The sequence below is a fragment of the Streptomyces sp. NPDC055025 genome, from assembly GCF_053608565.1.
Genome location: NZ_JBSGVS010000027.1, coordinates 57,672 through 110,151, shown reverse-complemented (window position 1 = coordinate 110,151; position 52,480 = coordinate 57,672). Strand labels below are relative to the sequence as shown.

At 69.6% G+C, this 52,480-nt stretch carries 40 protein-coding genes, 1 tRNA gene and 2 pseudogenes; 18 read left to right on the top strand and 25 right to left on the bottom strand.

Annotated elements, in window-relative coordinates:
• Positions 1–240: 240 nt before the first annotated feature.
• Positions 241–771 (bottom strand): DUF6328 family protein, encoded by a 531-nt coding sequence (locus ACWGDX_RS18570; RefSeq protein ID WP_453626806.1) that lies wholly within the window; start codon positions 769–771, stop codon positions 241–243.
• A 400-nt stretch (positions 772–1,171) separates the two neighbouring features.
• Here ACWGDX_RS18570 and ACWGDX_RS18565 point away from each other — a divergent pair, with 400 nt between their 5' ends.
• Positions 1,172–3,892, top strand: coding sequence for a glycosyl hydrolase family 95 catalytic domain-containing protein (locus ACWGDX_RS18565; RefSeq protein WP_453626804.1), 2,721 nt, complete (start codon positions 1,172–1,174; stop codon positions 3,890–3,892).
• A 102-nt stretch (positions 3,893–3,994) separates the two neighbouring features.
• Here the strand turns inward: ACWGDX_RS18565 and ACWGDX_RS18560 are convergent, their stop codons facing one another.
• On the bottom strand, positions 3,995–4,543 hold the full coding sequence (locus tag ACWGDX_RS18560) for a DoxX family protein (RefSeq protein ID WP_453626802.1): 549 nt from the start codon (positions 4,541–4,543) through the stop codon (positions 3,995–3,997).
• 219 nt (positions 4,544–4,762) lie between these two features.
• On the opposite strand from ACWGDX_RS18560, the gene ACWGDX_RS18555 reads away from it, so the two are divergent.
• Together ACWGDX_RS18555 and ACWGDX_RS18550 are read left to right on the top strand one after the other, a co-directional pair.
• Positions 4,763–5,773, top strand: a complete 1,011-nt coding sequence (locus tag ACWGDX_RS18555) for an SPFH domain-containing protein (protein ID WP_453626800.1) — start codon at positions 4,763–4,765, stop codon at positions 5,771–5,773.
• Positions 5,770–6,669, top strand: a complete 900-nt coding sequence (locus ACWGDX_RS18550; RefSeq protein ID WP_453626798.1) for a hypothetical protein — start codon at positions 5,770–5,772, stop codon at positions 6,667–6,669. Before ACWGDX_RS18555 ends, ACWGDX_RS18550 begins: the two co-directional genes overlap by 4 nt.
• Positions 6,670–6,817: 148 nt before the next feature.
• Here ACWGDX_RS18550 and ACWGDX_RS18545 read toward each other — a convergent pair whose 3' ends face one another.
• Positions 6,818–8,056: an SGNH/GDSL hydrolase family protein gene (locus ACWGDX_RS18545; protein ID WP_453626796.1), complete on the bottom strand. Its 1,239-nt coding sequence runs from the start codon at positions 8,054–8,056 to the stop codon at positions 6,818–6,820.
• A 140-nt stretch (positions 8,057–8,196) separates the two neighbouring features.
• Between ACWGDX_RS18545 and ACWGDX_RS18540 the strand changes: the two genes are divergently transcribed.
• Positions 8,197–8,892, top strand: coding sequence for an endonuclease (locus tag ACWGDX_RS18540; RefSeq protein ID WP_453626795.1), 696 nt, complete (start codon positions 8,197–8,199; stop codon positions 8,890–8,892).
• A 53-nt stretch (positions 8,893–8,945) separates the two neighbouring features.
• Here the strand turns inward: ACWGDX_RS18540 and ACWGDX_RS18535 are convergent, their stop codons facing one another.
• Both ACWGDX_RS18535 and ACWGDX_RS18530 read right to left on the bottom strand, forming a co-directional pair.
• On the bottom strand, positions 8,946–9,155 hold the full coding sequence (locus ACWGDX_RS18535) for an antitoxin (protein ID WP_363085377.1): 210 nt from the start codon (positions 9,153–9,155) through the stop codon (positions 8,946–8,948).
• Between the two features lie 102 nt (positions 9,156–9,257).
• Positions 9,258–9,608, bottom strand: coding sequence for a luciferase domain-containing protein (locus ACWGDX_RS18530; protein WP_453626822.1), 351 nt, complete (start codon positions 9,606–9,608; stop codon positions 9,258–9,260).
• Positions 9,609–9,849: 241 nt separating this feature from the next.
• Here ACWGDX_RS18530 and ACWGDX_RS18525 point away from each other — a divergent pair, with 241 nt between their 5' ends.
• Positions 9,850–10,419 carry an inositol oxygenase family protein gene (locus ACWGDX_RS18525; RefSeq protein WP_453626793.1) on the top strand — a complete coding sequence of 190 codons (570 nt, stop codon included), beginning with the start codon at positions 9,850–9,852 and terminating at the stop codon, positions 10,417–10,419.
• Positions 10,420–10,527: 108 nt separating this feature from the next.
• Here ACWGDX_RS18525 and ACWGDX_RS18520 read toward each other — a convergent pair whose 3' ends face one another.
• Positions 10,528–12,102: a M1 family metallopeptidase gene (locus ACWGDX_RS18520; protein WP_453626792.1), complete on the bottom strand. Its 1,575-nt coding sequence runs from the start codon at positions 12,100–12,102 to the stop codon at positions 10,528–10,530.
• A gap of 134 nt (positions 12,103–12,236) precedes the next feature.
• Positions 12,237–14,633 (bottom strand): MMPL family transporter, encoded by a 2,397-nt coding sequence (locus ACWGDX_RS18515; RefSeq protein WP_453626790.1) that lies wholly within the window; start codon positions 14,631–14,633, stop codon positions 12,237–12,239.
• A 235-nt stretch (positions 14,634–14,868) separates the two neighbouring features.
• On the opposite strand from ACWGDX_RS18515, the pseudogene ACWGDX_RS18510 reads away from it, so the two are divergent.
• The 3 genes and pseudogenes from ACWGDX_RS18510 to pgm all read left to right on the top strand — a co-directional run.
• Positions 14,869–15,072 (top strand): annotated as a pseudogene (locus tag ACWGDX_RS18510) (lytic polysaccharide monooxygenase); the annotation flags it as partial.
• Positions 15,073–15,085: 13 nt separating this feature from the next.
• Positions 15,086–15,808 (top strand): chitinase, encoded by a 723-nt coding sequence (locus ACWGDX_RS18505; protein ID WP_453626820.1) that lies wholly within the window; start codon positions 15,086–15,088, stop codon positions 15,806–15,808.
• A gap of 184 nt (positions 15,809–15,992) precedes the next feature.
• Positions 15,993–17,633 (top strand): phosphoglucomutase (alpha-D-glucose-1,6-bisphosphate-dependent), encoded by a 1,641-nt coding sequence (pgm, locus tag ACWGDX_RS18500; RefSeq protein ID WP_453626788.1) that lies wholly within the window; start codon positions 15,993–15,995, stop codon positions 17,631–17,633.
• A 69-nt stretch (positions 17,634–17,702) separates the two neighbouring features.
• On the opposite strand, the gene ACWGDX_RS18495 is transcribed toward pgm, so the two are convergent.
• Positions 17,703–19,304 carry a GMC family oxidoreductase gene (locus ACWGDX_RS18495; RefSeq protein WP_453626786.1) on the bottom strand — a complete coding sequence of 534 codons (1,602 nt, stop codon included), beginning with the start codon at positions 19,302–19,304 and terminating at the stop codon, positions 17,703–17,705.
• Positions 19,305–19,553: 249 nt separating this feature from the next.
• Between ACWGDX_RS18495 and ACWGDX_RS18490 the strand changes: the two genes are divergently transcribed.
• The gene (locus ACWGDX_RS18490; RefSeq protein WP_453626784.1) at positions 19,554–20,081 is read left to right on the top strand and encodes a DUF4142 domain-containing protein; all 528 of its coding nucleotides are present in this window, start codon (positions 19,554–19,556) and stop codon (positions 20,079–20,081) included.
• Positions 20,082–20,238: 157 nt separating this feature from the next.
• On the opposite strand, the gene ACWGDX_RS18485 is transcribed toward ACWGDX_RS18490, so the two are convergent.
• Complete coding sequence (locus ACWGDX_RS18485) at positions 20,239–20,892, bottom strand: SIMPL domain-containing protein (protein ID WP_453626782.1); 654 nt, start codon at positions 20,890–20,892, stop codon at positions 20,239–20,241.
• Between the two features lie 281 nt (positions 20,893–21,173).
• Between ACWGDX_RS18485 and ACWGDX_RS18480 the strand changes: the two genes are divergently transcribed.
• Complete coding sequence (locus ACWGDX_RS18480) at positions 21,174–22,154, top strand: ketopantoate reductase family protein (protein ID WP_453626781.1); 981 nt, start codon at positions 21,174–21,176, stop codon at positions 22,152–22,154.
• Here ACWGDX_RS18480 and ACWGDX_RS18475 read toward each other — a convergent pair.
• Complete coding sequence (locus ACWGDX_RS18475; protein ID WP_453626818.1) at positions 22,151–23,692, bottom strand: FAD-dependent monooxygenase; 1,542 nt, start codon at positions 23,690–23,692, stop codon at positions 22,151–22,153. The two genes, ACWGDX_RS18480 and ACWGDX_RS18475, sit on opposite strands and share 4 nt — an antisense overlap.
• A 153-nt stretch (positions 23,693–23,845) precedes the next feature.
• Between ACWGDX_RS18475 and ACWGDX_RS18470 the strand changes: the two genes are divergently transcribed.
• Positions 23,846–24,481, top strand: a complete 636-nt coding sequence (locus ACWGDX_RS18470) for a TetR/AcrR family transcriptional regulator (RefSeq protein WP_453626779.1) — start codon at positions 23,846–23,848, stop codon at positions 24,479–24,481.
• Between the two features lie 213 nt (positions 24,482–24,694).
• Here ACWGDX_RS18470 and ACWGDX_RS18465 read toward each other — a convergent pair whose 3' ends face one another.
• The 6 genes from ACWGDX_RS18465 to ACWGDX_RS18440 form a co-directional block, all read right to left on the bottom strand.
• Positions 24,695–25,168, bottom strand: coding sequence for an RICIN domain-containing protein (locus ACWGDX_RS18465; RefSeq protein WP_453626816.1), 474 nt, complete (start codon positions 25,166–25,168; stop codon positions 24,695–24,697).
• Between the two features lie 219 nt (positions 25,169–25,387).
• Positions 25,388–26,092 carry a GOLPH3/VPS74 family protein gene (locus tag ACWGDX_RS18460; RefSeq protein ID WP_453626777.1) on the bottom strand — a complete coding sequence of 235 codons (705 nt, stop codon included), beginning with the start codon at positions 26,090–26,092 and terminating at the stop codon, positions 25,388–25,390.
• A gap of 193 nt (positions 26,093–26,285) precedes the next feature.
• Complete coding sequence (locus ACWGDX_RS18455) at positions 26,286–27,752, bottom strand: WGR domain-containing protein (RefSeq protein ID WP_453626775.1); 1,467 nt, start codon at positions 27,750–27,752, stop codon at positions 26,286–26,288.
• 239 nt (positions 27,753–27,991) lie between these two features.
• Entirely contained in the window at positions 27,992–32,476 is a 4,485-nt protein-coding gene (locus tag ACWGDX_RS18450) for a caspase, EACC1-associated type (RefSeq protein WP_453626814.1), read from the bottom strand.
• A 54-nt stretch (positions 32,477–32,530) separates the two neighbouring features.
• Positions 32,531–32,968 (bottom strand): effector-associated constant component EACC1, encoded by a 438-nt coding sequence (locus ACWGDX_RS18445; protein WP_453626773.1) that lies wholly within the window; start codon positions 32,966–32,968, stop codon positions 32,531–32,533.
• A 362-nt stretch (positions 32,969–33,330) separates the two neighbouring features.
• Positions 33,331–33,705, bottom strand: a complete 375-nt coding sequence (locus ACWGDX_RS18440; RefSeq protein ID WP_453626771.1) for a hypothetical protein — start codon at positions 33,703–33,705, stop codon at positions 33,331–33,333.
• A 176-nt stretch (positions 33,706–33,881) separates the two neighbouring features.
• Between ACWGDX_RS18440 and ACWGDX_RS18435 the strand changes: the two are divergent.
• Positions 33,882–33,971, top strand: a pseudogene (locus ACWGDX_RS18435) (tyrosine-type recombinase/integrase); the annotation flags it as partial.
• 65 nt (positions 33,972–34,036) lie between these two features.
• Here the strand turns inward: ACWGDX_RS18435 and ACWGDX_RS18430 are convergent.
• Positions 34,037–34,113: transfer RNA gene (locus ACWGDX_RS18430), tRNA-Pro, on the bottom strand.
• A gap of 105 nt (positions 34,114–34,218) precedes the next feature.
• On the opposite strand from ACWGDX_RS18430, the gene ACWGDX_RS18425 reads away from it, so the two are divergent.
• Positions 34,219–34,710, top strand: coding sequence for a DUF309 domain-containing protein (locus ACWGDX_RS18425; RefSeq protein WP_453626770.1), 492 nt, complete (start codon positions 34,219–34,221; stop codon positions 34,708–34,710).
• On the opposite strand, the gene ACWGDX_RS18420 is transcribed toward ACWGDX_RS18425, so the two are convergent.
• From ACWGDX_RS18420 to ACWGDX_RS18410, 3 genes are read right to left on the bottom strand one after another with little or no spacing between them, the layout of a single operon-like run.
• Positions 34,691–35,332: a LutC/YkgG family protein gene (locus ACWGDX_RS18420; RefSeq protein ID WP_453626768.1), complete on the bottom strand. Its 642-nt coding sequence runs from the start codon at positions 35,330–35,332 to the stop codon at positions 34,691–34,693. The two genes, ACWGDX_RS18425 and ACWGDX_RS18420, sit on opposite strands and share 20 nt — an antisense overlap.
• On the bottom strand, positions 35,329–36,876 hold the full coding sequence (locus tag ACWGDX_RS18415) for a LutB/LldF family L-lactate oxidation iron-sulfur protein (protein ID WP_453626766.1): 1,548 nt from the start codon (positions 36,874–36,876) through the stop codon (positions 35,329–35,331). The genes ACWGDX_RS18420 and ACWGDX_RS18415 overlap by 4 nt, the downstream gene beginning before the upstream one ends.
• Positions 36,873–37,592, bottom strand: coding sequence for a (Fe-S)-binding protein (locus ACWGDX_RS18410; RefSeq protein ID WP_363084161.1), 720 nt, complete (start codon positions 37,590–37,592; stop codon positions 36,873–36,875). The genes ACWGDX_RS18415 and ACWGDX_RS18410 overlap by 4 nt, the downstream gene beginning before the upstream one ends.
• Before the next feature lie 222 nt (positions 37,593–37,814).
• Here ACWGDX_RS18410 and cobF point away from each other — a divergent pair, with 222 nt between their 5' ends.
• The 3 genes from cobF (at position 37,815) to ACWGDX_RS18395 (ending at position 42,867) form a co-directional block, all read left to right on the top strand.
• Positions 37,815–38,618, top strand: coding sequence for a precorrin-6A synthase (deacetylating) (cobF, locus tag ACWGDX_RS18405; RefSeq protein WP_453626764.1), 804 nt, complete (start codon positions 37,815–37,817; stop codon positions 38,616–38,618).
• Between the two features lie 634 nt (positions 38,619–39,252).
• The gene (locus ACWGDX_RS18400; protein WP_453626762.1) at positions 39,253–41,628 is read left to right on the top strand and encodes a galactose-binding domain-containing protein; all 2,376 of its coding nucleotides are present in this window, start codon (positions 39,253–39,255) and stop codon (positions 41,626–41,628) included.
• Positions 41,629–41,949: 321 nt separating this feature from the next.
• Positions 41,950–42,867, top strand: coding sequence for an MIP/aquaporin family protein (locus ACWGDX_RS18395; protein ID WP_453626761.1), 918 nt, complete (start codon positions 41,950–41,952; stop codon positions 42,865–42,867).
• A gap of 42 nt (positions 42,868–42,909) precedes the next feature.
• On the opposite strand, the gene ACWGDX_RS18390 is transcribed toward ACWGDX_RS18395, so the two are convergent.
• Complete coding sequence (locus ACWGDX_RS18390) at positions 42,910–43,650, bottom strand: cupin domain-containing protein (protein ID WP_453626759.1); 741 nt, start codon at positions 43,648–43,650, stop codon at positions 42,910–42,912.
• 169 nt (positions 43,651–43,819) lie between these two features.
• Complete coding sequence (locus tag ACWGDX_RS18385; protein ID WP_453626757.1) at positions 43,820–44,296, bottom strand: ATP-binding protein; 477 nt, start codon at positions 44,294–44,296, stop codon at positions 43,820–43,822.
• Between the two features lie 255 nt (positions 44,297–44,551).
• Between ACWGDX_RS18385 and ACWGDX_RS18380 the strand changes: the two genes are divergently transcribed.
• Positions 44,552–45,385 (top strand): alpha/beta fold hydrolase, encoded by an 834-nt coding sequence (locus ACWGDX_RS18380; protein ID WP_453626755.1) that lies wholly within the window; start codon positions 44,552–44,554, stop codon positions 45,383–45,385.
• 13 nt (positions 45,386–45,398) lie between these two features.
• Here ACWGDX_RS18380 and nhaA read toward each other — a convergent pair whose 3' ends face one another.
• Positions 45,399–47,285, bottom strand: coding sequence for a Na+/H+ antiporter NhaA (gene nhaA, locus ACWGDX_RS18375; RefSeq protein WP_453626753.1), 1,887 nt, complete (start codon positions 47,283–47,285; stop codon positions 45,399–45,401).
• Positions 47,286–47,369: 84 nt separating this feature from the next.
• Positions 47,370–48,656, bottom strand: a complete 1,287-nt coding sequence (gene clpX / locus ACWGDX_RS18370; RefSeq protein ID WP_453626751.1) for an ATP-dependent Clp protease ATP-binding subunit ClpX — start codon at positions 48,654–48,656, stop codon at positions 47,370–47,372.
• Positions 48,657–48,796: 140 nt separating this feature from the next.
• Between clpX and ACWGDX_RS18365 the strand changes: the two genes are divergently transcribed.
• A complete protein-coding gene (locus ACWGDX_RS18365; RefSeq protein ID WP_453626812.1) occupies positions 48,797–50,008 on the top strand; it encodes a TetR/AcrR family transcriptional regulator in 1,212 nt (403 codons plus the stop codon).
• Positions 50,009–50,227: 219 nt separating this feature from the next.
• On the opposite strand, the gene ACWGDX_RS18360 is transcribed toward ACWGDX_RS18365, so the two are convergent.
• Entirely contained in the window at positions 50,228–52,471 is a 2,244-nt protein-coding gene (locus ACWGDX_RS18360; protein ID WP_453626750.1) for a M4 family metallopeptidase, read from the bottom strand.
• Between the last annotated feature and the right edge of the window lie 9 nt (positions 52,472–52,480).

Genomic DNA, 52,480 nt, shown 5'->3' with positions numbered 1-52,480 from the left:
GCCGTGGATCGCAAGGCGGAGGAGGGAGCCCACGCGGAGCGTAGGCGACCGACGACAACGCGGCGAGGCGCGGTGCCAGGGCACGCGAGCCCAGCCAGATCCGAACGAGAGGCCCAAGGTCGACCACTTCACGGCGACCACCTCCTTCCTCGTCCATGGCGGCTCCCCCTCGTGTGGTGCTGCCCCTCGTATGACGCCGTCCCCGCCGCCGGGGTTGCCCGCGCGGAGGCCGGTCCTCCGTCATCCCTCGCGTTCCAGACGGCGTTTGAGAACCACCGGCAGGACCAGCCAGCAGCACGCGAACCACACCAGGACGACGGCCGCGACGGCCCAGGCGTAGCCGGATCCCAGTGCGACCCGGAGCAGCAGGAGCACCGCGCAGGCGATGGCGGCGAAGAGCAGGGCGATACCGGTCCCGAGCAGCCGCCCTGTCGTACGGACGAGCTGGGGCTTGCGTCTGTGCCCGGCCAGCATGCGGTGTACGGAGACCGGGGCGATCAGCGCTCCGGTGGCCAGCGCCCCGAACACCACGGTGACCACATAGAGGTTCTTGTCGAACCAGCCCAGCCGCGCGAAACGCGGTGTGAAGGCGACGCTGAGCAGAAAGCCGAACAGGATCTGCGCTCCCGTCTGCGCCACCCGCACTTCCTGGAGCATCTCGCCCCACTGGCGGTCCGCCCGCCGCTCCGGGCTCTCGTGCCGTGCGAAGCCGTGCGTCCGGTCCTCCTGTGCGGCAGCGTCGCGCTCCGGCGGTCCGTGGTCGTCTGCCATGGCCCTCCTCGGGAATCCCACGACGGCATCGCCGACGGCGGGCCCGTCCTCGTCCCGTATCCGCATGTAAGCGCGTGGCCGCCGCTCGTACCACCCGGTGGGCGCACATGGCCGCGCAAGTGGCCGCAGCGCGCCGCCAAGACCGCCCCCGTGAGCTCAGCGGCGCCATCCGCAGCAGACGTATCCATGGAGATCCGATCAATGTGTTGCACAGGACGGCGGAATAGTTCTGCGCGGCTACTTGACGGCCCGAAACCTCCGATGTTCACTGCATGTTGCGAACATGTCACCTTGCTGCTTCCTGGAGCACCGTGCCGATCAGGTGTTTCCCGGGCCATAGCGAACCCGTACGCCCCCCTGCCATTCGGCACCCCCTCGCCACTCGTGGGAGTGACACACGATGAGACCCAACCGAATAGTCGCATTCGTCCTCGCTGTCGGCTGTCTGCTGAGCGGGCTCGCCGGCGGTTCGGCGTCCGCGTCGACCACCGACGCCGCGTTCAACAACGCGACCGGAGCGCTGAACGTCGACTACGCCAGCTATCTCTCCAAGCACGACATCGTCTACAACCGGCCCAACACCAACCCCGATTACGGACTGACCGTCGGCAACGGCCGTATCGGTGCCATGGCATGGCAGAACAACGGTCTGTCCATGCAGGTGTCCGGGGTCGACACCTCCCAGCAGACCGCGTTCGGCGGCGGACTGCTCAATCTGGCCACCACCCCGGCGATGGACAGTGGGTACTCCACCTACCAGCAGCGTCTCTCGCTGTACGACGGGACACTCACCACCAAGTACGACAACAACCGGACCGTCACCGTCATGGGTTCCCCGAACTCCGAGGTGATGGGCATCCATGTGGACGACACACGGAGCGGGGTGTCCAGCATCGCTCTGGAGCTGAGCCTGTGGGATGTGAGCCAGCTCGGGAACAGCGGTGATGTGCCCAATCTCGACACCTGGAAGACGGTGTCCACCTACGCCGACTCCACCGGCGCGGGGCTGAGCCGGGGCCAGGCCGATCCGCAGAACTTCGGTTACACCCTGGCCGCGACCGTGGAAGGCGCCGCGTACTCCGCGCAGGTCGTCGACGGCCGCAAGGTACGGCTGACGATCACACCGTCCAGCAGCTATACGATCTGGTTCACCGCGAGCAGCCGGGTCAACGCCCCCGGCAACAACTCGGTCACCCAGGCCAAGAACGCGCTGAACTCGGTGAAGGGCACGGGCTACACGACCACCCTGAACAACTACCGCAACTGGTGGCACGCGTTCTGGGAGAAGTCGTTCGTGCAGTACTCCAACGGGTCCCGTGAAGCGGACTACATGGAGAACGTCTACTACCTCAGCACGTACATGATCGCCGCCGGCGGCTACGCGAACTATCCGTTCCACTTCATCAACGGCACCTTCCGGGCCACCGGGGACGCGACGAAGTGGAGCAACTCGTACTGGTACTGGAACCAACGGGACGTCTACAACTCGTTCCTGGCCTCCAACCACGCCGATCTGTTCAGCGGGTTCAACAAGCTGTACAGCCGCAACTTCGACGCCCTCAAGGCGTACACCCGGACCAGATACAACGTGGACGGGATCTGGGTACCGGAGACCATGGGCTGGGACGGCAACGCCCGGGGCACGGTCAACAGCGACTACACCAAGAACATCTGGTCGACCGGCGCCGAAGCCGCGTACAACATGTATCTCCAGGCCAAGTACACCAACGACACCAACTATCTGCGGAACACGGCCTATCCGTTCATGCGTGAGGTCGCCAAGTTCTACGCGGCGAAGCTCTCGTACGACAGCGGCACCGGCAAGTACTACGTGGCCACGTCGAATTCGCACGAGACCTACTGGAACGTGCCCAACGCCATCACCGACCTGGCCGCCGTACGCACCCTGTTCCCGCTGGCCATCCAGACCGGCGCCGATCTGGGCCTGGACGCCGATCTGCGTCCGCAGTGGCAGCGGATCGTGGACAACCTGATCGCGTATCCGTCGGACGCGAACGTGTATCTGCCGCACACTCCCCCGATCGCGCAGACACGCAACAACGAGAACGTGGCCGCCGAGCTGATCTGGCCGTACGACCTCACCGGGATCGGCTACCCCGACCAGCAGAAGGCCATCAACACCTGGAACGCCCGGCCGTTCCCGTACGGCAACGTATGGGCGAACGACGCGGTCCAGGCCGCCAGGCTCGGTCTCGGGGACCAGACGTTCCAGGGCATGAAGACCATGCTGCGCCAGTACCAGAACTATCCCAACGGTCTGACGGCCAACACCAACGGTGTCTTCGAGTATCTCGGGGTGCATCTGACGGCGACGAACGAGTCGCTGCTCCAGTCGTACAACGACAAGATCCGGGTCTTCCCCGCCGTGCCCTCGGACTCCTCGTTCGTCGGCAAGTTCAGTCTGCTGGCCAAGGGCGGCTTCCTCGTCAGCTCGGAGCGCGAGGCGGGCGAGATCAAGTACGTGGGGCTGAAGAGCCAGTACGGCAACAGCACCCGGATCGTGAACCCGTGGGGTACGCAGCAGGTCCGCGTCCGCCGGGTCTCCGACAACGCGACCGTACTGACCACGAGCGCCGCCGAGTTCGCGCTCAGCACCTCGGCCAACACCGTGTACGTCGTCGAGCGCACGGCCAAGCCGCTCAGCTCGTACACCTCCACCCGGCTCACCGGGACGGCCAACCAGGACGCGAAGTCCCTGGCGAACACCAACTCCACGCTCGGCCTCGGCTCGACCGCGAACCCGATGGTCAACAACACGGCGGTGACCTACGACAGCAACTGGTACCTGACGACCAACCGCGGCTACGGCGACTACAACGACGACACCCACCACAGCAACACGGTGGGGGCGACGGCGCAGTACACCTTCACCGGCACCGGGATCCAGTACCTCTCCGAACGCAACGGTGACATGGGCACGGTGGACGTCTATCTGGACAACGCCTTCCAGGCGACGGTCGATCTGAGAATCACCGGCGCCCGGCAGGCCCAGCAGACCGTCTGGCAGAAATCCGGGCTCTCCCGGGGCTCGCACACCATCAGGATCGTCAACAGGAGCACAGCGGTCGGCATGATCGACGCCTTCCGCATCACTCCGTAACCGCGGAGACCCGGGCGGGGACGCGTCGTCGTGAGGTGACGCGTCCTCCCCGGTGGAGGGGCGGTGGCCAGGGCGGCGGCCACCGCCCCTTCTCGCTGCCCCTCACCGCCCGGCGGGCGCGTCCTCGTCACTCTCCCGGGCAGCCGCCGCCATGTCCCTGGCGCGCTTCCCGATGACCAGCGCCGCCCCCGCGGCGCTGGCCGCGAAGGCGACGGGGACCATCCACCGCTGGTCGAACCGGTGACAGGTGACATGGTCCAGCGAGTAGCGGCCGGCGCCCATGAGACCGACGGAGGCCGCGGTCCAGCCGAGAAGGCCCGGAAACTCGAATCCGCCGGACTGGCCGAAGAAGCCGTTGGGAAAGTGCACCGCCGACGCGCCCGCCATACCGGCGGCCGCCGCCGCCCCGGCCGCCGGGGTGGCCAGCCCCAGGGCCAGCAGCAGACCGCCTCCGGCCTCGGCGAGTCCGGAGGCGATCGCGCTCGGCCTGCCGGGCTTGTAGCCCATGGCCTCCATCCCCTGCGCGGTCCCGCCGATCCCCGCGCCGCCGAACCAGCCGAAGAGCTTCTGGCCGCCGTGCGCGGCGAGCACGGCTCCGACGCCGAGCCGCAGGGTGAGCAGTCCGAGGTCGCGTCGGTTCACACAGGTCATGGCGGGCTCCGGGGTGTGGGGGCGTCAGGCGTGCCGGGGAGTACGGACGTACGACTCCACTCTCGGCGGAGGGGCACGCGAGGGGGCAGCGTTGCTGGGCCGTACGGGTCGCCCCGACGCACCCGTCCCCCTTATGTCACCTTGACGATAATCAGGGGATCTCGATATCGTCCCCATGACGAAAAGGGACGAGGGAAAGAGAAAGAGGGGGACCCTTCCATGGCCGACATCACCCGCCGTCTCGGCCGGCGCCATCTCCGCTCCGCGCCGACCGCCCATGTCCGCCACCACCGGCGCGGCCGGCTCGTGCACGACGGGCCAGGACTGAGTTTCTGGTTCCGGGCGCTGACCGCCGCGCTCTCCGAAGTCCCCGTCGACGACCGCGAGCTGGCGATGGCCTTCCACGCGCGTACGGCCGACTTCCAGGACGTCACCGTGCAGTCCACCGTGACCTACCGGATCAGCGATCCGGCCGTCGCCGCCGCCCGTATCGACTTCTCCATCGACCCGGACAGCGGGATCTGGCGGGGCGCGCCGCTGGAGCAGATCGCCACCCTGCTCACCGAGACCGCCCAGCAGCACGCGCTCGACGTGCTGGCCCGTACGGTCCTCTCGGCGGCCCTGGCGGACGGGGTCGCGGCGGTGCGCGAGCGGATCTCCGAGGGGCTCGGCGCGGAACCGCGGCTGCCCGCCACCGGGATCGAGGTGGTGGCGGTACGGGTCGTCGCCGTCCGCCCCGAGCCCGAGGTGGAGCGCGCGCTGCGCACCCCCGCCAGGGAGCAGATCCAGCAGGAGGCGGACCGGGCCACCTATGAGCGCAGAGCCGTGGCCGTCGAGCGCGAGCGGACCATCGCCGAGAACGAACTCGCGAGCCGGATCGAACTGGCCCGCAGGGAGGAGCGGTTGGTCGAGCAGCACGGCACCAACGCCCGTCGTGAGGCCGAGGAGAGCGCCGCCGCGGACGCGGTACGGGCGGAGGCGGAGGCGCTGCGCACCGTACGGCTGGCCAGGGCCAAGGCCGAGGCCGAGCGGGAGACCGGCGAGGCACGGGCCGCCGCCCAGTCCGCCTGGCTGCGGGTGCACGCCGAGGTGGACGCCGCCACCCTGCACGCCCTGGCCGCCACACGGCTCGCGGAGAATCTGCCGCGTGTCGAGAGCGTCACCCTCTCCCCCGATGTGCTCACCGGTCTGCTGGCCAGGCTGGGCCGGCCGAGCGGGGACGGGGCGTGAGCCTCGCGCCCCGCGCGGTGCTGGTCCACCGCACCAGTGAGTACGAGGAGCTGCTCGCCCGGCACGGCACCCATGGCCAGGCCGCCTTCTTCCTCTCCTCGCGCGGCCGGTCCGTCGAGGAGGTGGCGGAGCGGCACCGCCGGGCGCGCCGGGCGCTGGCCGAGGTGGCGGCGGCGGTACCGCCGCGCTGGCGGCAGGCCCGGGTGGAGCGCGCGGATCTGGACCGGTTTCTCTTCGCGCCCGAGGATGTGGTGGTCGTGGTGGGGCAGGACGGTCTGGTCGCCAACGCCGCCAAGTATCTGTCGGGCCAGCCGGTGGTGGGGATCGACACGGACCCGGGACGCAATCCCGGTGTGCTGGTGCGCCATCGGGCCGCCGACGCGCCCGCGCTGCTGCGGGCGGCCACCGCCGGCGGGGGCTCCGTCGACGAGCTGACCATGGCGGAGGCCGTCACCGACGACGCGCAGCGCCTGCTCGCGCTCAACGAGATCTACCTCGGGCGGCCGGACCACCGGACGGCCCGCTACCAGCTCGGTCCCGACGAGGAGAACGCCCCGGCCGAGTCCCAGGCGTCGTCCGGGGTTCTGGTCGGCACCGGCACGGGCGCCACCGGCTGGCTGGGCTCGCTGCGGCGCGAGCGCGGCGGCGGGCCCCCGCTCCCGGGGCCCGCCGAACCCCGGCTGATCTGGTACGTACGGGAGGCCTGGCCCTCCCCGGTCACCGGCACCTCGCTGGTGGAAGGGGTGCTGACCGCCACGGAACGGCTCCGGATCACCGTCGAGGCCGACCGGCTGGTCGCCTTCGGGGACGGTATGGAGAGCGACGCCCTGGAGCTGACCTGGGGACAGACGGTCCGGGTGGGCAGATCCGCCACGTCGCTGCGGCTGCTCGGGTGAGTGCGCCCCTCGCCCCTCGGCCCCAGCCCCCGGCCCCCGGCCGCCTCGTCCCCCGGTCTCCCGGCCCCCTCGGTCCCCGTGCCTCGTCCCCGCGGGTGCGGCGCCAGGGGGTGAGCGGGAGCGTCAACCCCCCGGCGCGGCAAGGGCGTTACCTGGAACAGCGCAGGCTTCGCAGATCGATGGCGTCGGCCATGGCCTTCATCCCCGCGTCGTTCGGGTGCAGACGGTCCCCGCTGTCGTACGCGGGCAGGATCTTCGCCGGGGCCGCGGGGTCCTTGACCGCCGCGTCGAAGTCCACGACCGCGTCGAAGGCGCCGCTGCCCCGGATGAAGGCGTTGACCTCCTGGCGAATGGCCTCACCGCCCGCGTTCCACTCGTACCAACCCTCGTACGGCATGACGGTGGCTCCGGCCACACAGACCCCGGCGGCATGGCTGCGCTCGATGATCCGGCGGTATCCGTCGATCAGCTGGGCCGCCGTGGGCGGGGGCGTGGCCTTGATGTCGTTGACGCCTTCGAGCAGGATCACCGTACGCAGCCCGCGCTGTGACAGCACATCACGGTCCAGCCGCTTCAGCGCGCTCACCCCGGCGCCGTCCGAGAGGACCTTGTTGCCGGAGATCCCCTCGTTGGCGACGCCCTTGAGCGTGCTCCCGGCATCGTTTCGGAGCCGTCCCGCCAGGAAGTCGGGCCAGCGGCGATTGGCGTTCGCGGTCGAGATGGCGCCGTCGGTGATCGAGTCGCCGAGTGCCACGACGGCTCCCGTGCCGCTCGGGGCGTCGACCACGACCGCGTCCAGATAGAAGCGGAAACCCGTCTGCTGGGTGAAGGCGGCGGCGGACTCCTCGGCCGCGTGATTTCCGGCGGGTGCGATGTAGGAGGTCTGGAGCCCCATCCGGTGGCCGGTGGCCGTACCGGCCGCGTTCCGCACATACACGCTGACGGCGAGATCGGACTGCGGGGCCACGGTGCCCGGCAGCGGATCGCTGTAGACGGAACCGCCCGGCGCGACGGTGACGGAGGCGGCGCCGCCGAAGGACAGCGCGCGGTTGGTACCGGCGGCCACGGCGGCGCCGGACCCCCGTACCCCGGCGTAGGCGCGGCCGAAGGTCACCGGCTGCTCGCCGAAGGCGTTGGAGAGCCGGACGCGCAGACCGCTGCCGCCCGCGCTGGTACGCACGACGATCCGATGGGTCTGGTCGGGGACGGCGGCGTCCATCCGGTCGGCGCTGGCGCCCCAGGTGACCACCGGGGTGGTGGCGGCGGCACGGTCCGGGAGCCCCGAGGAGCCGAAGGACACGGCGGGGGCGCCGAGGACAGTGGCGAGCGCGAGGGCGATGACGGCGATCGCGCGGGAGGCGCGCAGGGGTAACACCGTTCTGTTCATTGCGGGTTGAACCCTCCGTAGAAACGGTCGTGCTCATGTCATAAAGAGACACGGACAGAAAGCGCTTCCGGTTCGGTGCGCGCACATGTGCGACCGCCGTCGGACCGCGCCACAATGGAAGAGCCGGAGCCGATACGGCGATGTCAGCCGGACGGAGGAGGTGCGCCGTGCCGGAAACCAGCGATCGCGAGACCGTACGGAAGCTGCTCGCCACCCATGGCCGTACGTACGCCGCTCAAGCGGGTATCCATCTGCGGAACACTCCCCAGCCGCTCTACCAACTGCTCGTCCTGGCCTGTCTGCTGAGCGCGCGCATCCGCAGCGACACCGCGGTCGCGAGTTCCCGCGCCCTCTCGGAGGCCGGTCTCCGCGACGCGCGCCGGATGGCGGACGCCACCTGGCAGGAGCGGGTGGACGCGCTGGGCCGGGGCGGCTACCGCCGCTACGACGAACGCACCGCGACCCAGCTCGGGGTGGGCGCCGAGCTGCTGCTCGACAAGTACCACGGCGATCTGCGCGGGCTGCGCGAGGCGGCGGGCGCGGACACCGGCGCGCTGCGGGCGCTGCTGCGGGAGATTCCCGGGCTCGGTCCCGTGGGGGCGGACATCTTCCTCCGCGAGGTCCAGGGGGTCTGGCCGGAGGTCGCCCCGTATCTGGACGAGAAGACCCTCCAGGGCGCGCGGCGGCGCGGACTGCCCGATGAGCCCGAGGCGTTGGCGCGGCTGGCCGATCACACCGATCCCGCCGTCTTCGCGGCGGCGATGGTACGGGCCGCTCTCGAAAGGACCGGGAAGCGGAACGAGAGCACCGGGAAGCGGAGCGCCCGCCATACATGAGGCGCCTCTCCGTGCAACTCCTCGCACGGCAAGGCGCCTTCACAGCGGATGACTCAGGTGGTCGGCGGCCGGTCGTCGTGGGGCCGGCGCGGCGGCTCGTTGGTGCCGAGCTGCTCGTTGATCTTCTTCTGGGCGGTGTCGACCTGCCCCTTGTATTTGTTCCCCGTCTTTCTGTCGAACGCGTCGCCCGCCTTCTCCACCCCCTGGCGGACCGTGCCCTCATGCCCCTTGATGAGGCCCTTCAGCTTGTCGAGCATCGACATGTTCGGCTCCTCGCTCAGAACGGTTCATGTCCACCTTCACCGCTGTCCGGCGATCCCGCATCCGCAGTGCCGCACGGACAGCGCCACCGCCCGGACCGGACATCAGCGGATGCGGGCGTAAGCGCGCTGCCGGGTGCAGGGATCGCTCACCACACCCGTGCCGTCGTCCCCGGGCAGCCCGGCGACCGCCTGGAGCGCGGCGCTGACCAGGGTGACCAGGAGATCGATGTCCGCCCCGGTGTCGAGCCGTACGGTGACCCAGCCGCAGCCGGCCCGCAGCCGAAGCGCGGTGGACCTCTTGAGCGCCGGACGAAGCTTGGCGATCATGGCGTTGGTGAGATGAACATCTGCTTCGTTCTCACCATGGAAATGAACTATTTCCTGTGTATCCGTGCGTACACACGGATCTGTGCCGCAATAGGCCCGGCCGCCGCTGAGACCTGGCCATGTCATCAGCCGTTCGCCGGCATGTCTGGCAGCGTTCATGCTCCCAGCGTGCCTTACCACGACCTCCGCGGACAGGGAAAACGAGAACAAATGTCCTCGTCTTTGCGGAGTTCCGCGCGCCCGACGAGCCTCGGGCGGACGGCTTTTGTTCGCCACGTGTTCAACGCTCCGTCCGCCGGCCCGTTCATCCCTCCATGATCTCCTCGGCAGGGCGACGGCAGACATTTCAGGACGAGAAAGGGCCGGCATGGCTGCGAACTCGGTCGATGAGCTGATGGATCTCCTGCACGCGTGCCGGGGCGTCTGGGACACCCCCGACCGCAGCGGCGGCCCCGTCGATCTCCATGACCACGCCCTCCAGACGGCCGCCCTGCTGCGCCGCAGGCACCCCGCCGACAAGGAGCTCCAGATCGCCGGTCTGGTCCACGACCTGGGCCATCTGCTGCTGCCCGGGGACGACGCGGGGCACGGGGACCGGGGCGCCGACGCCGTACGCCCGCTGCTCGGCGACCGGGTGGCGCGGCTCGTACGGCTCCATGTGCCCGCCAAGCGCTATCTGGCCGCGATGGAACCGTGGCACACGCTCTCGGAGCAGGGCGCGCGGACGCTGCGGCTCCAGGGCGGGGCGATGACCCGGGCGGAGGTGGAGGCCTTCGTCCAGGACCCGTTGGCCGAGGACGCGGTGCGGCTGCGCAGGGCCGACGACGAGGGCAGGGCCGTCGGACTGGACGCGGGAATCATGGAGGACTGGCGGCCGGTCCTCGAATCGGTCGCGGCCGGCCACCATCATGTCGGCGTGCGTTCGCGGTACCAGTAGACACGCGGTACCCGTACCCGTGGCTGCGTGGCACCAGCGGGTACGGGTACCGGTACCGCGAACGGCACGGTGTCCAGGGGCCTTCCGGGAGAGGCGCGGCCCTGGTTCCTACTGACCGAGCGTCGCGCTCCCGAGGTCCTTCGGGGAGACGGGCAGCAACTGCCGGCGCGCGGTGGAGCCGCTCGGCGGGGTGACCGTCCAGTCCGGGTGGCCGGGCATCCGCGGGGTCTTCGTGCCGTACAGCCACTCGGTGAGGAAGCCGGTCAGATCCTGCCCCGACACCTCGGACGCCACGGCGATGTACTGCTCCGTGGAGGCGCTGGAGTTGCGGTACCGGTCGAGGAAGGCGTGCTCGATACGGCTGAAGGCCTCCTCGCCGACCAGGGTCCACAGCGCGTAGAGAACGAGCACACCGCCCGTGTAGCGCTGGCTGTGGAAGAGGTTGGCGGCGGTCGGCACGGCGACGGGACCGGCGTCCTGGCGCCACTGGTCGCCCCGGGAGTAGATGTCCTTCATCCGGGCTTCCATGCTGGTCAGGCCGATCGAGTCGGGCCAGCCGCGCTCGTAGCGGTAGAGCAGCCCGTAGTAGTCCGCGTGCCCTTCGTTGAGCCAGAGGTCGGCCCAGGTGGCGGGTGAGACGAGATTGCCGAACCAGTTGTGGACCAGCTCGTGCATCATGTGCGAGCCGATCAGATTCTCCGTCTGGAGAAGGAAGTTCGGCTTGTAGATGGTGAGGGTCTGGGTCTCCAGACCGGTGAAGTCGAAGGCGGCGGGATCGTCGGTGTTGGCCGGCAGGATGCCGTACGTCTCGAACGGGAAGGCGCCCAGCCGCTGCTCCAGCCAGCCGAGCTGATGAGGCGTCAGGGCGAGCGCGGGCTCAAGTGCCGCCGCGCGCGCGGTCGGTACGACATCGCGCAGCCGCAGCCCGCTCGGGCCCTGCCGTTCGACCACCTGGTAGTCGCCCACGGTGACCTGGATCAGCTCGGTGGCGAGCGGGTCACGTGAGCGGTAGGTGACGGTGGTGGTGCCGTGGGCCTTCCTGGTGGAGACCAGCGAACCGGTCGCGACGGCCGTCAGTCCGTCGGGCGCGGTGATACGGAAGGTGAAGTCGGCCTTGTCGCTGGGATGGTCGTTGCACGGGAAGACCGTGCGCGCCAGGTCCGGCTGTCCCGCCACGGCGAAGCCGTCGGGGGTGGGCACCCAGCCGTTGTACGGCGCCTGGATCTTGCGCGGGTCGGCGGTGTAGTCGACCCGTACGGTGAACGTGTCGTGGTTCGCCACCCAGGACCTCGGGGTGACCACCAGCTTCTCGGCCAGCTGCTCGAAGGCCGCCTCCCGGCCGCCCACCCATACCCGGTGGACCACGAAACCGACCGCGTCGAGGGAGAAGCGGGAGAGATCCTGGGTGGCGCGCGCGGTGACGGTCACGCTCGCGTCGACGAGCTTGGTGTCGGCGCGGTAGGTGAAGTCCAGCAGATAGGCGGAGACGCGGTATCCGGTGTTGCCGAGTACGGGGTAGACGGGGTCGTCCAGACTGTCACCGCCCGGGGTCCCCCCGTGTCCGGCACCCCGTGCGCCACGGCCGTCGGCGCTCTGCGCCCGCGCGGCCGGGGAGAGGGTCAGAGCTGCTGCTGTGCCGAGGAGCGCGGCCGCCGGGGCCGTCACTCTGGTGCGGTATCGCATGTTTCTCTTTCGGCTCGTTCCAGAAGGGTGTGGGTCTCGACGGCATGGGAGTGGTCGAACCCAGGCCGTACAGGTGATCTGAGCGGCGTGATCCGACCGGAAGTGATCACACCAACTGCCGGGACGCAGAGGTGTCATGGCTGGTTCCCGCCATCCCGGTATCGGTTCCGGGACCGGTGGCGGCCCCCGGCAACGGCCCGGTCATGCCGGTCCCTCGTCTCCGCGCGGGGCGTGTCCGCGCGGCGCCCGACCACATGGGGCGTACCGATACGGGGCAGGATCCGGTCCAGCCGGCGGGGCAGCCACCAGGCGCGTGCGCCGAGCAGTGTCATCGTCGCCGGGACCAGCAGCAGCCGGACGATCGTGGCGTCGATGAGCACGCTGACGGCCAGTCCGAGGCCCAGCATCTTGACCACGATGTTGTCGCTGAGGACGAAGGCGGCGAAGACGCTGGCCATGATCAGCGCGGCGCAGGTGATCACCCGCGCCGTGATCTCCAGACCGTGCGCGACCGCCGCTCTGCTGTCACCGGTGAGCAGCCAGGCCTCATGGACCCGGGCGAGCAGGAAGACCTCGTAGTCCATGCTCAGTCCGAAGACGATGGCGAACATCATCATCGGCACATAACTCTCGATCGGCACCGTCCCCGAGACCCCCAGCGAGGGCCCTCCCCACCCCCATTGGAAGACGGCGACCACCACTCCGTACGACGCGGCGATCGACAGGAGATTGAGCACGGCGGCCTTGAGCGCCACCAGCAACCCGCGGAACACGGTCAGGATGATGAGGAACGCCAGGGCGACCACCACACCGATGATCAGCGGGAGCCGCGCCCTGATGATGCCGAGGAAGTCCTCCGCGGCGGCGGTCGCGCCCGTGACATAGGTCCGGGCGGCGGTGCCGGAGACACCCCGGGGCAGGACCTCGTCCTTCAGCCGGGTGAAGAGCGCGGAGGTCCCCGCGGACTGCGGCGAGGTCGCGGAGACCACCGTCGCGGTCAGCACCTGACCGTCCTCGGTGGGCCGGAGAGGGCTGACACCGGCCGCGCCCGGGACATCGGCGAGCGCCCTCGCGAGGCCGGCCGCCAGCGCGGGACGCCCGGCGGGCGGCACCCGGCTCCGGTCGACGACAAGGAGGAACGGACCGTTGGCGCCCGGCCCGAAGCCCTCGGTGACGAGGTCGTACGCGCGCCGGTCGGTGAAACTCCTGGGGTCGGCGCCGTCGTCGATATGGCCGAGGCGGATGGAGAGGACGGGGACCGCGAGTACGCCCACGGCGACGAGCCCGGCCAGCAGGAACCACCAGGGACGGCGCTCGACCCGCTGGGCGTAGCGGTGCCAGCCGCCCCGCGCCTCGGCGGACCGCCGCTCGCGCGGCTGCCGCGCACCGCCCGCGCGCGGGGCCGGAAGGCCCTCCGCGACAGGCTTTCTGACGTGGTAGCGGTCGATACGGCGGCCGGCGAGTCCGAGCAGGGCGGGTACGAGGGTGATCGCGCCGAGGACGGCGGTGACGACCGTGACGGCGGCGGCCACACCCAGCTTGCCGATAAAGCTGACCTGCGAGACGTACAGCCCCGCCAGGGCGACGATGACGGTGCATCCCGAGACCACCACGGCCCGGCCACTGGTGGCGACCGCCAGACCGGCCGCCGTCGCCGGATCCGCGCCGTCCATGAGCTGCTGGCGGTGACGGGTGATCAGGAACAGCGCGTAGTCGATCCCGACGCCCAGTCCGGTCATCGTGGCCAGGGTGGGCGAGACACTGGCGAAGGTGGACACGGCGGCGATCAGTCCCAGACAGCCCAGCCCCACGGCGACGCCGATCAGGGCGGTGAGCAGGGGGACGCCCGCGGCGATGACACTGCCGAATCCGAGGAGCAGGACGGTGACCGCCACCGCGAACCCGATGACCTCACTGTGCAGATCCGTCGGCAGGGGCCGGGCGAGTTCCCCGAGCGGGCCGCCGTACTCGACGCGCACCCCGGCGGCGCGCAGCGGCTCGACCGCCCGGTCGACCTCCTGGAGATAGGCGGCGCCGAACGAGGTGGGAATGGCGTCGAACCCCACGGTGATGAATCCGGTCCTCGCGTCGGCGGTCAGCGCGCCCGTGGGCGGTGCCGAGGGCGTCGCCGGCAGCGGGCTCACCACGGAGATGACATGCGGAAGTGTCCGGAGCGAGGCGACGGTCCGGTCGATCCGGCTCCGTACGGCGGTGAGGGGCCTCCGTGTGTCGTGCAGGACGACCTGGCCGCCGATACCGCCCGTGCCGGGAGCGTGCCGGGCGAGCACCCGCGCGCCGTCGTCCGACTGTGTGCCGGGGAGCGAGAAGTTGTCGGAGTAGGTGCCGCCGAAGGCTCCCTGGAGCGCGTGCACCCCGCCGAGCGCGACCAGCCAGAGTACGAGGACGACGGCGAAGCGCCGCGCGCACCACTCCCCCAGCCGCTGGAGCCCGTCGGCCTCCGGAAGGTTCCCCGGCGCTTCCGTGTCCGTGGCGCTCCGCTCGCTGCCGCTCCGCTCGCTCCGCGACGTCATACGGTCCCCCCGAGGGTGCCGGCCTCGTCCTGGCCCGATAAATGTCGGCATTTTATAGGGTTCATCAGGAAAAGGCGGGCTCAGGACTTCATCCGGCGCGCCCCGGCCTTTCACGCGCCTCCCCGCACATCCACGCTCCCTCCACACACGCCCCTGTGACCCTCCGTCACCTCACACGGGCCTCAACTGGTCTTTCGCGCAACACCCTTGACGAGGACACGTCGGCCGACATGGTCATGCCACCAGCACCTGGCAGTACTTCGCCGGTGGCCGGCGGATCGCCGAGTTCAACGACAACGGGGCGCAGCCCGGTGCCACGGTCAGCCACCAGGTGGACTTCGGTGGCCTGACGGGCCGGCAGAAGGTGCTGGCGGTGTGGAACATCTCCGACACCACCAACGCGTTCTACGCCTGCGTCGACGTCAACATCGGCGGCTGAGGAAGGAGATCCCCTGCGTACACGTCTGCTCGGAGCGCTCACCGCGACCGCCTCGGCCGCCGCTCTCTCCCTGCTCGCCCTGGCGCCCTCATCGGTCGCCGAAACAGCGCCGACGGCCGATTTCGTCGTCAACGAGGCCCAGTTCAACCAGATGTTCCCGAACCGGAATCCGTTCTACACGTACGGCGGACTGACCGCCGCGCTGAGCGCCTATCCGGGCTTCGCGGGCACGGGCAGCGACACCGTGAAGAAGCAGGAAGCGGCGGCCTTCCTGGCGAATGTCGGCCATGAGACCGGCGGACTGGTCCATGTGGTGGAACAGAACACGGCGAACTATCCGCACTACTGCGACGCGTCGCAGCCCTACGGCTGCCCGGCGGGCCAGGCCAAGTACTACGGCCGCGGGCCCATTCAGCTGAGCTGGAATTTCAACTACAAGGCGGCGGGGGACGCGTTGGGCATCGATCTGCTCAACAATCCCGATCTCGTGCAGAACGACTCCGCCGTGGCGTGGAAAACCGGTCTCTGGTACTGGAACACCCAGAGCGGTCCCGGAACCATGACTCCCCACCATGCCATCGTGAACGGCGCGGGATTCGGCGAGACCATTCGCAGCATCAACGGAAGTATCGAATGCAACGGCGGGAACCCCGCCCAGGTGCAGAGCCGGATCGACCGCTACACGAGTTTCACCCAGATCCTCGGGGTGGAGACGGGCGGCGATCTCAGCTGCTGAAGCGGACACCGTGACACACGGTGAGGGCGGTGCCATCGGCTCGGTGGCACCGCCCTTGGCGTGCCCGGTCCGCGACCGGCCCGGCAGGAACGTCCCCGCGGCGGGGCACCCGCCACGCGCGGCGGCGGCCCGGGAAAATAGGACCGCGAACCGATCGCAGCAACCGACCTGGAGGAGTGGGCAGATGCCGCACGAACGAGCGGGACAGCCGGCCCGGCCGGAGGATCTCATCGATGTCGCCCGGCTGGTGACCGCGTACTACGCGCTGCACCCGGACCCGGGCGAGCCCGCCCAGCGCGTCGCGTTCGGGACCTCCGGACACCGCGGCTCGTCCCTCGCCACCGCGTTCAACGAGGACCACATCGTCGCGACCAGCCAGGCGATCTGTGAGTACCGGGCCGGTCAGGGCGTCACCGGGCCGCTCTTCCTGGGCGCGGACACCCACGCACTGTCCGAACCGGCCCGGGTGAGCGCCATCGAGGTGTTCGCCGCCAATGACGTGACCGTGCTCATCGACAGCGCCGACGGCTACACCCCCACCCCTGCGGTGTCGCACGCCGTCCTGGCCCACAACCGGGGGCGTACCGCGGGGCTCGCGGACGGTGTGGTGGTCACGCCGTCGCACAATCCCCCCGCGGACGGCGGCTTCAAGTACAACCCGCCGAGCGGCGGCCCGGCCGGCTCCGAGGCGACCGGCTGGATCCAGGACCGGGCCAACGAGATCATCGCGGGCGGGCTGAAGGACGTACGGCGGATCCCGTACGTCCGTGCCCAGGCCGCGCCGGGCACCGGACGGTACGACTTCCTCGGCACCTATGTGACGGATCTGCCCGCCGTGCTGGACCTGGACGCGGTGCGCGCCGCCGGGGTGCGGATCGGCGCGGATCCGCTGGGCGGCGCGTCGGTCGCGTACTGGGGCCGGATCGCCGAGCAGCACCGGCTCGATCTGACGGTGGTCAATCCGCTGGCCGATCCCACCTGGCGGTTCATGACACTGGACTGGGACGGCAAGATCCGGATGGACTGCTCGTCGCCGTACGCGATGGCCTCGCTGATCGACCGGCGCGACGAGTACGGGATCGCCACCGGCAACGACGCCGACGCCGACCGGCACGGCATCGTCACCCCGGACGCCGGGCTGATGAACCCCAACCACTATCTCGCCGCCGCCATCGGGTATCTCTACGCCCACCGGGACCGGTGGCCCGCCACGGCGGGCATCGGCAAGACGCTGGTGTCGTCCGGGATGATCGACCGCGTCGCCGCGGATCTCGGGCGTGAGCTGGTCGAAGTGCCCGTCGGCTTCAAGTGGTTCGTGGCCGGGCTGGCCGACGGGTCGCTCGGCTTCGGCGGGGAGGAGTCGGCCGGCGCGTCCTTCCTGCGGCGCGACGGTTCGGTGTGGACCACCGACAAGGACGGCATCATCCTGGCCCTGCTGGCCTCCGAGATCCTCGCGGTCACCGGCAGGACGCCCTCCGAGCACTACGCCACGCTCACCACCCGCTTCGGGGCGCCCGCGTACGCCCGTATCGACGCGCCCGCCACCCCGGCGGAGAAGTCCGTACTGGCCCGGCTCTCGCCCGAGCAGGTCACGGCGGACACCCTCGCGGGCGAACCGGTCACCACCGTGCTCACCGAGGCGCCGGGCAACGGCGCGCCCATCGGCGGCATCAAGGTGATCACCGAGAACGCGTGGTTCGCGGCCCGCCCCTCGGGCACCGAGGACGTCTACAAGATCTACGCCGAGTCCTTCCTCGGCGCCGACCATCTCGGCCGGGTGCAGGAGGAGGCCAAGGGCGTCGTCTCGGCGGCCCTGGACGGCTGACCCGAACAGACCGTGTACCGGACCGTGTACGGACCCCGCCGCCGCTCGCTCCCACCGAAGGCGGCGGGGCTACACACCGGGCGACGGCGGCGGGGGTGCGGCGGGTACGGGCCGCACGGCCGGGGGCCGGGGCGGGGAACGCAGCAGATCCGCCGCCCGTTCGGCGATCGCGTAGACGGTGGCGACCGTATTCGCGGAGACGATGGTGGGCATCACGGAGGCGTCGGCGACCCGCAGTCCGCCGATGCCGTGCACCCGCAGCTCGGTGTCGACGACGGCCATCCCGTCCGTACCGATCCGGCAGGTGCCCACCTGGTGCGAGTACGTCCGCAGGCTCCGGTACAGATAGGCGCGCACGCTCTCGCTGTCGTCGTCACGCACATCGGGGCCCGGCAGCACCTCCTCGTCGCGCCATGGATCAAGGGCGCGGGCGCGCCCGATCTCGCGGGCGAAGCGCAGTCCGGCGGCCATTCCCGCCAGGTCGCGCGGGTCGGCGTAGTAGTCCGGGTCGAGGCGGGGCGGTGTCCCGGGCTCCGCGCCGGCCAGCCGGACGGTGCCACGGCTGTGCGGTGTCACCGCCGAGAAGGCGACGGTGACGCCCTGGCCGGGATCGGGCAGCCGGGGCGGCAGAGCGGGGGCGTAGTACGGGATCTCCATGACCTGGAACTGGAGATCCGGCTTGTCCCGGGCGGGATCGCCGCGTATCAGGCCGATCACCTCGGCGTGATTGTTGACACCGGGCGGTATGTGCCGCGCCGGGCGGTAGACGACGGTGGACCTGGGGTGGTCCTGGAGATTCGCCCCGACCCCGGGAAGATCGAGGACGACCTCGACCCCCACCTGGCGCAGATGTGCGCGCGGACCGATGCCGGACAGCATCAGCAGCTGCGCGGAGCCCACCGTACCCGCGGCGAGTACGACCTCTCCCCGGCATCCCGCCGTGAACATCCCGCCGTCCACGCCGTACTCCACGCCTTCGCACCGCCCGTTCCGCACCAGAACACGGTGTGCCGACGCGCCGGTCACCACATCGAGGTTCGGGCGGCCCAGCACCGGCGTGAGATAGGCGTCGGCGGAACTCTGGCGCCGGCCGTCGACGACATTCAGATCCGCCCAGCCGAACCCCTCCTCCAGTCCGGCGCCGATGTCGTCCACGGTCGGACAACCCAGCTCGGCCGTCGCCGCCAGGCCCGCGTACGCGACAGGATGGCGTACGGCCGCCGGCGCCACCGTCAGCGGTCCGCCCACTCCCCGGACAGCGGGATCGCGCCGCTCGATGTCCCGGGTGTCCTCGGCGCGCATCAGATACGGGAGCAACTCGTCGAAGCCCCAGCCCTTGGCACCGGCCGCGGCCCACGCGTCATAGCTCGAACGGTGACCACGGATGAAGCACATTCCGTTGATGGCGGAGGATCCACCGAGCCCGCGCCCGCGCGGCCAGGGAATGGCCGTCCCGGTCGCGCGCTGCACGACGGACGTGCCCGCCCAGTCCGCCGGTGTCCCCTGGAGGCTCGGCCAGGCGGACGGCACGGTCTCCGGCGGCCGACGGGCACCGGCCTCCAGCAGGAGCACCCGCGAGTCCGCGTCCTCCGACAGCCGGGCGGCCAGTACGCAGCCGGCCGTCCCTCCGCCCACGACGATGAAGTCATAGCTGACGTCATAACTGTCCACTGTGGATCCCTCGCGCTTCAGACTCCGGACCAATGGTACCCAAACGCGCCAAACGGGTGAAAAGGCAAGTCCGAGCGATGAGTGCAGGACCGGATATGACGGCCATTCGCGTGATGAATGTGGTGATGTTGTGAGCACACGGCGTGGCGAGGGAAGGCATGACCATCGGACACCGACACGCGTGCCCGTTCATCGACCGGTCTGACACGAGCTGTGTGCGTCCCAGGCCGGGCGAAGGGAGCAACGCTGATGATTGCTGTGCGACGCATCGCCGCTGCCGCGACGCTGGCAGCGCTGGCCGGCATATCCGCGCCTTCCGCGTTCGCGGCGGCCAGGGCCGCCGACGACGCGCCTTTTCTGAAGGAGATTCATCAGGGGAACCTGGCGGAGATCCAGGCGGGAGAGGACGCGGGCAAGAACGCCAAGGCGACATGCGTGAAGACGGTCGGCGCCACGCTGGTTCGCGACCACAAGAAGCTGGACGCCGACGTCAAGGCACTGGCGGGCAAACTCGGCGTCGCTCTGCCCGCCGCGCCCTCCGAGGAGCAGAAGCAGGCACTGGCCGCCGTGCAGGCGAAGGCCGGCACGAGCGGGTACGACAGCGCCTGGCTCACCACCGAGGACAAGGGGCACGTGGCGACACTCAAGCTGATCGACCACGAGATCGACACAGGGAGCAACGCGCAGGTCAAGGCGGCGGCCCGGGTGGCTCGTCCCGTGGTGGAGGGCCACCTGGACATGATCCGCGACTGCAAGGCCGAGCTGAACCCGACCTGAACCCGGACCTGACTTCACCTGACCGGGGAAGTCCGCCCCTCACGGAGTCCGAACCCCACGGAGACCGGTCGCTGCGACGCCACCGACGGCCATGGCAGCGACCGGACCCGTCACCGGCGGGACAAACAGCCTGCAGGCAAGGCCTACGGCGCGCCGGTCAGTCGCCGATGATCGAGAACCCGACGAGCACGCCCGCGGAGACACTGACCTTGCCGGGGGCCAGATCGCCCTCGCCGTCGCCCCCGCCTCCTCGGCCGTGACCGTGACCGTGATGGGAGTTCCACATCTGCTCGGAATCCACGTCCTTGATGTGGATCACCGGACCGAGCCGGACACCCGCGGCCTCCGTGTAGAGCACCGCCTTCTCGCGTGCGGCGGCCACGGCGGCCGTGCGGGCCTGGGCGCGCAGTTCCTTCTTCGTACTCACATCGAACTCGACACCGTCGACCTGGTTGGCCCCGGCCTCCACGATGTCGACCAGAACGGTCTCCAGGATGTCGAGTTCACGCAGTTCGACCACGAAGGACGCGGTGCACTCGTAGCCGCGGAACGTGCGCTCGTTGCCATACGTCCAGGAGGACTCCAGATTGAGACGCGACGTGGACACGGCGGCGTCGGGGATCCCATGGCCGCGCACCGCGTCCCGGATCCGGTTGACCGCGGTCCGGGTGACCTCGAAAGCCTCGCCCGGCTTCTGTCTCATCTGCTTGATCGCCACCCGCAGTCGGGCGACATCCGGCACGGCGTCGACACTTGCCGCGCCGAAGACCGACACACCCCATGGGGCATCTATGGATTGAGTACCGTTCATACCGCCATCCAACCAGGCGGGCCATCGGCGAGAGACCGCATACGTACGGGGCTTCAGGGACCGCGCCCAGGACGGGCGTCCGTCGTGTGGGGGGGGGCCGGGCGCGCGGGCCGGATCCCGATCCCTCACAGGCGCGTTTGCGGGGAGGGACCAGAAGCGTACTTTGGGGTAAGGCGGCCCGTAGCACCCGTAGCACCCGTAGCACCCCCACCCCGTCTGCTGTACCGCCCCCACCCGCCGCACCGCCCCCACCGGCAGTCATACCGCTGTAGGAGGTCCTGATGAGACTTCTGGTCGTAGGCGCTGGGGCCACGGGAGGTTATTTCGGGGCCAGACTGGTGCGCGCGGACAGGGATGTCACCTTTCTGGTGCGCCCCGGGAGGGCGGCCGTCCTCCGGGAGCGGGGGCTGCGGATCACGGGCGCCGGTGAGGACGACCGTATCGACGCGCGGTTGGTCACGGCGGCCGAACTCCGCGACTCCCACGGCTCGGACGGTTCCACGGACGGCTCGGACGGCTCGGACGGTCCCTACGACCTGGTCCTGATGTCGGTGAAGGCGACAGCGCTGGCCCAGGCGATGGAGGACATCGCGCCGGCCGTCGGTCCTTCCACCGCGATCCTGCCCGTCCTGAACGGCATCGGGCACCTCGATGCGCTCAGCGCCCGGTTCGGTACGGCGGCGGTGCTGGGCGGGGTGGCGCTGCTGGCCACGTCCGTGGACACGCGGGGGGACATCGTCGTACTGGCCCCCGGTGCGAAACTGACGCTCGGCGATCAAAGCGGCGGCGCCGCGAGTCCGCGCACCGGGCGCGCCCTTGAACTGCTGGGCGGAGCGGGCTTCGACGTCACGGTCTCGGAGAACATCCTGGCGGAGATGTGGCACAAGTGGGTCTTCATCGCCACCGCGGGGGCGATCACCTGCCTGATGCGCGGCACGGTCGGTGACATCGTCTCCGTACCGGGTGGCACCGAGTACGCGAAGGCCGTTCTCACCGAAACGGCCGCCGTGTCGGCCGCCGCGGGATTCCCGCTCCCGGACGAACGGTTCGCCACCCTTCGGAAGACGCTCACCCAGCCGGATTCGTCCTTCGGGCCGTCCTTCTACCGGGATGTGACGGCGGGCCGCTCGACCGAGGTCGAGCATGTCTTCGGTGATCTGACCAGCAGGGCCGCCGCGCTCTCCGTCCCCACTCCGCTCATGGATCTCGCGACCATGAATCTGCGCGTCTACGAACACCGAAACACGAACCCTCCCGTCTAGACCTGCCGCTCGCTTGTCAGGCCGGCGGCGATGGCGGGGAGCAGCGTTGTGCGGCAGGCGTCGAAGTCGTCGGCGGCCCAGCAGAGATAACCGTCGGGGCGGAAGAGCAGGGCGGCGGCGCCCAGATCGTCGGCGCTTGTGGCACGTACGAGGTCCACCCGCGCCGGGAGCCGGAGGTCGGCCGGGACGATTCCGGCCAGATCGAGCAGAACGGCGTGCCCGGAACCGAAGAGCGCCGACAGCCGGGTGGGCCCGGTCCGGGTGACCAAATCGGCGTCCGGCAGCCGCTGTCCGGTGAGCGGATGCCCGTCGGACAGCTCGTAGCGCAGCGAGAGGCCGGACATCAGGCCCGCGAGATGACGGTTGGCGTCCGGCAGCCGCAGAAGGTCGATGAAGATGTCGCGCAGCGCGGCCACGTCCTCGCCCAGCCGCGGGGCCGCCAGGACGCGCTGTGCTGACGTGTGGTGCAGCACCTGGGCCCCGACCGGGTGCCGTTCCGTGTGGTAACTGTCCAGGAGGCCGCTCGGCGCCCGGCCCTGGACGGCCGCGGCCAGCTTCCAGCCGAGGTTGACCGCGTCCTGTATGCCGAGGTTCAGACCCTGGCCGCCCAGCGGCGGGTGGATGTGCGCGGCGTCCCCGGCGAACATGACGCGGCCGACGCGGTAGTGCTCCAGTTGCCGGGTGGCGTCGGTGAACCGCGAGGAGTTGTCCACCGCGCCGAGCGTGGTCTCCTCGCCGTAGACGGCCCGCAGGGCGGCGGCGACCTCCTCGTGAGTGACTTCGGTGTCGCGGACGACCTCGGCGTCGCGGACGACCTCGGCGTCGCGGACGACCTCGGCGTCGCCGGTGTCGCTGGTCACCTCGGCGTCGCCGGTGACGTCCGTCCGATCCGCGCGCCCGAAGGTGAACCGGTACCGGTCACCCCCGATGGGGACCAGTATCGCCCAGTAACCGTCCGCCTGACGGGTCAGATCACTCATATGTCCGACCCGTCGCGGCACCAGCGACGAGACAGCGGACAACCGGATGTCGGCCAGGACCGCGAGATAGGTTCCCGGCCTGCCGGGGAACGGCAGCCCGAGCAGTTTCCGAACCGTACTGTGTCCCCCGTCGCACGCCGCCAGATAGCGCGCCCGCACACACAGATCGCCCGCCGTGACGCTCACGCCCTCGTCCGACCCGACGTCCGGGACCGCGGCGACCGCCGCGACCGCGACGCCCCGCAGGATCCGCGCGCCGGCGGCGACCGCCCGTTCCTCCAGCACCTCCTCGATCACCCACTGGGGAATCCCGATCGGAAAAGGGTGTCTGGTACGCCAGGGGGCGCAGTCCAGCGGCACCGGCAGGGCCGCGAAGTGCCCGCCGACCGGATCACTCGGCGTGGCCCGCCGCAGCAACGGCTCCAGCAGCCCGCGCGACTCCAGCAGTTCAGCGGTACGGGGCTGGATCGCGCCGCCCTTCACCTGCTCGACGCGCCGGGGCAGCTTCTCCAGCACCAGGGTCTCGACTCCCGCCAGAGCCAGTTCGTACGCGAGCATCAGCCCGGTCGGGCCCGCGCCCACGATGACCACCTCGGTCTCGATCTCCGACAGCGCTTTCACTCTCACACTCCATCCGGTCACTCACCTTGGTGCACATGTATACCAGGTGCAGAAATCCACCTGGGGCAGGTCTCTGCTACCGTCGACCTCGTGGACGGCAAGCCAGGACTGCGGGAGCGCAAGAAGCAGCGGACTCACGCGGCGATCTCCGAGGCGGCGATCACGCTCTTCCTCGAACACGGCTTCACCCAGGTCTCGGTGGCCCAGGTGGCCGAGGCGGCCGAGGTGTCCAAACGCACGCTCTTCGCCTACTTCCCGGCCAAGGAAGACCTCGTGGTGCACCGCCTCGCCGACCACGAGACCGAAGCCGCCGGGGTGGTACGGGCCCGCCCGGCCGGCAGCACCCCGCTGACCGCGCTGCGCGAGCACTTCCTCAAAGGGTTGCGCGAGCGTGACCCGATCACGGGCCTCAACGACAGGCCCGAGGTGCGCGCGCTCCACCGGATGATCCTGGACACCCCCTCACTGGTGGCCCGGATGGAACGGTTCAAGATCGGCGCCGAACGCACACTCGCCCAGGCACTGCGCGAAACGGCGGACACCCCGGAACTCACCGCGCGGCTGGCCGCCGTCCAACTCATCGCGGTGCAGTGGGCGCTGGCCCAGGACAACGCCGAACGCCTGGCGTACGGCGAACCGGCCGACGAGCGCTACACGGGCGCGGTGAGTGACGCCGAGCACGCGTTCGGGCTGCTGGAGAACGGGCTGGGCCCTCTGATCCCGTGACCCCGCGCGTGATCAAGGCCGTCCGCGATGGTCCGCCCTGTTCGGGAGGCGGACCAGGGGGGCGCTCATGAGCCGCGAGCTTGGGCCGCACCACAAACTCGTACTCATCGATCGGCCGGCCTCGGCCCTCCCCGGACGCTGGTAGGCGCCGCCATGCACGTCGGCGGGGCGCGCCTACCAGCGGGCGAGAGGCTACTGAAGTGGATCAGAAGGTCACACTAAGGTCATACTGATCTGCTCTCCCTGCACCGTCCAGTGCTGGCGGGGCCCGGACGGGTTGCACGGCTCCACGTTGACTATGCGGGTTCTCGGGTAGTCGCTGGTCAGGCACATGCCCGGGTACGCGGACTCGGAGATCGATTCCCCGTTGATGGTCCAACGCTGGTTGGAACTGGAGGAGTTGCACGAGTCCACATTGACAATGCGGGTTCTCGGATAGTCGCTGGACAGACACATGCCCGGGTACACGGACTCGGAGATCAATTCGCCGTTGATGGTCCAACGCTGGTTAGAACTGGAGGAGTTGCACGAGTCCACATTGACAATGCGGGTTCTCGGGTAATCGCTGGACAGACACATGGTGCCGACGGCCGGGCCCGCGGCAGGTGCGTCGGCCGCCACAGCGGCCGACGGCAGCACGAAGGACGTCAGTGCGAGAAGGGCAGGTACGAGCAGCTTACGAGACATCTCAGCCACGAGGTAAATCCTTCCTGGTCGACTGATCCACATCGGCCAGGACGCATCTGCTGGTCCCGGCCGACGGATCAGGGTGATTGCAGCCCTGAAAGATTCCCCTCATCTTCGAAACCGTATGCGTGCCTGGGCACAACGGCCCCGTGACAGCGGATGATTCGCAGCGCCGCCCCGCTGTCGTGACCTGCCAGGTCCGCGCCGCGTCCGAAAGCCTCAGTCCCGGCGGCGCTGGTCGCTCTCGATGACGGCGGAGACGGCGGCAGCGATGGGACCGGTTGGGGCGGCGGACCGCGCGAGACCTACGGTGGCGGCGATCGTGTCGAGGTGGAGACCGCGGGGACCGGACGGGCGGGGACGGGCCGGTGCGGAGAGACCTGGCGCGGCGGTCCACGTGGTCCAGGGCACAAGCCCCAGAACACGGTGACGGTGTGCGGTCACCAGGCCGCGGGTTTCCATGGACTCCCGGTAGTGGGTGCCGAGGTTGTGGGAGAAGAGCCGGACCCACTGCGTGAGCTGACGGGGAGGCGCCTCGGCGGCCACGACGGCGCGCATATTGACGCGAGCGCGGGCGACACGGCGGGCGAAGGCATGCTCGGGAGACGGGCCGGAAACGCCCGCGTAGTTCGTGTCGAGACCGAGCAACCGCGTCTGCTTGGCACCGGGGCGGCCGAGCTGCACATCGCGTACGAGGGCACCGAGGATCTTGTCAGCGACCGGTTCACCCAGGGTGAGCGGCTGAACGGTGGTGATCCAGTTGTCGGAGATGGTGATGGCGCCGCGGAGTTCGAGCTCGGCGAGCACGGCTCCGGCGAGTGCGTGGTGGACGTAAGGGGGAAGTTTGAGCCTCTTGGTCCGCGGGTCTGCGCAGAGCAGCAGCAGTTCCTCGGGCAGCGTCATCGGCGGCGGTCGCTCGTCCATCGTGGTGTCCTCCCGGGTGGGTGCGCCGTCCGGTATCACGCCGGCGAGGACCGGGCGGTTCCGGCAGAGCCCAAGCCCGCGGGGGCCGGGGTGTCCGGTGAGTGGGGCCCTGGGTGATCAGATGGCGGTGGGCCCCCGCCCGCGCCGCCCGCCCGCACAGGCGGCGGAGCTGGGAAGGGCCGCGCACCGCCTGTCACACCAGGCGCCTGATCTCTCCGCGCACTCGGTAGAAGCCACCCGAGGAGGAGTGCAGCGCGTCCACCACGTAGCGGGCGCCGGGCTGACGTATCGCACGCGGGAACTGCACGTTCCAACCCGTCTCATAGCCTTCGGAGACCACATGCACCCGCACTCGTCCTCCCTCCTGAACACACTCCACGAGGACCCCGCTCCCCGCCGCGGGGACAGCGCTGACCGTGGCGACGGAGGCGGCCGTGGTCAGCGGTGCGTACGTCGGCAGCGCGGCCGCCAGTTTGATGTCCGCGGCGACCGGGACGGTGCCCGACTGGGCCGCGTTGATCGCGGCCTCGGTCGCGTCTATGCAGGCGAGCGATCCGTCCGTGGAGACGATGTACAGCCTCTCGTCGTGGTACTGCATGGAGAGCGCGGAGCCGCCGCCCGTTCCGAGCTTCCACAGCCGGGTGCCGTCGGCGTCGAAGCAGTAGACGGAGGAGGCGGAGTCACCCGCGAAGACATACCGCCCGCCGGGAGAGGTGGCGCACGAGTACACCGCCGCGTCGCACTGGTAGGAGGCTTCGATCCATCCGTTGGACTTCGCGAGCCGCTGGACGACCCGCCGCCCCGTACCGGCGTAGACCGCGTCCTCCTCCTGCCATCCGAAGAGCACATTGCCGCTGGTCGCGGTGTGCCAGAGCTGGCCTGTGCCGTCCCCCGCGTACGCCGTCACACCGCGGCTGTGCCCGTGGTACACGGCGCGGTCGTCGGCCCGCACCATCCACGCGTTGTCCCCGGACGAGTTGCGCGACCACTGGAGCTCGTCCTCATGGTCGATCACCGTCAGACCTCCGTTGCGGTCGGAGACGTTCAGCACGCCCGCGTGGATGTCCAGCCAGAAGATGTCGACCTCGTCCGCTATCTCGTAGGCCGCGAACGGCACCTTCGAGGAGAGGTCGTACACCCGGCCGTCGTCGCAGCCCGCGTAGATCCAGAAGTCGTCCGCCACCAGGCACTTCACACCGTCGGGCAGCGAGTAGTGCGCCAACACCTCGCCGGCATGGCTCAGGTTGTAGACATCGCCGTGCTGGTTGCCGACCCAGCAGCGGTCCTCGTCCACATGGATACCGAACGCCGAGGCGCCGGTGCGGAACCGCCACAGCACCGGGGCCGTCGCCCGCGCGGTGGACGGGGCGGACGTCACCTGGCGGCGGGTCACGGGGCGGGCCGCGCGCTGCCCTTGAACGGCGGGCGCGTACCCCTTCCGTACCTTCTCGGCTATCTTCCTCGCCGCCGCGGCCTGTGCCTTCTCCACGCTCGGAAAGGCGGAGGTCTGGCGCTGCCCGTCCACGCCGATCCGCCCGTACCGCACGGCGACGGTCATCCCCTCGACGGTCACCTCGTAGAACTTGTGGGCACCGCCGCTCTCCTGGGACAGCTCCAGATACGTCGTGTTCCCCGACTGTCGTGCCTGCGCAGTGGACACAGCACACCCCTCCCCAAATGCCCCGGCCGGCCGGTACGGCCGATCTCCAGTGACTTCAAGCTAGTGGTCACCACTGACATCGACGCCCTCGGCCGTGGAAGATCGAACCCAGAGGAGTACCGGGTCGGGACGCGCCGGTCCGCCCCCGGACACCATCGCCAGACCGGGCCGAAGGCCCCCTCAGGTCGGGCGGGTTGGACCGATGGCGCCAGGCTCCACGGTCGCGTGCCGAGGGTGGCTCAGTCGCAGGAGCGGCGATGGGAAAGGTAGGGGAACAGTTCGTCCCACTGCTTTCTGTCGATGTCGGGAATGCCTTGTCGGCACAGCCGGTCGTGGAGACGATCGGGGCGTAGATCCAGGAGAAAAGTTCGTTCCTCTCCCCAGATCTGCCTGGAGTCGTCCATGACGACGGCGATGTAGGGCCGTGCGTCGGGGAAGAATGTGGTCTCCTGCGCCGGGGGCAGTGTGGTGTAGGCCGGGGTCTCCCACCGGCCGGTGTCGCGGGTCTTCCACAGGTTGTACGGCTTGCTGGTCAGCAGCCATTCGGTGTCCGGGCTACGGATGATGTCGGAGACCCGTTGTTCCAGTCGGAGGCCCTCCTGCGGGCGGACGTCGCCCGGATCCGTCACGTCCCAGACGAGGACTTGTCCGCTGGTCAGTACGGTGGCCAGTTCGTGATCATTCAGTTCGAAGTAGCCCCTTGGAGCCGCGGGAAGGCGATCGCCTTTGACAGGGTGTGTCATCTTCGACATGTCCCACAGACGCAGGTTGCCCGCCGCTTCTTCGGTGGTCAGGATCCGAGTCGAGCGGTTGTAGGCCGCACCACCCCCGAGAGCGGCATCCTTGAACAGTGCGCCCTTGACCGGCTTCTCCGGGGTGCTCACATCCCACAGCCTCAGATCGAAGCCCGACCGTACGCCGACGGTCCGCTCGTCCAGCCACCACAGAATTCCTTGAAGCGCCTTGAGACGCACCGGTATTTCACCCCGTTTGCGCGGGTGCTGGGTATCGGAGATGTCCCAGAGCTCGGCTGTGCCCTTCGTTCCGCCCACCGCGAGCAGCTTTCCGTCGGGGCCGAGTTCGGCGAGCGAGTCGGTCCCGTTGAACCGGATCATGGCACCCGGAACCGGAGGAGAGTCCGGCTCGGGGCCGAACTCCCATAAACGGTAGAGATTGAAGTCCATGCCTTCGGTCCACTGGTGGCTGAGCAGGACCGGTGTCTCGCGGCCGGGTACGAACCCGATAACTTCCCACGGTTCGGGCAGGGCGAACCGACTGCGGGGTGCGCTCGGGTCGGTCACGTCCCAGACCGTCGCCTGCGCTTCGAAGCTCTCTGTGCGCGTCGTGGTGAGCAGCAACGAGCCGTCGTCACTGAACGACACTTCCGCGCCCGGTACCGAGGGAGCGATGGTCCGGTCCTGCCACAGCCGGACTCCGCCGCGGAAGTCGCCGGCCGCGAGAACCTGGCCATCGGGGCTCCAGGCCACCGACTGCACCGGCTCGGGCGACGGATAGACCGGCAGGTCGGCCGTAGCCCGGGTCAGGTCCGCGTCGGTCCTGCCCACCTCCCGTCTCTCCACCGATCCCGAGCCGGAGGTCTTGGCCGCGGCGAGTTCCCGCCCGTCCGGCCGGAAGGCCAGCGATGGACTGTTCAGGCCGAACGAGATGCCTGTGGGTCCGCGGTCGACCGCCCTGAGCTTCCCGTTTCGCTGCACCGCCCAGTAGTACAGGCCGTCGCCGCCGGTCGCGGCGACCAGGTCCCGCCGCGGATGGAAGGCGACGGCCATGATCGACTCCGCGGCGGCGCTGCCGCGTAGCACCGGGCGTGCCGGTTCGGTCATGTCCCACAGCCGCACCCTGGCTGGCGGCGGGGCCTCCTTGGTGGTGGTCTCCGGACCGTCCGGGATGCCGTTTCCCGTAGCCAGGTAGCGGCCGTCCCGGTTGAAGGCCACAGAGATGATCGCCTGTTCGGCGATCTTCTTCTCCCACCGGCTCACCGGATGTGCCGGCTCGGTCATGTCCCACAGCTGGAGTCTGCCGTCCTCCCTTCCGGCCGCCAGTGTGCGTCCGTCGGGGCTGAACGCCAGGGAGTACGTGATACGGGTCGGCGTGGGGCGATCCGCGAGCTTTCTCGGATTCCCCGGGGCCGAGACGTCCCAGACAGTGAGCCGTTCGGGGGTCTGGACCGCGACGACGGGTCTACGGGGGTGGTAGGCCAGGGCCGCGTTGCCCTCACCGTAGGCGCCCACTGGTACGACGGCCGTGGGTCCGCTGTTCGTCGCGGAGCCGGAGCGAACGTCCCAGAGGGCCAGCTGCGCCGCTTTCCTGCGTTTCTCGTCGCCCTGCCGCACCGTGGCCGCGAGGGTGTGTCCGTCGGAGCTGAACGCGAGGTTGAGTACGGCGCTGGAGACTCCCTTCAGCAGCGAGGGCGTCCGGGTGACGTAGGAGGTGTAGAGACCGGACCGGGTTTCCGGAGTGGCTTTCAGGCGGTAGGCGGCGAGATTCAGCTGGAGCGCGGTCAGCGGGTCGTCCGCGCGCAGGTCGTCCGCGCGGTTGGCCAGTTCCTGGGCGGTCTCCACCGCCTGCTTGTCCGCCGCGTCCTTCGAGGCGCGGTCGGCCCATACCACGGCGACTCCGGCCATCAACACCAGAACGACCAGCACGGAGATTCCGGCCCGAAGCCTGACCGCGCCCCGCCACTGGGCGGAGCGGCTCGCGGCAAGGAAGTCAGCCTCCACCCCGCGCAGTTCCAGTACGTCCCCCGCGTCCTCGATCCGGCTTCGTACCGCCGCCAGATGGCTGCCCCGGTACAGTCCGCTCGGCAGTCGGCCCGACGCGTCCCAGGTGTCCGCCGCCTCCGCCAGTCCCCGATGGACCAGCATCGCTTCGAGGTTCACGTCGATCCAGGCCCGCAGCGCCGGCCACGCGTAGAGCAGTGAGTCGTGGCACAACTGGGCCCAGCCGCCGTCGACCACGACGAGGCGAGCTTCCACAAGCCTGCCGAGCAGAGCGGTGTCGCGCTGCCCGCCGTCGGTGGACGCGGCGACGAGGTCGTCGGTTCTGACGCGGCGGCGCACCGCCTTGCCCTCGCTGTCCACAACACGCACCAGACGCAGCACGAGCGCACGTAGGGCCGGCCGCTCGGCCGGGTCCAGGGAGTCCAGGAGGGTGTGGGCGGTCTGGGCCACCGAGCCGCGGATACCGCCCGTGGCGTGATAGCCGGATACCGTCAGCCGGCGCCCCCAGCGCCCCGCCCAGGTGGCCCGCAGAACGTGGGCGAGGAACGGCAGGGCCGTCGTGTGCCCCATCCCGCCCTGCTCCAGGCGCAGTTCGTGCAGCAGGATGTCGAGGAGCCCGTCCTCCAGCAGCAGCCCCGCCTGGGCCGCCGGACCGGTGATCGCCTCGCCCAGTTCCTCGTCGGTCAACGGCGGTACGGTGAACTGACCTGCCAGCACCAAGCGGGACAGGCTGGAGTCGCGCAGGCAGTGCCCGTAGTAGTCGGCACGCAGACCCAGGACAATACGGGGGCCGGGTCTGGAACCGGCTGCGACCGCGCGGATGAACAGATCCCGCTCCTCTGGATCCTCACACTGTGTGAAGATTTCCTCCAACTGATCCACCACCAGCACCCGGGGAGCCCGGCGACCGTCGGCAGAGGCGGGGAAAGTGCCGGTGCCCAGCGCGTCCGCCACCTCCGCGAAGGGACGGCCTACGGCGTCGGACCAGCGGGAGACCAGCTCCTGGAACGGCTTCGGCCCCGGGGCCGGAACCAGGAGCACCGGTCCCACGCTCTCAGCGGCCGCCAGGCCCGCACGCAGGAGCGAGGACTTCCCCGCGCCCGATGGCCCGACCAGCACCACCGGCCCAACGGCTTGGGCGTCGGTCACCCGGTCCACGAGGACCTGGGTCAGTTCCCGGCGTCCGAAGAAGAGATGGCTCTCCTCAGGCAGGAAGGGCCGCATGCCGGGATACGGGCAGTGCGTACCGTCATCCTCCGGCGGGGGCGGCAGGAACTCCGGCGCAGGGGTGTAGCGCGGGTTCGGTGCGAGTGCGAGGTCTCCCATGCGCCCGGCGCTGTCGGCGTGAGGACGCACCGCACTGTTCTGGAATCTGCGGTCCACATGCCGGTAGAGGTCGTTCAGTGTGAAGCGAACCGGACCGCCCGCTTCTCCCTCGGTCAGTACACGCAACAGCTCGCCACTGAAGAGGGTGTGCGTCTGCCCCTTGGGCGCGAAGGAGACAGCGTAGTGCGAGGCGGAGCTGAGCAGGAAGCTGCCTGCCGGGCGCGCAGACGCGTACGGATCGCCCCGCTGTCCCGGTGAGGCCGCTTCGGCAAGGCCGGAGAAGCAGCAGTCGAGGACAACCACGGAGCGTGCGGCCGCCTCGCTCAGCTGGTTCCTTATTTCCGCGTAGGGGACGGCGTGAACCGTGCTGTCCGGTACCGAACTCGCCGAAGTGGCGAGGTACAGCAGATCACCAGGGCCGAGGAGTCCATGGCCGACGAAGTAGAAGAACACGACGCCGCCGTCCGACGCCCCTGCTATGGCGCGTTCGACGGCCGCCAGTACCTCGGTCGGGTTCTCGGGGTCGGTGAGCAGTTCGACATTCCCCTGCTCCATCCCGCACGCCGTGTACAGCGCGGCGGCGATGTCGACGGCGGACCGCCGGGCACTGGGTAGGCTCGACAGAGAGGCGCCTGCCCGATGATGTCCCGTACCGACCACCACGGCACGGCAGTTGGGTCCGCTCAGACCGAACGTGCCTGCGTGCTCCACTGATCAGACCTGTTCCCGACCGGGCGGCCGTTCCGGTTCCCCGGGCCCGGGGCTGCCAGGGACCGGTTCGGGGCCGGAGGCGTCGGATGCTTGCAGTGCCTCAGCCACGCGCAGGGCGAGGCTCCCCGACATCTCCGGCGTGAGTCCGCGCACCCGCTCGGAGGTGACAGTGATCTGGACCCCGTCGGGGCGGGTGATGGTGACGGTCTGGTTACCGCGGCGGTTCTGCAACCAGGCCACCACCGCCGCCGCGAGGGCCGCCGTCAGTCCACCGGGGGCGAGAAGTAAGGTGATCAGCTCGCCCGTCGCCCCCATGCTCTCAGCCGGCGGCTCGTGCGTACGCTCCCGTCCGACACCGCCCCGAAGCTGTGGGTCGCGTAAGAGCCAGCGCCGCAGATCGGCGGACTCACCGGTATCTGGGACCAGCAGATCGACTCTCATATGCCCCCGCTCAGAGTAACGCTCCCACCACTCTCGGAGATTATCGTCCTGTGGTTCGTGCTACCAGTGCCCGACCTTCCGCTGCCTGTTCCTTTGAGGTCACCGAGTCCCGTGCAGGCCCAGCACTGCTTCAGCCCGCCCAGGACCACGTCGGTCGTTGATCCCGAACACACCGCCACACAGATCACTCAGGCGGCGGGTCGCCACCTGCCAGATGGCCACCGACCTCACACAGGCCGCCCGCGCCCTCGACCGCCCCCGCGCGCCGCCCTCCCGCAGAACCCAGGAACGGACCATTTCAACGGCTCCCCCCTCCGTATTCTTTCACTCGGCGCCGGAATTCAGGTACGGGCGGTTTTCCCTCAGGATTGGGCGTTCACCTCTGAAATGAGCTCCGTCGCGTTGACGCCCGGTCGAACGCGGACGTCGAAGTTGTAACCCTGATCGCAGAACACCAGATCGACGGCTTCCGGCATCAACCGGCGAAGCAAGCAAGCGACCTGCACAGAGTCCGGCAGGGCCGCGTCCAAGTAGAGACCCGTTCCGTCCTCCGGCAGGAGCACCTCGCCCGGACCTTCATCCGTGCAGAAGCTCCAGCTGAAGGCACATACCTCACCTCGTCGCGTGGAATCGGCTTCGACCTCGGCCCAAAGCTCCGTGATCGCGGAAGTCACGACGGCGGAACTGACCCTCCAGCTGGTGGTCGAGCCATCGAAGAACGCCATGAACGCAGCCATGCCGTGTGTCTATCACGGCCGTTCACACACCCCACCCACCACCCCGAGAGGGTGCTTCCTCCCCAGAAGAAAGGTCACGAACCCTGTCTCGATTCTCAATAACTTGTCCGTTCCACGGCAACGCCCAGTGGAGACACATCCGTGACACCTCGTCGGCGGAGTGTGACGATCGTCTGGACGAGGTGGTCACCTCACTCGGCCACAAACACCTGCGCCGCCACGATCTCCGCCACACCGGCATCACCTGGTTCGCCGACGCTGGCGTCACGCGGAAAGGCGGTACCGGATTTCTCCGATACCGCCTGTGACCTGCGTAAACAGTCGTAAACGCTGGTCGGGACGACAGGATTTGAACCTGCGACCCCTTGACCCCCAGTCAAGTGCGCTACCAAGCTGCGCCACGTCCCGATGCCCGGCTGTCGCGGGGAAGATCCCCCCGGCTGACCGCGCAGGACAACATTACCCCACTCCGTGCGGCAGGAAGACTCACTCTGTCCGGGCGACAATCGATGTATGACGGAGAACGGTCGGGACCGTGACAGCGAGGGGCGGGCGCGCAACGCGCGGCCGCGTGACGGGTTGGGGCGGCCGTTGCCGTACGGGACCGAGGGGGTGGAGCGGCAGCCCGAGGGGGTGGTCCGTACGCCCGAGGAGACCGTCCGGGAGGCCCAGCTCCTGCTGGACGCGGGCAAGCCGTTTCACGCGCACGAGGTGTTCGAGGACGCGTGGAAGTCAGGACCCGAGGACGAACGGGCACTGTGGCGCGGACTGGCCCAGCTGGCCGTCGGACTGACGCACGCGGCCCGAGGCAATACGGCGGGCGGGGCCCGTCTGCTGCTGCGCGGCGCGGGCGGGATCGCCGCCTACCCCTCCCCGCACGGCATCGATGTCGCCGGACTGATCTCCTGGGCACGGGAGTTGGCCGCGCGCGTGGCCCAGGACGGTCCGGTCGACGCGGGCGCCGAGGCGCCGAGGCTCACCCCGGTCACTCGGCGAGCAGGATGACTTCCAGGGTCCGGGGGCCGTGGACACCCTCGACCCGGTCGAGTTCGATGTCGCTGGTGGCGGAGGGACCCGAGATCCAGGTCAGCGGGCGGGTGGGGTCCAGTCGCGGCATGGCCTGCGGTACGGAACCGACGATCTGGTCGGCGGTCCGCACCACACAGATGTGATGGTCGGGTACGAGCGTGATACGGCGTCGTCCCTGGTCCGGGGCCGCGTCGAGGACCAGCGTGCCGGTCTCGGCGATGGCGAGGGCGCAGCCGGTGACCACACTGTCGGCCGCGTCGAGTTCCCGGGCCGTCGCGTCGATGTCGTCCTCGACCCGGGTGATCTCCACGGGCGTCGCGGAGAGCCAGGACGGCGGGAGCAGCGGGGGCACGAGGACCGTACGGGCCCCCCGCGCGGCCAGCAGCCGTGCGATGAGCCCGGGGAGTTCCTCGGTGTCCGCCCGGTGGACGATCGCCCGGTAGTCCGCGAGGTTCTCGGCGAGCAGATCGACGATACGGGCGGCGGGCGTGTGTGTTTCCAGATAGTCGCGCACGGCCTCCGGGGCGTCGGGGGCATCGGCGACCGCCGTACGGATACGGGCGAGGATCCGCTCCCGCGAGCCGGAACCGGTGCTCATGTCCCACTGTCCTTACGGTCGTCGGAGTCGCGGCCATCCGCGCCGGAATCGTTGGCCTTGGAGTCCTTGGCCTTGAGGTCCTTGGCCCTGGGGCCGTTGACCTTGGGATCGTTGGCGTCGCGGCCCTCCGCGCGGTTCTTCTTCCACCATTCGCGGAACGGCTCGGGCGGCAGCTTCGGCAGATCACGCGTGTCCGTCCACGCCCCTGCCCCCGGCAGTCTCGACGGATGCAGCCGGCGGGTCTTCGACGCGGCCCTCTCCCCCGCGGCCAGGATCCGGGGATGGTCGAAGACCCAGCCCGCCGCCTTCATCGCGGCCTTCTCCAGCCGGTGCCCCTTGCCCCCCTGGTCCGCCACCCGCTCCCGCAGATGGACCAGGACCTCGGGGATGTCGATGGCGACGGGACACACCTCGTAACACGCCCCGCAGAGGGACGAGGCGTACGGCAGCGAGGCGTCGATCTCGCTCCCCGTGCCCCGGAGCTGGGGGCTCAGGATCGCCCCGATCGGCCCCGGGTAGACCGAGCCGTACGCGTGCCCGCCGGCCCGCTCGTACACCGGGCAGACATTCAGACAGGCCGAGCAGCGGATACAGCGCAGCGCCTGCCGGCCGACCTCGTCGGCCAGTGTCTCCGTACGGCCGTTGTCCAGCAGCACGAGATGGAAGGTGCTCGGACCGTCGGTGTCATGGGTGCCGGTCCACATGCTGGTGTACGGGTTCATCCGCTCGGCGGTGGAGGAGCGCGGCAGGGTCTGGAGGAAGACCTCCAGATCGCGCCAGGTGGGCACCACCTTCTCGATCCCCACCACGGAGATCAGCGTCTCGGGGAGCGTCAGACACATCCGTCCGTTGCCCTCCGACTCGAAGACGACGAGCGTCCCGGTCTCGGCGACCATGAAGTTCGCCCCGGAGACGGCGACCTTGGCGCGCAGGAACTTCTCCCGCAGATGCAGCCGCGCCGCCTCGGCGAGTTCGCCGGGGGTGTCGGAGAGTCCTTCGGGGGCCGCCCGGCCCCAGGCGCCCATCCGGTCACGGAAGATGTCCCGGATCTCGGCGCGGTTCTTGTGGATCGCCGGGACCAGGATGTGGGACGGCCGGTCGTCACCGAGCTGCACGATCAGTTCGGCCAGATCGGTCTCGTACGCGGAGATGCCCTCGGCCTCCAGCGCCTCGTTGAGGCCGATCTCCTGGGTGGCCATCGACTTGACCTTGACGACCTCCGACTCACCGGTGGCCTTCACCAGCTCCGCCACGATCCGGTTGGCCTCGGCCGCGTCGGCCGCCCAGTGCACCACCCCGCCCGCCGCCGTCACCGACTCCTCCAGCTGGACGAGATAGCGGTCGAGATGGCGCAGCGTATGGTCCTTGATCCGCTTGCCCGCCTCGCGCAGCAGCCCCCAGTCGTCCAGTTCGGCGACGGCTTTGGCGCGCTTGTCCCGGATCGTATGGGTGGCGTGGCGCAGATTGGACCGCAGCGTCTCGTTGCCCACGGCCTCCTTGGCCGCTACCGGAAACGCCGGCATCCCCAGATACGTACCGCTCATGACCAGGGCTCCTCTTCCGTCGACGCCAGGATCTCCGCGAGATGTACGGGGCGCAGCGGGGCGTCCTCGCGGCTCACGATTCCGCCGAGATGCATCAGACAGGAGTTGTCCGCGCCACAGAGCACACCGGCCCCGGTGGACACGGCGTTGCGTACCTTGTCCTGGCCCATCGCGGCGGAAACATCGGAGTTCTTCACGGCGAACGTACCACCGAATCCGCAGCACTCGTCCGCGCCCGGCAGCTCACGCAGTTCCAGCCCCTTCACCGCCTCCAGCAGTCTCCTGGGCCGTTCACCGAGCCCCAGCAGCCGCAGTCCGTGGCAGGACGGATGGTAGGTGACGGTGTGCGGGAAATACGCGCCGACATCCGTCACCCCGACCACGTCGACAAGGAACTCGGTCAGTTCATAGGTCCGGGCGGCGAGGGCGGTGGCGGCCGTGTCACCGAAGGCCGGATAGTGCTGACGGACCATGGCCGCGCAGGATCCGGACGGGGTCACCACATAGTCGTACCCCTCGAACGCGCGTGCCGTGCGCCGTACCAGCGGCTCGGTCTCACGCCGGTATCCGGTGTTGAACTGCGGCTGGCCGCAGCAGCTCTGCGCCTCGGGAAAGTCGACTTCGACACCCAGTCGTTCGAGGAGCCGCACGGTCGCGATCCCGGTGGACGGATAGACGGCGTCATTGACACAGGTGACGAAAAGGGCGGCACGCATGGGCGGAGCATATGCGGTGCGCGGCGATACGCGTAAGACCCTTGGGAAGCGTGAAGAGCTGTCAGACATCGGATGAGTGGATGACTCTCCCGTCCCGGCACCGGAACGGACACAGGACCGGGCGCGGGACCGGACGCGGGGCCGGGCAGGGCTCGGGCTCGGGCTCGCGGCCGGGCAGGGGTCGGGCTCGCGGTCGGTCCGGCGTACGGCAGACTCGACGTGGTGAGAAAGATCTATGTCATCGGTATCGGAGCGGGCGACCCGGACCAGCTCACCGTGCAGGCGGTCGGGGCGCTCAACGAGGTGGATGTCTTCTTCCTCCTCGACAAGGGCGCGGAGAAGGCCGATCTCATCGGTCTCCGGCACGAGATCCTGCGCCGGCATGTCCGGGGCGACGCCTACCGGCTGGTGGAGGCCCGCGATCCGCTGCGGGCCCCCGCGGCCGACGGCTCCGCCTATCCCGGCACCGTCGACGACTGGCGCGGCCGGCGGGCCGCCCTCTACGAGCGCATGATCACCGACGAACTGGGCGAGGGACCGGACGGCGACCGGACCGGGGCGTTCCTGGTCTGGGGCGATCCCGCCCTGTACGACTCCACGCTCGGGATCCTGGACGAGGTCCTGGCACGGGGCACGGTCCGGTTCGAGTACGAGGTGATCCCGGGCATCAGCAGCGTCTCCGCGCTGGCCGCCAAGCACCGTGTCGGGCTGAACCGGGTGGGCGGGGCGGTACAGATCACCACGGGCCGACGGCTCGCCGAGGGATGGCCGGAGGGCGTCGACGACATCGTGGTGATGCTCGACGCGCACCAGTCCTTCCGGCACCATCTCGCGGCCGACCCGGTCATCCACTGGGGCGCCTATATGGGAATGGAGGACGAGATCCTGGTCTCCGGGCGGCTCTCGGAGGTGGCCGGCCGGATCGAGGAGCTGCGGTCGGCGGCCCGGGAGCGCAAGGGGTGGATCATGGACACCTATCTGCTGCGCCGGGATCCGGACCGCGACCGCGATGTCGACGAGGAATGACGGGGAGACTGAAACGTTCAAATCCACTCCCCCGGGTCAGCCCCCGGTCGCTCCCGCCGACCCTCGCCGGCCCCCGCCGGCTCCCGTCGATTCGGGCAGCACGGAATCGGCCGGTCCGGGCATCCTTCCCCTCCGGGCCCGTGACCGCCATCGCCTGAGGAGTCCCGGCGGCGGCCGGTGAGGCCGTCACCTATCCCGCGATTCCCGCCCCCGCGCCCATCACCGAGGTGTGCGGAAGCCCTCTGCGCGTCCGGCACGCACCCATTGCGGCCCCTGATTGAAACGTTTCATACCCCCTGTCAAGCATCGTAGGGCCGAGTCCGAGCGCCGAACAAGAGGTGTGCGCGGGGCCCGTGGGGGACGGGAGCCGAAGCGCCGCCGGGCGCGTTCCCGGCCGTGTCCTCGACCGGCCCCGACTTCCCGCCGTCGCCTCCTTGCGGACGGCGAGGCCCCTCGTACCGCCCGACGGACGCGGCGAGTTGGGGCGAAGGATCCTCTATGCCCCACTCCACACAGGACCTTGGGTCGAAGATTTTTGCTTCGGTCTTCAAAAATTGCGCAGATTCATAGACTTCCTGCGGCGCCGCTTCTAGCCTTTTCGCGTCCGCAGAGTCCCCACGAGCCGCAAGGACGTATGTCTGTGACACTCCCCCCAGCCCCAAGAGGCCGTTTGCTCCGGCGCGGTCTGTCAGCCTCCCTCTCCCTCGCACTCGCCGTGGCCGGGACGGCCGCGGCGGTGGTGCTCTCCACCGCGCCCGACGCCCAGGCGGCGGCGGTCCCCGCACCTTCTCCCCTCGACGTCCAGGGCCGCGGCGCGAGCGTGCCGTTCAAGGAGCAGGAGGCCGAGTACGCCGCGACCAACGGCACCCTGATCGGCCCCAACCGCCTCTACGGCACGCTGCCTTCGGAAGCCTCCGGACGGCAGGCCGTGACGCTCGACGCGGTCGGTGAGTACGTCGAGTTCACCCTCACCGCTCCGGCGAACGCGATGACGTTCCGCTACTCGCTGCCCGACAACTCCGCGGGCACCGGCCGGGACGCCGAGATCGACCTGCGGGTCAACGGCAACTCCCTCAAGAGCGTGCCGGTGACCTCCAAGTACGGCTGGTACTACGGCGGTTACCCGTTCAACAACAACCCGGGCGACACCAACCCGCACCACTTCTACGACGAGACCCGGACCATGTTCGGATCGACCCTGGCGGCCGGTACGAAGGTCAGGCTCCAGGTCTCCTCGACCGCCGCGTCTCCGACGTTCACCATCGATCTCGCGGACTTCGAGCAGGTGGCCGCGCCGATCGGCAAGCCCTCCGGGGCGCTCGACGTCGTCACCGACTTCGGCGCCGACCCGACCGGTGCCGCCGACTCCACCGCCAAGATCCAGGCGGCGGTCGACGCGGGCCGTACCCAGGGCAAAGAGGTCTACATCCCGCAGGGCACCTTCCAGGTGCGCGACCACATCGTCGTCGACAAGGTGACGCTGCGCGGCGCGGGCCCCTGGTACAGCGTGCTGACCGGACGCGACCCGTCCAACCGCAGCAAGGCCGTCGGTGTCTACGGCAAGTACGCCAATCAGGGCGGCAGCAGCAATGTCACCCTCAAGGACTTCGCCATCATCGGCGACATCCGTGAGCGCGTGGACAACGACCAGGTCAACGCCATCGGTGGCGCGATGTCCGACTCGGTCGTCGACAACGTCTGGATGCAGCACACCAAGTGCGGCGCCTGGATGGACGGCCCGATGAACAACTTCACCATCAAGAACAGCCGGATCCTGGATCAGACCGCCGACGGCGTCAACTTCCACATGGGCGTCACCAACTCGACGGTCACCAACACCTTTGTACGCAACACCGGTGACGACGGTCTGGCCATGTGGGCGGAAGCCGTACCGAACGTCAACAACAAGTTTACGTTCAACACCGTGATCCTGCCGATCCTGGCGAACAACATCGTCACCTACGGCGGCCGGGACATCACCATCTCCGACAACGTCATGTCGGACACGATCACCAACGGCGGCGGGCTGCATATCGCCAACCGCTATCCGGGGGTCAACTCCGGTCAGGGCACGGCGGTCTCCGGTGTGACCACCGCCGCGCGCAACACCCTGATCCGGGCCGGCAACAACGACTACAACTGGCGCTTCGGCGTCGGCGCGATCTGGTTCAGCGGACTCAACGAGCCGATCAACGCGACCGTCAACATCACCGACAGCGAGGTGCTGGACAGCTCCTACGCCGCGATCCATCTGATCGAGGGCGCGACGAACGGGCTGCGCTTCAACAACATCAGGATCGACGGCGCGGGTACGTACGCGCTCCAGATCCAGGCACCGGGGACGGCCTCGTTCACCAATGTGACCGCCACCCATATCGCCCAGTCCAACCCGATCCACAACTGTGTCGGCAGCGGCTTCCAGATCACCCAGGGAACCGGCAACTCGGGCTGGTACGCCAACCCGCCCGCGTGCACCGGCAACTGGCCCGACCCGGTGTGGACCAACGGCGGTGTGCCGGGCGGTCCCGGCACCCCGCCGACGACCCCGCCGACCACGCCTCCCACCACTCCGCCCACCACTCCGCCGGCGGAGACGGGCAATCTCGCCCTGGGACGCTCGGTCACCGAGTCGGGACACGCGGACGTGTACGGCGCGGGCAACGCGGTCGACGGCAACGCCAACACCTACTGGGAGAGCACCAACAACGCCTTCCCGCAGTCGATCACGGTGGATCTCGGCGCGGCCAAGGCCGTCAAGCGTGTGGTCCTGAAGCTTCCCCCGGCGTCCGCGTGGGCGACCCGCACACAGACGCTGAGCGTACTGGGGAGCACCACCGGTCCGTACAACACGCTGAAGGCATCGGCGAACTACACCTTCAACCCGTCGAGCGGCAACACCGCGACGATCAGTCTCGACGGAACGCCGGTCCGCTATCTGCGGCTGACGTTCACGGGCAACACCGGCTGGCCGGCCGCTCAGCTCTCCGAGCTGGAGGCCTACACCAGCTAGGGCGTGTTTCGAAAGTCCCGCCCGGCCCGCGACGAATAAGCACGAGGAACGAGCACGAGAAATAAGCACGGCGGACAACAGACGGAACGCCCGGCCGGTGACACCCCCGGCCGGGCGTTCTTGTCATACGGGAGCGCTCACCCGAATGGCCTATTCAGTCCCGCGCCACCCCCGTGAATGACCGTCAGCCGGTGAATACCACTCGCCGGGCGCGTGCCACCGGACGGTCCTACACTCGCCTATCAAGGCCCACTCCCGGGCACCTCCGTGGGATTCAGCATACGAACCGCGCGCCGGACCCATCGCAAAACAGGAGGCGTCATGACAGCCACCAGTACGAAGCGTCGCGGCTATCGAGAAGGGCTCGGCGGTGAACTGCTCGCGGAATTCCTTGGAACATTCGTACTGATTCTGCTCGGGTGCGGCTCGGTCGCCGTCGCCGTCGCCGGCCTTCCCGGCTCCGGCCGGCAGTCCGGACCCTTCGACGCCGCGAACTGGCTGATCATCTCCTTCGGCTGGGGTCTCGGGGTGGTCTTCGGTGTATACGTCGCCGGGGGTGTCAGTGGCGCGCATCTCAATCCGGCGGTGACGCTCGCCTTCGCCGCACGCAGGAACTTCGCCAGGAAGAAGGTACTCCCCTACTGGGGCGCGCAGTTCCTGGGAGCCTTCCTCGGGGCGGCGGTGGTCTTCAGCATGTACAGCTGGGCCATCAACGCGTTCGACAGCAAGGCGGGAATCGCCCGGGATCAGTCACTCTCCACCTTCTCCATCTTCGCCACCTTTCCGGCCGAGTACTTCGGAAATTCCTGGTGGGGTCCGCTTCTGGACCAGATCGTCGGTACCGGCGTCCTCGTCATGCTCATCTTCGCGCTCATCGATACGCGCAATACCGCTCCCGCGTCCAATCTCGGCCCTTTTCTGACCGGTTTCGTCGTCGTCGCGATCGGCCTCAGCGTCGGAACGAACGCGGGATACGCGATCAATCCGGCCCGTGACTTCGGACCGCGGCTGTGGACGTACATCATGGGGTGGGGCGACATCGCCATTCCGGGGACTTTCCAGTGGTTCAGCCATTACATGTGGATCCCCATCGTGGGCCCGCTGATCGGGGCACTCGTGGGATCCGTTGTCTACGACTTCTTCATCGGGCATGTGCTCGACGCCCGCCGCGGTGCCATGGAAGGACGGGAGGGCGGCCGGGCCGGGGACGCCGCGCCCGGCCCTGCCGCCGATGTCTAACGGCCGCCGATGTCCAACGGCTGTCGGTGTCCGGGTAAGTCTCTAGAGCGGGACGTCGTAGGTGTCGAGGCGTCCGCACATGCCGAATCCGCCGTGCGCCGCCGGAGACCGGGCATACAGCCGGGCCCCGGCGAGATACGAGGCGTCCCCCTCTTCGAGCCGGTCGAGCTGAGCACCGGTCTGCCGGGCGGCCTCCGCCGCGCCCGCCTCCCAGCGCTCGCGCCACCGGGCCACCCGGGGCCGTACGAGCGCGGCGGCGGTCCGCTGGAAGTCGAGCAGGGGCCGTGTGTCACCGGCCTCCCATGCCGTACGCAGCACCGTGAAGCCCTCGACGGCGAGATCGCGCCGCCGGCGCGCGAACACGGCCTGTTCGGCCTCGGACGCCTCCGCGGCGGAGGGGATACGGACGGCCCGCGCGTATGTCCCGGGGTCGGACAGATACTCCGGCGGCAGCGTGAGCACGGCGTCCCCTGCCTCCGGCAGTCCGCTGTTCTGCATCAGCACCACGATGCGCAGCCCGTCGTCGTTGACCAGCCGGTGGATGGTGCCCGGCGTGAACCAGACAAGGGCCCCGGGCGCCAGCGGTGTGACGGCGAAGCCCTCGGGGCCGAGCGTCTGGACGGCTCCCCGCCCCGCCGTCACCACATACCCCTCGGAGCAGGTGAGATGAAGATGCGGGGTGCCTCCCCGCACTCCGTCGGCGGCCTCCCACTCGTACACGCGCAGATGCGATACGGCGACGGCTCCCGGCAGTCCGGCGAAGCCCCCCGGCGAAGTCACCATCTCTGTTCCCACCGGCTCCTCGCCTTCGCGGTCGTGCGGGACGCATTGAGCGAGCACATTCAGCAAGCGCTTTCTACGCAGAACGTAGGGTCACCGCACACCGCTGTCAACGGGGCGGCCCCACGATCCAGGAGGTGGCTCGGGATCCAGGAGGCGGCCCAGGACCCCGTCAGGCCGGAATCCCGTCGCCGTCCGCGGCGTGCAGATCGAACACGACCTGGACCCGCTTGCCGACCGGGACCCGCTCGGCGACGAGCCGGTCGCTCAGCGCGTCGACGATCTCCATACCGTGCCCGCCCAGCCGGCCGGGGTCCCGCTCAAAGCGGCGCGGCAGGGTCGTGCTGCTGTCGTACACGGTCACGATCAGCCGCCGGTCCGTGCCCTCCAGCTCCAGCAGATACGGTCCACGGCTGTGCCGCTCGGCATTGGTGACCAGCTCACTGACGACGAGCAGCACATCACCGCTTCTCCTGTCGCCGAGCACGGCACACCACTCCGCTTCGAGCCGCTGGAGAAACCGGGCGGTGACTCGCCGGGCCTCCGCCGTGGACCCCGGTGAGCCCAGGAATTCCCGCGCCAGGCGCAGTGCCCGCACCGAGTCGGCCAGAGGCGCCAGAGTCGCACCGATGACGGTCTGTCCGTTCATACGCCCATACACTCCCGTCCGCGCATCTATGAGGGCGATGCGGGGACCCCCCTAACCCTCTTCCCTTCTGCCCCCGAACGCCGTCGGTATGCACGTCGTCCCCGGTGGACGCACACCTGCCCCGGTGAACGGAGCGCGGAAGCGGCCCATGTGGCGGGCCCCGGGGAGCGGAGGTTTCATGGAAGACAAAGCGTCATCAATCTGGACGACCCGGAACAGAGAAGACGATCCGGAACAGAGAAAGCGGGCACACTCATGCCGTTCGTCACCGTCGGGCAGGAAAACACCGGCTCCATAGACATCTACTACGAGGATCACGGCATGGGACAGCCCGTGATCCTGATCCATGGTTACCCGCTCGACGGGCACTCCTGGGAGAAGCAGGAACGCGTCCTGCTGGCCACCGGGTACCGGGTCATCACGTACGACCGGCGGGGCTCGGGCAACTCCAGCCGCCCCACGTTCGGTTACGACTACGACACCTTCGCCGAGGACCTCAGGATCCTCATCGACCACCTGGGCATCTCCGACGCGGTGCTGGTCGGCTTCTCCATGGGCACGGGAGAGGTCACGCGCTATCTCGGCAAGTACGGTTCCGGGCGGATCAGCAAGGCCGTACTGCTGGGCGCCATACCGCCGTTCCTCCTCAAGACCGACGACAACCCCGAGGGGCTCGACCGGTCCGTCTTCGAGGACATCAAGTCCGCCGTCGCCGCCGACCGCCCGGCCTATATGAAGGTGTTCGTCAACAACCTCTACAACGTCGACCACTACCGCGGCTCCCGGATCAGTGACGAGGCGTGGACGTTCAGCTTCAACACCGCCCTGGCCGTCTCGGCCCACGCCGCCTACGCCTGTGTCGACACATGGCTGACCGACTTCCGCGCGGACCTGCCGAACATCGACGTACCCGTGCTGCTCATGCACGGGACCGACGACCGGGTCCTTCCGTACGTGAACACGGCGAAGCGGCTTCCGGGGCTCATCAAGGATCTGACCTTCGTCACCGTCGACGGCGGCCCGCACAACATCGCCTGGACCCACTCCGAGATCGTCAACCCGGCGCTGATGGACTTCCTCAAGGCCTGAGTTCCTCCCGGTCTCAAGGCTTCAGCAGGGAGCGCGCGCGGGCGGCGCGCACGGCGGCGGTGAGACCCTCGATGTCGTACGCGCCGTGGTGGCGCCGCCCGTTGACGAAGAAGGTCGGCGTGCCCGAGACACCGCTCACATCGGCCGTCTCCACATCCTCGGCGACCCGCGCGGCGCCCTTGTGATCGCGCAGATGCCGGTGGAAGCGGTCGGTGTCCAGCCCGACCTCCGCCGCGTAGCGGAGCAGATCGGCGGGGCGCAGATCGCCCTGGTGGTCGAGCAGGAGATCGTGCATCTCCCAGAAGGAGCCCTGCTCCGCCGCGGCCTCCGCCGCCTCCGCCGCGAGCTGGGCGCCGGGGTGGACATCGGTGAGCGGAAGATGGCGCCATACGTACCGGACGTCTCCCGAGTCCGCGAGCAGTTCACGGATGACGGGCTCCGCCAGCCCGCAGTAAGGGCATTCGAAGTCGCCGTACTCGACGACGGTCACCGGCGCCTCCCTCGGACCGCGCACCTGGTCGCGGTCAGGATCGACGGGTGTCGACAGATCGACAACGGACTCCGCCCTGCCCAGCAGCGCGCTGCTCCGGCGGCGCCGGGGCAGCAGCCAGATCACCCAGGTGACCAGCCAGGTGGCGGCGAAGGAGCAGAGCACGGCGGCGAGAATGCCGATCTTCGCCTGTTCGAGCCGGGTGCCGTCGAAGGCGAGGGCGGCGATCAGCAGGGAGACGGTGAAACCCACTCCCGCGATGGTGCCTCCCGCCGCGGTGGCGCCCCAGCCGACGGGCGGGCGCAGCCGTCCCCGGCTCAGTCCGGTGGTCAGCAGCGAGGCGCCGAGGATACCGATGGGCTTGCCGAGCAGATAGCCGAAGAGGATGCCCAGGGTGACCGGAGAGCCGAAGGCGTCCGCCAGCCGGTCGCCGCTGATGGTGATACCGGCGTTGGCGAGGGCGAAGACCGGCACGATCACATAGCTCGTCCAGGGGTGGTACATCCGCTGGAGCCGCTCGTTGGGCGAGATGGCGGTGGCCAGTCCGGCCCGTACCGAGCGTTCCAGCTCCGGTGTGGGCTGCTCGCGGAAGAGCCGGAACAGCCCGGTCGCCCGCTCCAGATCGCTGCGTGCCGCCGGGTAGGCGGAGGTGATCAGCCCCAGGGCGAGACCTGTGACGATCGGGTCCACACCGGATTCCAGTACGGCCACCCACAGCGCCACCGCGAGCACCGCGTACAACGCGCCGCGGCGCACTCCCGCGGCCCGTACGAGCAGGATCACACCGAAGATCGCCAGGGCCGCGACCAGCGCGATCACATCGACATGGCCGCTGTAGGCGATCGCGATGACGCCGAGTGCCACGAAGTCGTCCACCACGGCGACGGTCAGGATGAAGGCCCGCAGCCCCCGGGGCAGCCGGGTGCCGAACACGGCGAGGATGCCCAGCGCGAACGCCGTGTCGGTGGACATGGCGGCGCCCCAGCCGTGCACCGACGGGTCGCCGGCGGTGAGCGCGAGGTAGATCGCGACCGGTACGACCATGCCGCTGAGGCCGGCGATCATCGGAAGGGCGACCCGTTTCCGCTCGCGCAGTTCGCCCATGTCGAACTCGCGGCGTGCCTCCAGGCCGACGACGAAGAAGAACAGCGTCATCAGTCCGCTGTTCACCCACTCGCGCAGCCCCAGGGAGACCCCGGCGGAGCCGACTCGGACCGAGAGGTCCGTCGTCCAGAAGGCGGCGTACGTACCGGGCCCGGTGTTGGCCCACACCAGTGCGGCCAGGGCCGCGCCCAGCAGTACGGCGGCGCTGCCGGTCTCCGTGCGCAGGAAGTCACGGAGCGGGGTCCGCAGGTCGTCGCCGTATGTGGTCTGGCCGGAAAGGCGCGGGGTCGCCGGGTCGACGGTCACCTGGCCATTCTGCTGCGACCCGTGCCGTCGGCGCCTGACGAGCCCCTCCGGGGCCGGCCGCCGGACCGCTCCGCCCCGGCCGGCTCAGGCGGACTTCTCGCGGCGCTCGCGCTTTCCGCGCGGTACGAGCGTCGGATTGACGTTGTCGAGCACGGTGGCGCGGTCGACCACGACCCGGGCGACATCGTCCCTGCTGGGGACCTCGTACATCACGTTCAGCAGGACCTCTTCGAGGATCGTGCGCGCCGCGCGGGCACCGGTGCGGCGCAGCAGCGCCTGTTCGGCGACGGCGGCGACGGCGTCCTCGGTGAACTCCAGCTCCACCCCGTCGAGGTCGAAGAGCTTCTGGTACTGCTTGAGCAGCGCGTTGCGCGGCTCGGTGAGGATACGGGTCAGCGCGGTCCGGTCCAGCGGCTGTACGGTCGCCAGCTTCGGCAGCCGGCCGACCAGTTCCGGGATCAGTCCGAACTTCAGCAGATCCTCCGGCAGCACATCGGCGGAGGCGGTCCGGCCCTCCCGCTCCTCCTTGCTGTGGAGCGAGGCGCCGAATCCGATGCCCTGGCGTCCGACGCGCTGTTCGACGATCTGCTCCAGACCGGCGAAGGCACCGCCGACGATGAACAGCACATTGGCCGTGTCGATCTGGATGAACTCCTGCTGCGCGTGCTTACGGCCGCCCTGCGGCGGTACGGAGGCGACCGTGCCCTCCAGGATCTTCAGCAGCGCCTGCTGGACGCCCTCGCCGGAGACATCGCGGGTGATCGAACGGTTCTCCCCCTTGCGGGCGACCTTGTCGATCTCGTCGATGTAGATGATCCCGGTCTCGGCCTTCCTGACGTCGTAGTCGGCCGCCTGGATCAGCTTGAGCAGGATGTTCTCGACGTCCTCCCCCACATAGCCGGCCTCCGTGAGCGCGGTGGCGTCGGCGATCGCGAACGGCACGTCGAGCATCCGGGCGAGGGTCTGGACGAGATAGGTCTTGCCGCAGCCGGTCGGGCCGACCAGCAGGATGTTGGACTTGCCGAGTTCGACCTGTTCCTCGCCGGAGCCCGGCCGCCCGCCGCCGCCGGCCATCGATCCGACGCGTTTGTAGTGGTTGTAGACCGCCACCGCGAGTGTCCTCTTGGCGCTCTCCTGCCCGATGACGTACTGCCCCAGGAAGTCGAAGATCTCGCGCGGTTTCGGAAGATCCGGCAGCGCGCCCCCGAAGGGCGCGCCGAGGTCCTCGGTGATCAGCTCGTTGCAGAGCCCCACACACTCGTCACAGATGCAGACCGGGCTCGGACCCGCGATCAGCTTCTGGACCTGCTTCTGGTTCTTCCCGCAGAACGTGCACTTCAGCAGGGTGCCGCCGTCACCGATGCCTGCCACGCGGAAATATCTCCTCAAGCGTTGAACGGCCCGACTCCCGGTCGGCGTATCCGGATGCTCGGACCATATGACACGAACATCTGAATGGCTCACGGTATCTTGAAGCGCGATGGACAGCAACGCGGGGACGTGTGAGGACGATGGGCCGGCTCAGCAGGGCACAGGCGCAGGAGCGCAACCGCGCCAAGGTGCTGGCGGCGGCCAGAGGTGAGTTCGCCGAGCACGGCTTCCGTGACGCCAAGGTGGACGGAATCGCCCAGCGCGCGGGGCTGACCCGTGGCGCGGTCTACTCCAACTTTCCCGGTAAACGGGCCCTGTACTTCGCGGTGCTGGCCGATCTCGCCGAGCGCGCGCCGGAGCCGCCGCATCCGGAGCCCGGCCGTACCGCCCGTGAGGCCCTCGGCCTGCTCGCGCGCGCCTGGGTGGCCCGGCTGCCGCTCGCCGATGTCGGCGAACAGCACGGTGTGGCGCGGCTCGGTATGTATCTGCTGCCCGAGGTGCTCGCCGAGGAGCGGACCCGGCGGCCGTTCGCGCAGCTCATGAAGGTGGACGCGATCCTGCTGGGGCTCGCTCTGGAGGGACTGCGGCCGGCCGGCGCGCCGGCCGGCAGTCTGGTACGGGTCGCGGAGGCGGTGCTCACGACCCTGCACGGCGCGAACCAGTTGGCCGCCGCCGCGCCGGGGTTCATCGAGCCCTTCAATGTCGTCAGCGCCTGCGAGCAGCTCGCGGGCCTCGATCTCCACGACTGGTGGCCGCCCGCGCATGTGATCACTCAGGTACGGGAGACCGACGAGCCGTGGTCGCCGCCGCGCGCGCTGGACGCGGTGCGCGGCGAGCCCGCCCTGCTCGCGGGCGACGGTGTGGTGGCCGTCCTGGGACTGCACCGGCTGGAGGCCGTCGAGGAGGCGGTACGGGCCGCTCCGCCGGGGACCCGGGTCACGGCGGTCGTGGTCACCGGGGATCCCGATGAACTGGCGCCGCTGGCGCGGCTGGCCGTCGCGGAACTCTGCCGCTGTCTGCGGCAGGCTTTCCCGCCCTCGGCGTGGCCGCGTGTACAGGTGGTGTTCGACGAGTCGGGCGTCCTCGCCGCGGCGGCCGGCCTGCCCGCCGTCAGCGACGGCACCGAGGCGGCCGTCCGGATCGAGGCGGACAGGATCGTCGCGTGCGCCGACGGCCGTGGCGCGTGCCACGCGGTCACCTCGGCCCTGACGGCCGCGTCCGGGGCCTCAGGGACAGGTGCGGACGCGGGCTCTTCGCCCGAAAGCCGTACGCCTGGCGGCCGTCCCTCCGGCGACCGTGGACGGAGCGGCCGTACCCCCGCCGGCCCGAGCGGCCGGCCGGCCCTCGGCTGAGCCGGTCCACGGACCCGTCCGGACGCCCGGCCCGTTCCCGCCCCCCGTTCCCGCCCCCCGTTCCCGCCTCCCCGGTTCCGGCCTCCCCGCGCCCGGTTCGGCGCGGACCGGGGTCACCCTCGCGGTCCCGCGACGGCACAGCGCCCTCCCCTCCGGCCTCGTCGGCCGGACGGGAGGGCGCTCGCTCGGTGCGATGGCGGGACTCCGGTCGGATCCGGGTCAGAAGGTCATGCTCCAACTGTCCAGATAGCCCGGGGGAACGGTGAAGATGCCCGGGGTGTCGTCCTCGACCCGGAGGGTCCAGGTGCCGTTGGCGGGGACGGCCGAGGCGTCGACGGTGTAGGTCGCGTTCAGCTCAGGTCCGGGGCCGTAGACGAAGTCCTTCACCCGGATCCTCGTACCGTCCTCGCTGATCAGGTCGATCACCTGGCCGCCGGCGAAGGCGTGGAAGAGATGGACCGTCACCTTGAGGTCGCCGGAGGCATTGCCTTCCCGGCCGGTGACGATGATCGGGGAGGTGGCGACACCCCAGTTGGGGATGGAGTACCGGGCGGGATTGACGAAGAAGTCACCGCCGGAGGCCAGGACGGTCCAGGTGAAGGGGACCTTCAGGGTCTCCGCCGCCGCGTTTCGGACGATGACGGTGGTGGTGAAGGTGCCGGCCGTCGTCGGCGTACCGGCGATCAGACCGGTGCCGGGGTCGATCGACATACCGCCGGGGAGACCGGTGGCCGAGTAGGTCAGACCGCCCGGCCGTGAGGTCGTCGCCTCGATCTGCCGGCTGGTCGGCTGGCCGACCGCCGCGTCGCGGGTGGACGGTGCCGTCACGGCGATGTGATTGACGTAGCGGGGACCGACGTTGACGGCGGCCCAGGCGTTGCCGACGGCCTCGTACGCGTCGCTGGACCTGCCGAACAGATCGGCGGCGGCCTGGAGGGTGGCCACGCGCGCGCCCGCGTAGTCGGTGCCGCTGGTCATATAGAGGGTCAGCGCCCGGTACCAGACGTTGGTGGCGTTGTGCAGACCGAGGCCCGCGACGGGCCGGCCGTCGTAGGTGGGGCTGTCGTAGCGGACGCCCTCGACGGTCTTCTCCCCGCTGCCCTCGGCGAGCAGATAGAAGAAGTGGTTGCCCACACCCGAGCTGAAGTGCGGGTCGAGCGAATCGGTCTCGGGGGTCCAGTAGTCCTGGGAGGTGCCCTTGGCGGAGGCGTCCTTGGAGGGCCTGTCCAGATGGCGCAGCGGTCCGCCGGTCCCGCGTACGTCGTCGAGTTCACCGATCTGGTAGTCGGGTACGTCGGTGGCGCTGTCGGCGTAGAACTCCGCGGCGGTGGCCATGATGTCGCTGGTGGCCTCGTTCAGACCGCCGGACTCGCCTTCGTAGTCCAGGTCGGCGGTGGCGAAGGTGACGCCGTGGGTCATCTCATGGGCGGCGATGTCGAGAGAGGTCAGCGGCCGGGCGTTGCCGATCCCGTCGCCGTAGGTCATGCAGAAGCAGTTGTCGTCCCAGAAGGCGTTGGCGTATCCGTCGCCGTAGTGGACGCGGGAGTACGCGCCGACGCCGTTGTCGGCTATGCCGTTGCGGCCGAACCGGTCGTGGTAGAAGTCCCAGGTCTTCTGGGCCCCGTAGGCCGCGTCCACGGCCGCCGTCTGGCGGTCGGCGGTGGTCCCGTCGCCCCAGATGTCGTCGGTGTCGGTCAGCAGCGTGCCGTTCCCGCCCAGGGTCAGGTCGTAGGTGCTGTGGCCGCCGCGCTGGGGATCGGTCAGTTCGTAGACGTCTCCGTCGCGCACCGAGCCGATCCGCACCGTACCGCTGTACTGGCTGTTGCCCGTGCCGGCGTGGATCCGCTCGTGGCTCTGGAGCCGGGCACCGGTCCTGGCGTCGGTCACCACGCGCAGTTCGCTGGGGGTGCCGTCCTCCTGGACACCGGTGACAACGGATTCCCAGGCCAGCGCGGGTGTGCCGGCGCCCACCCAGACGACCAGCCTCGGCGCTCCTTCCGGGGCGGCCCGGCCGGTCCTCTCGTCCTCGGCGACGGCGAGCGCCGACTTCTTCGCCGCCGTGGCCGTGAGAGCGGCCTTGGTCGTCGGCACCGAGACCGCCGCGTCCGACGCCTTGGTGACGGTACGGGCACCGGTCCGTTCATGGACGACCAAGTCGCCGCCGAGTACGGGGAGTCCGGCGTAGATGCGTGCGTAGCGGGTGTGCAGGGTGCCGTCGGCGTCCTGGACGACATCCTTCGGTACGAGCTTCTCCTGATCGCCCAGCTTCAGCGAACGGGCGGTGGCGGGAGCCGAATCGGCGGCGGCCCCGAGCAACTCCGCCCGCCGCGCGGGAGAGAGCCCGACGGGGGCGGCGCCGGGTCTCGGCTCCGCCGCGATCTGCCGTGGTGCCCGGTCCGCGCCGGCCGGCGCGGCGGGGACGGCACCCGAGGCGGGGAGCGCCGGGACGAGAAGCACGGCCACGGCGACAGC

Excerpts from the sequence above, each read along its gene's own strand:
- ACWGDX_RS18390 (WP_453626759.1), bottom strand. The coding sequence starts at position 43,650 with ATGGTGACTTCGCCGGGGGGCTTCGCCGGACTGCCGGGAGCCGTCGCC.
- ACWGDX_RS18560 (WP_453626802.1), bottom strand. The coding sequence starts at position 4,543 with ATGACCTGTGTGAACCGACGCGACCTCGGACTGCTCACCCTGCGGCTC.
- ACWGDX_RS18480 (WP_453626781.1), top strand. The coding sequence starts at position 21,174 with ATGAGACTTCTGGTCGTAGGCGCTGGGGCCACGGGAGGTTATTTCGGG.
- ACWGDX_RS18515 (WP_453626790.1), bottom strand. The coding sequence starts at position 14,633 with ATGACGTCGCGGAGCGAGCGGAGCGGCAGCGAGCGGAGCGCCACGGAC.
- ACWGDX_RS18475 (WP_453626818.1), bottom strand. The coding sequence starts at position 23,692 with ATGCTCGCGTACGAACTGGCTCTGGCGGGAGTCGAGACCCTGGTGCTG.
- ACWGDX_RS18535 (WP_363085377.1), bottom strand. The coding sequence starts at position 9,155 with ATGTCGATGCTCGACAAGCTGAAGGGCCTCATCAAGGGGCATGAGGGC.
- ACWGDX_RS18460 (WP_453626777.1), bottom strand. The coding sequence starts at position 26,092 with ATGGACGAGCGACCGCCGCCGATGACGCTGCCCGAGGAACTGCTGCTG.
- ACWGDX_RS18420 (WP_453626768.1), bottom strand. The coding sequence starts at position 35,332 with ATGAGCACCGGTTCCGGCTCGCGGGAGCGGATCCTCGCCCGTATCCGT.
- ACWGDX_RS18520 (WP_453626792.1), bottom strand. The coding sequence starts at position 12,102 with ATGCGATACCGCACCAGAGTGACGGCCCCGGCGGCCGCGCTCCTCGGC.
- ACWGDX_RS18380 (WP_453626755.1), top strand. The coding sequence starts at position 44,552 with ATGCCGTTCGTCACCGTCGGGCAGGAAAACACCGGCTCCATAGACATC.
- ACWGDX_RS18555 (WP_453626800.1), top strand. The coding sequence starts at position 4,763 with ATGGCCGACATCACCCGCCGTCTCGGCCGGCGCCATCTCCGCTCCGCG.
- ACWGDX_RS18385 (WP_453626757.1), bottom strand. The coding sequence starts at position 44,296 with ATGAACGGACAGACCGTCATCGGTGCGACTCTGGCGCCTCTGGCCGAC.
- ACWGDX_RS18415 (WP_453626766.1), bottom strand. The coding sequence starts at position 36,876 with ATGAGCGGTACGTATCTGGGGATGCCGGCGTTTCCGGTAGCGGCCAAG.
- ACWGDX_RS18395 (WP_453626761.1), top strand. The coding sequence starts at position 41,950 with ATGACAGCCACCAGTACGAAGCGTCGCGGCTATCGAGAAGGGCTCGGC.
- pgm (WP_453626788.1), top strand. The coding sequence starts at position 15,993 with ATGCCGCACGAACGAGCGGGACAGCCGGCCCGGCCGGAGGATCTCATC.
- ACWGDX_RS18425 (WP_453626770.1), top strand. The coding sequence starts at position 34,219 with ATGACGGAGAACGGTCGGGACCGTGACAGCGAGGGGCGGGCGCGCAAC.
- ACWGDX_RS18525 (WP_453626793.1), top strand. The coding sequence starts at position 9,850 with ATGGCTGCGAACTCGGTCGATGAGCTGATGGATCTCCTGCACGCGTGC.
- ACWGDX_RS18540 (WP_453626795.1), top strand. The coding sequence starts at position 8,197 with ATGTCAGCCGGACGGAGGAGGTGCGCCGTGCCGGAAACCAGCGATCGC.
- ACWGDX_RS18410 (WP_363084161.1), bottom strand. The coding sequence starts at position 37,592 with ATGCGTGCCGCCCTTTTCGTCACCTGTGTCAATGACGCCGTCTATCCG.
- ACWGDX_RS18530 (WP_453626822.1), bottom strand. The coding sequence starts at position 9,608 with ATGACATGGCCAGGTCTCAGCGGCGGCCGGGCCTATTGCGGCACAGAT.
- ACWGDX_RS18440 (WP_453626771.1), bottom strand. The coding sequence starts at position 33,705 with ATGGCTGCGTTCATGGCGTTCTTCGATGGCTCGACCACCAGCTGGAGG.
- ACWGDX_RS18465 (WP_453626816.1), bottom strand. The coding sequence starts at position 25,168 with ATGTCTCGTAAGCTGCTCGTACCTGCCCTTCTCGCACTGACGTCCTTC.
- ACWGDX_RS18490 (WP_453626784.1), top strand. The coding sequence starts at position 19,554 with ATGATTGCTGTGCGACGCATCGCCGCTGCCGCGACGCTGGCAGCGCTG.
- ACWGDX_RS18365 (WP_453626812.1), top strand. The coding sequence starts at position 48,797 with ATGGGCCGGCTCAGCAGGGCACAGGCGCAGGAGCGCAACCGCGCCAAG.
- ACWGDX_RS18400 (WP_453626762.1), top strand. The coding sequence starts at position 39,253 with ATGTCTGTGACACTCCCCCCAGCCCCAAGAGGCCGTTTGCTCCGGCGC.
- ACWGDX_RS18565 (WP_453626804.1), top strand. The coding sequence starts at position 1,172 with ATGAGACCCAACCGAATAGTCGCATTCGTCCTCGCTGTCGGCTGTCTG.
- ACWGDX_RS18545 (WP_453626796.1), bottom strand. The coding sequence starts at position 8,056 with ATGAACAGAACGGTGTTACCCCTGCGCGCCTCCCGCGCGATCGCCGTC.
- ACWGDX_RS18485 (WP_453626782.1), bottom strand. The coding sequence starts at position 20,892 with ATGAACGGTACTCAATCCATAGATGCCCCATGGGGTGTGTCGGTCTTC.
- ACWGDX_RS18445 (WP_453626773.1), bottom strand. The coding sequence starts at position 32,968 with ATGAGAGTCGATCTGCTGGTCCCAGATACCGGTGAGTCCGCCGATCTG.
- ACWGDX_RS18570 (WP_453626806.1), bottom strand. The coding sequence starts at position 771 with ATGGCAGACGACCACGGACCGCCGGAGCGCGACGCTGCCGCACAGGAG.